This is a genomic window from Geomicrobium sp. JSM 1781026 (assembly GCF_041949955.1).
Classification (GTDB): domain Bacteria; phylum Bacillota; class Bacilli; order Bacillales; family Marinococcaceae; genus Geomicrobium_A.
Window position 1 is genome coordinate 57672 of sequence record NZ_JBHFQF010000010.1, and the last position, 57671, is coordinate 115342.

Here is a 57671-nt window from a genome sequence, read left to right on the forward strand (position 1 = left end):
TCTTAAATTAAGCATCTCACTGCGGGCAGAAAATTACGTAGTCGTGCTGGAAACACTTCTCGGTAAACGACTTTCAAAAGCGTACGACAAGTTAATTATTTTATATTTATTTTTAACGACGGGAATTATGATCTCTGGCGGGGGCGCAACATTGGAAACGTTTGAACTTCCATATTGGTTCGGCATTGCGCTTATGTGTATTTTGTTAACGGTGTTATTCATCTGGGACTTGGACGGGCTTACATCGGTAAACAACTTTTTGACACCGGCATTGATTGCTGTATTGATCGTCATCTTAATTTTCTTTCAAATGTCAAGTGAGGGCGGGTTTGTGCTAGAGTGGGGCTCCCAATCGAACTGGCCGTCTGCAATTACGTTTACCGCATTAAATTTATTGCCAATCGTTGCGGTGTTGTCGGCCATTGGCACAAAAATTGAGCATCCAGGAGAAGTGTGGATTGCGACAATTGGCAGCGGACTGATTCTCGGTGGAGTGAGTTACTTATACAACCAATCCCTCTTAAAAGTGGCTGATGATATCATTCTTTACGAAATTCCTTTGTTCTCCATTTTAAGTAATTACCCGTATTTACTCGTCATTGCGATGACAATCCTTTTATGGACGGCGATCTTTACGACAGCTGCCGCAAACATCCTCGGTCTCATCAGTCGGTTTCGTCACGTGCTCAGCAGTCCAGGATGGCTGTTAACGATTGTTATTTTACTACCGCTACTCCCGATGACGACGTTTGGCTTTTCTACGCTCGTTGCCTTTTTGTATCCACTATATGGGATGTTAAATCTTTACTTGCTCGGTTCGGTGTTACTCTACCCGTTTTTAAATGATCGATACCATCGGCTTCGGTAGGATATACCAGACAAATATGGTATACTGATGAGTGCTTCCGTTTACTCGGAAGCTTTTCTATGTTTACACTAGTTTTCTAATAGATAAGGAGGGTGAACGACTTGTCGGATCAAGGTTTTGGGTTACACGATGTCGTGGAAATGAAAAAGCCTCATCCGTGTGGGACGAATCGTTGGAAGATTATCCGCATGGGCATGGACGTAAGGATTAAGTGTCTCGGGTGTGATCATAGCGTCATGATTCCGCGCAAAACATTCACCCGTAAAATGAAGCGCATTCTAGAAGTTGCACCACGTGATTAAGACTGAGAGGAAGTGGCAGTACGATGGCTTTAACTACAGGCATCGTCGGCTTGCCGAATGTCGGCAAGTCGACGCTCTTTAATGCAATTACACAAGCGGGGGCAGAAGCGGCAAACTACCCGTTTGCAACGATCGACCCTAACGTCGGGATTGTTGAAGTGCCGGACGAGCGCTTGCACGTCTTAACTGAACTTGTGAACCCGAAGAAAACGGTACCGACGACATTTGAATTTACTGATATTGCAGGTATTGTTGAAGGGGCGAGCAAAGGAGAAGGACTTGGGAACAAGTTTCTTTCTCATATTCGTGAAGTAGACGCTATTACCCACGTCGTCCGCTGTTTTGATGATGATGACATTACGCACGTATCAGGCAGTGTTGACCCGCTCCGTGACATGGAAATCATTAACTTAGAACTCGTTCTAGCTGACCTTGAAACCGTGAGCAAAAGGCTAGAAAAGGTAAATAAGCTCGCAAAAACAAAAGATAAAGTGGCACTTCAAGAACAAGCCGTACTCCAAAAGATTGTAAGTGCATTAGAAGACGAAAAGCCAGCGCGTTCAGTTGATTTAGATGATGATGAGCGCAAAATGGCAAAAGGCTTTCAACTTTTAACATTGAAACCTGTTTTGTATGTCGCAAATGTGAGTGAAGAAGATTTGCTTGCGGGATCTGACAATCACTACGTCGCGAAGGTGAAGGAACGAGCCGCTGAAGAGAATTCAGAAGTCATTTCAATTTGCGCGAGCATTGAAGCAGAAGTGGCAGAGCTTGAAGGGGAAGACCGACAAAGCTTCCTCGAAGACCTCGGCATTGAAGAAGCGGGGCTGGATCGTTTAATTCGAGCGGCTTATGCACTGCTTGGACTTGCCACATATTTCACAGCCGGCGAGCAAGAAGTTCGTGCTTGGACCATTCGCCAAGGTACGAAAGCGCCACAAGCAGCAGGTGTCATTCATACTGATTTTGAGCGTGGCTTTATTCGAGCGGAAGTCGTCGCATATGAAGACTTAAAAGCATTAGGCACGATGACGAAAGCAAAAGACGCTGGAAAAGTACGACTCGAAGGAAAAGAATACGTCGTCGTCGATGGCGATGTCGTTCATTTCCGCTTTAACGTGTAAATAGGCTCACCAAAAACCATCGTCACGATGGTTTTTGGTTTATTTAATTGGAGGTTATGATGGAAACGCTTATGGAAGTAGCAAAAGCCATTGCCGATACGTACGATACGCACCTTCCTTATGCTGAGCTTCTGCTCGTTGGTGGATCGGTGGCTAGAGGTAGAGCAGACGAAGATTCGGATCTTGAACTCAATGTGCTCTGGAAAAAACCACCTTCAGACGATGACCGGTTAAAGCCGATCGGTGTGCATAAGGGGACGTTACTAGAGTTCTATCCATTTGAAGAAAATGAATGGTCAGAAAGTTATGAAATAAACGGACTGAAGATTGAGATGAGTCATTATTTAACAGAATACGCGATGCAAACGATTGAGGACGTGCTCGTCCAGTATGATCCTGCCATCGATAAACAATGGCTTATTTCCAGTATTCAAGATGGTATTGCACTTGGAAATGAGGAATGGTTTCATCATTTGCAACAGCGTGTGATGTGCTACCCGGAAGGGTTGAAAAACGTGATGATCGCCCGTTTTAGCAAGCTTTCAAATACGTGGAACCATCGCGATGCGCTCTTTCAACGAGGGGATTGGTTTGTGTTACGGCAAGTAATGGGGGATGTTCAGCGCCAAATGTTGGCGCTTGTGTATGCTGTGAACGGCCGTTATGTTGAGCATCCGTATTTCAAGTGGAATTCACTGATCATAAAGGAAATGACAAGAAAGCCAGACGGTTTTGAAGAGCGACTGGCCTCGTTGTACACCCTTCCGTTACAAGAGGCCGTCCGTGAGCTTGAATGTTTGTGGTCAGAAGTGGAACAGTTGACTCGCGGGGGCGCTTATGAATGACAAAATAATTGAACATTCTGCCCGATTGTTTGGTGCGAGTCCTGATCATTGGCGATGTATCGGAGGGTTTCACAACAATGTGTTTTTAAGTCGTCAAAATGATATCGTGTTAAAATTTTTCAAAAAAGACAGTGAAGATGTGGACGCTTTACGTAGGCAGGCGCATGTCATGGAGATTGTGCGTGAAGAGGGTGTGCGTACGCCAAAACCGATTCGTTCAATGAATGGCATGACGGTTGAAACGGTGGAGCACTTGTACGTAATGGCTACAGAGTTTGTATTGGGAGAGCCTCTCGAAGGGTTTGAACAGAAACCGCTACAAATTCAACAGTTTGGGCGAGTGCTCGGGAGGTTACATGAAATCGCAAAGAGGCATACAAAAGTGTTTCAGTCATATCCGCTAGCATGGGATCATGATATTTCGCACCGACAGTTTACGATCGGTATTGATCAAGAGATCCAACAAAAATGGCAAAGTTATATGGAAAAGTTGCAGAACCTTCCTAAAGATGCGACTGTGTATGGACTTGTCCATCATGACTTGCATCATGAGAACTTGCTCATCTGTGACGGCGGAATGACAGTTCTTGATTTTGGCGATCTTCGCCTAAGTTGGTTCGCTTATGATGTGGCGATTCCCATTTACCACGCCACCGAGCACGGCCAGTTTCGTGGAGGCATTGATGCCTCCACGTACCGACAGTTTTTCAAGCCCCATTTTATAAAAGGGTACCGTATGGAAACACACATGAGTGAAGATGTGGAGCAGTGGATTGATTTTTTCTTATCGTATCGGCGCATCTACTCTTATTTGTATTTCTACGATGTGCTCACGCCCGAACAGTTAAAACCATCGACGAAACAAGCTTTGGCGAAAATGAAAGAGAACATTCTAAATCAAGAATAATGGAGACGTGCTTTTGCAGAAGAATCGTCAGCGAGGGAGCGCTCAGCAGTTGCTTTGACGAGACCGCGGGGCTTGCCCATGCGCGAATACACGGATTCGTAAGCGCCTGCCCGCACGTCATACGTCTCATGAAACACTCCGACGGCTTCGCTTTTGGCGGCTTTCTTGTAGAAGTCAATCCAAGCACTTTTATGGGTGTGCCCGTGCGCATAATCAAGTAGCTGATCTGTGCTTTCCCAATATTGTGTCAACACAATGGTGCGCCCGCTGACAGCTGTGTCGTGAGATAAGAAGCCAAGGGAACGGTCAGTATACAGTTCTTTCATCATCGGTGGCATCGCCATGAATACGGGCCACCAGCTTTTTATATTCCACCATTTATTTACCCTCATCCCGATAATAAATACGACGATGTCCCCGTCATGATCTGCCGTTACTCGCTTTTGCATTTGATTTCCCCCTTTGTTTTTTGACACCAGAGTAGTTCAGCTTGTGCGATTTCTTTGCCGTAATTTAAGGTGTACATCCAAAATTCTGATTCGTCGTTGTTGCAAATATTCGCTTCAATTTGTTCATAAACGTCAAGTTTTGCTTGTAGAAGCTCCGCTTGTTCCTCTAGATGAGCGACTGCCTGATGCCTCGTCATTTCGGTTCCGAAGAACAACTTTACGAGCAATTCGTTTTTCACGACACTTGTATCATGGATCGGCGTCTCGAGCCACCGATGAAGCATGCGCCTGCCTGTAAGTGTGATCGTGTATTGCTTCTTTTCCGGGGCGCCTTCAGTTCTCACAACCGATTGTGTCGCATACCCCTCCTCGACGAGTACTTTTAATGCAGGATAAATTTGCCCATAACTCATTTTCCAAAAATGTTGAAAGCTCGCATCCATCAAATTTTTGATCTCGTAACCGGTTTGACAGCCGGTCGTCAAAATGCCAAGAATGATCCATTTCGTTTCCGTTTTCACTAGCAACCTCCATATATCTTTGTGATATGTATCTTAAAGATATATGGAGGTTTCGAAAAAGTCAAATATTTTTCGGTGGAGACTAAGAAATCATTTTTATAGAGTGGCGTAGGTGGGGAAAGCGGCTATGAGATTTTTGAAGGAGGAAATGATTAATTATATAGGGGCAATCGGATAAGTACTGGCTATGGGAAGATTTCTAGTTTCAAAGGTAAGATTTTCAACGATATACCTCGTAAGACGATGAAAATCCCACCATATCAGATTCAATGGGGGAGATTTCCGTGCTATAGGCCGCCTTGGGTCTTGTTTTGCCCATCTTCCTCAGTGTCATTGCCTTTCGTTTAAAAGAACAGCAACCAACGATCGATTCTTCTAAAACAGCCACGTACTCAACTTGCTCACGCAATCGATTGCGTTTCCAGCATTAAATGGCGGAAATATGAAGGATCTCAGTAATAGATTGCATCGTTTATGTGAGCGTAACGAATAATTTTTTATCGTTGCAGGAAAATGTCTCACATTGGCGAACTAAATTAGGTATAAAGGTATAAAGGAGGGGATTTATGATTGATATTGTGAAAGAACTGCGTAAGCCTGAACAAGTTTGGATTTTAGAAGCATTAACTCGCAGGGTGCCGCCAGGTGACGCCCGCACTGTTCGGGAGGTAGAAGGAAAACTTCGGCGCGCGCAGGCAGGTTTTGCCGGAGAAAAGCAGCTGTTTTTTTACCTGCAAAGTTTGGCAGGTAGTGCTGAGACTCATTTGTTGCTCCATAACGTACGCCTCGTAGACGAATCTGCATATCAAATGGATGTCGTCGTGCTCACCACTCGCTATGTGCTCATCCTCGAAGTCAAACACATTCATGGACTCGTTCACTTTGGCGACCATGACCAATTCACGCGCGAAGACACAAATGTTGAGATTTTCTCGAACCCCCTTGAGCAGTGTCTACGTCAAGAACGCCTCTTAAAACCTTTCTTGAATTCCACAACTTACCCGCTCATTTCCCAGTATTCAGCCGCGTCGTTTTCACATCAAACAAGACAATTTTAAGTGTATCTGAGGTGTGCAAAACAACTATTCGCGAACGCGTTTGGCGCGGCGACGCCGTTGTGTCCAAAATGAAAGAGTTGAATTTTCACGACAGTCATGACCAGATCTCAGTAAAAGAAATGTACCGGCTTGCCCATGTGATGATGCAGCACCATACACCGGCATGGTTGTCACCGCTAAAGTCTTTTGGGCTTACTTTCGAAGATCTTCAAAAAGGAATGTATTGTTTGCACTGTTTCGGTTACACACTTCAAAAAGAAAAATGGCATACGTATTGGATTTGTTCAGAATGCGGTAATCTTGAGCGCGAACCCTACTTGAGGGGATTGCATGATTATGGAATGCTGCATAAACGGATAATTACGAATCATGAAGCGCGAGAATTTTTAGAGGTGGCGGATCGATTTTATGTAAGAGAGTTATTATTAAGTGCTTCTGTTAACCGAATAGGCAAGTCTAAGCATATGAGATACAAATTAAGGATGCCACAAACGTGAGAATTCCCTCATAAACGTGTCTATGTGGGGTTTATAGGTTGAATTCGTCACTTATAAATTAAAAATCCCAACATAAAGCTAGTAAATTCCATCATAGCCAGTTGTGTGTTGGGATTTTTAACCAAAACAATCGTCCATCTAGTAAAAATCCCCACTTAGCCCCCGCCCTCCACAACGATCAACCCCAACCACCCCCTCGAAATAAAAAACATCCCTGATTCGTCAACCCCGACACAACCCCGTAACGCCAGTCTAATTCCCTCTTGTGTATTCCACCTTTTCCTGCTAAAATAGGATATTGCGAGTTAAGAAATGGGATTGTCCCTTTTTTATAGCTCCTTGCTCTTACACATGTAAGGGCCGTTTAGACCAAAGGGAGGTGACTAGAATGCGTAACTACGAGATTCTTTACATTCTTAGCCCACAATTGGATGAAGAGGCTGTGAAAGCGGCGAACGAGCGTTTTCAAAAAGTCCTTACTGACAATGGTGCTGAAATCACATCTGTTGATGATAAAGGAAGACGTCGTCTTGCTTATGAAATCAACGATTTCACTGAAGGCTATTATGTGATCTTGAAAGTACAAGCTGAAACTGTAGCGGTTAATGAATTTGACCGTCGTGTGAAGCTTACTGATGATGTAATCCGTACACTTGTCGTTCGAGATGACGACTAATTGAATAGAACAAAATAAAAGGGAGGGTTATGCATGATTAATCGCGTTGTACTTGTCGGCAGACTCACGCACGACCCGGAACTTCGTTATACGCCGAACGGTGTAGCGGTTGCGAATTTCAGCATTGCTGTTAACCGACCGTTTACGAACCAACAAGGCGAGCGTGAGGCTGATTTTTTTAGTTGCGTCGTTTGGAGAAAACAGGCTGAAAATGTTGCGAACTACTTGAAAAAAGGCAGCTTAGCAGGCATTGACGGACGTCTTCAAAGTCGTAGCTTTGAAAATCAAGAAGGCAAGCGCGTGAAAGTTGTGGAAGTGCAAGCTGAGAGCGTACAGTTTCTGGAGCCACGTGGCTCACAAAACTCTGGAGGCGGCGGTCGTTATGATCAAGGCGGCGGCTACCAAGGTGGAAACCAGTACAATCAAGGTGGCTACAACCAAGAACCGCAACGACAATCATCTAACCTAAATGACGATCCGTTTTCCAATGACGGAAAACCGATTGATATCTCTGATGACGATTTACCATTCTAATATGAAAGGAGCGAGACCACATGGCACGTCGTAGAGGCAAGCGTAGAAAGGTATGTTATTTCACGGTAAATAAGATCAAGCGCATCGATTACAAAGATGTGGATCTGCTTCGTAAGTTTGTATCTGAGCGTGGGAAGATTCTTCCACGCCGTGTAACAGGTACTTCTGCGAAATACCAACGTAAATTGACAATCGCAATTAAGCGTTCCCGTCAAGCAGCACTTCTTCCTTACGCGAAAGAAGTATAAGCAGATGACTAGAAGGGCCATCACCTCCAATCGTATGGAGAGGGTGGCTCTTTTTCGTTGGAAGGTGCACGCCTTTCATTTTATGGGTGAATGGGCTACAATAGATCAGTGAAAGCTATCGAATAGAAAAGACTTCGTTAGGCAGATGGGTGGTTACGAAAAGAAATGAATCAGTCACGCAGATTAACTGAAGGCGCAGTGATGGTTGCTGTGTTTGCAGTTCTTATCGCGCTATTATACATACCGCTTATTGCCCTCTTTACCATATGGTTTTTGCCATTACCTGTTATGATTTATACGGTTCGACACGGTGCAAAACCGGGTGCGATTGTGCTCGTTGTTGCAGCGCTCGTCAGTTTCCTGATCGGTTCGGTGTTGGCACTTCCAGCCATCCTTATTTTTGGTATCGGTGGGTATGTGACCGGATTGAGTTATGCACGAGGCAAAGGACCATTTCAAACGCTGTTTGCAGGTAGTGTAAGTTATGTACTATCAATCATCGTATTTTTTGTTTTCTCGAACCTCGTTCTTCAAGTGCATCCATTTGAAGCGATGGTCGACATTATGATTGAATCGACGAATTCGGCGGAGCAGTTGATTACGGCTGTTGGCGCTGATGTGAATGAAGAAGCGCTCACGCTATATCGTGAAATGGCACAAATGATTCCACAATACTCAGCGCTCATTATGATCTTTACGGGGGTTGTGTTTGCATTTTTAACTCAAGTTGTCGCTCATCCGATTTTACGCCGTTTTGTTAAAGGGAATTTTGGATTTCCACCGCTTCGTACGTGGTCATTGCCGACATTTTTCATTTGGGTATATTTGATCGGGATTGTATTTAGCTTGATTAGCTATAGTGATCCAGGATCGGGGCTATACATCTTTATGGCAAATGTATCTCCTATCCTTGAAGTTGCCATGATTATTCAAGGTGCGGCCGTCATGTTTTATTTTGCTCATGTGAAAAATATTTCTAGAGCGTTTCCGATTCTCATTTTAGTGTCGATTCTATTGGTACCATTTGTTGGTTTCCTTGTCAGAATGCTAGGGATTATCGATCTCGGTTTTGATTTGCGGAGTCGCATTAAGTCTGATAAGAAGTAGGGGTTGATCAGTTTGCCCAAAGTCACACATTATAAATGGTACTTGTATCCGACCATCCTTTTATTTGTGGCACTGACGGTCAGTGTTACCGCTTTGTTATTTTACCAATGGATTCTAGCTGTTATTGGATATGTCGTCATTGTTCTTCTTGGGGTCTTGTACTATTATATCCAATCCAATTATCAAAAAGAGCTCGGACAGTACATCTCCACGTTGACTCACCGTGTCAATCGAGCCGGTGAAGAGGCAGTGACGAACCTACCAGTAGGAATTATTCTTTATGATCAAAACTACAACATTCAATGGGTGAATCCGTATATCCACGACTTGCTGCCAGAAGAGTACCTCGGACATCCGTTGTCTATTATTTCGTCAGAGTTGCCCATTCTTTTAGAAGATAAAAGTCAGGAACATCGACTAAAACTAGGGGATCTTGAGCATTACGTATACGAGCGACCGAATGAACGGCTTCTCTATTTCTTTGATATGACCGAGACGGTTGAAACGAAAGAGCGTTACAACGAAGAGAAAACGGTTATTGGCATTATATTTCTCGATAATTATGATGAAGTCACGCAAAGCCTTGAAGATCAAGTGACGAGCTCTCTACGAAACAAAGTTGTAGGCTTATTGAATCAATGGGCGAATGAACATGATATTTTGCTCCGAAGTACGGATGATGACCGGTTTGTCGCTGTTTTTAATCAGCGTGCATTATCAGAGATTGAAACAAATCAATTTCAAATCATTGATCAAATTCGCGAAGAAACGTCTAAAGATCAAGTGTCTCTCACACTAAGCATCGGTATTGGAACAGGAGAGCGGACGATGCGTGAACTCGGCTCTCTCGCCCAATCGTCGCTTGACCTAGCGTTAGGCCGTGGTGGCGATCAAGTGGCGATCAAGGAAAAGAGTGGTCAAGTTCGTTTCTACGGAGGCAAATCAAATGCCGTTGAAAAACGAACGCGTGTGCGTGCACGTGTAATTTCTCATGCGTTACGTGATTTTGTTCGGGAAAGTAATCAAGTGATTGTCATGGGCCATAAAACGCCAGATATGGATGCGATTGGTGCGAGTATTGGTGTATTGAAAGTTGCTGAAGTGAATGATAAAGACGCTTATATCGTCGTTGACAATGAAAATGTAAGCCCTGATGTGCAAAAGCTCATGGATGAAGTGGAAAATCACGAATATTTATGGTCGCGATTCATCTCTCCAGCTGAAGCGTTAGAACAACTTACAAAGCAAACATTGCTCGTTGTCGTGGATACGCACAAACCGTCGCTCGTTATTGAGCCGAAGTTGTTGGAACGAGTGCACCGAGTCGTTGTGCTGGATCATCACCGTCGAGGTGAGGAATTTATTGAAAATCCTGCTCTTGTATACATGGAGCCCTATGCTTCATCAGCTTCAGAACTTGTTACGGAGCTTCTTGAATACCAGCCGAACAAAGTGAAGATGGACGCCCTTGAAGCAACTGCTATGCTAGCCGGAATGATGGTCGACACGAAGCATTTCAGTATTCGCACAGGTTCACGTACGTTTGAAGCGGCATCTTACCTAAAAGCGAACGGTGCCGACACAACAGCCGTTCAATTGCTCTTAAAAGAGGACTTAGAGAACTATAATGAAAGGTCTAAGCTCATTTCCCGTTCCGTGATTTATGGAAATGGCATGGCGATTGCGCGTGGTGAGGAGAATCAGAGCTATCATCAAGTGCTCATTGCCCAAGCGGCCGACACACTTCTCACAATGAATGATGTGAGGGCATCGTTTGTCATCTCTTATCGTTCGGATGGGCGGTTAAGCGTAAGTGCCCGGTCATTAGGAGATGTGAACGTACAGGTTATTATGGAGAAGCTGGGCGGTGGAGGTCATCTTACAAATGCCGCGACACAAATGGACGACACCACACTTCTTGAAGCTGAAAGCATGCTTAAAGAAGCCATTGATCAATATTTAGGAGGGACATCAAAGTGAAAGTCATTCTTAATCAAGACGTAAAAGGACAAGGGAAGAAAGGCGAGGTTAAAGACGTATCCGAAGGGTATGCTCGTAACTTCCTCTTAAAGAATAATTTGGCTGTAGAAGCCTCTTCAGGCAACCTTAAAGATCTTAAAGCAAAGAAACAAAGCGATGACAAAAAGGTTGAGGAAGAACGGCAAGCTGCTGAGGAAATGAAGCAGAAAATGGAAGCGACAGACATTGAGATGACCGCAAAAGCTGGTGAAGGTGGACGGCTATTTGGAGCGGTTTCGACGAAGCAAATCAATGAAGCCTTGAAAAATAAAGGTTTTAAAGTCGACAAAAGAAAAATTGAGCTCAATGATCCGATTCGCACGCTCGGTGTCACGAAAGTGCCGATTAAGATTCACCCGGAAGTCATTGCTACAGTTAATATCCACGTCAAAGAACAAAAGTGAAGTGAGAAATCGAGGAAGGAGGGGTTACAGTGTCCGAACAATGGCAGGAAGACCGATTGCCACCACAAAATATTGAAGCTGAGCAAGCGGTTCTCGGCGCAATATTTCTGGAAGAAGAGTCACTCGTAGCCGCCTCAGAACGGTTGCGCCCGGAAGATTTTTACCGGGCGTCACATCAGCGAATTTTTGAAGCTATGGTTGAGTTGTCTGATAAAGGGGAGCCTGTTGACCTCGTTACGGTAACATCAGAGCTTCAAGATCGTCATTGGCTTGAAGAAGCAGGTGGCGTCTCTTATTTGACCGACCTTGCCAATGCGGTCCCGACAGCTTCCAACGTGTCTCATTATTCGCGGGTTGTTGAAGAAAAGTCGTTACTTCGCCGCCTCATTCGTACAGCGACTTCTATTGCATCGGATGGTTATGAATCCGACCACGAAGTTGATGATGTGTTAAGTGATGCGGAGCGCATGATTTTGGAAGTCTCCAACCGAAGAACGTCAGGGGCGTTTGTGTCCATTAAAGATGTGCTGATGGAGACGTATGACAACATTGAAATGTTACAAGGACGTGGGGACGCCCTCACCGGGGTCTCCAGCGGTTTTCAAGATTTGGACCGGATGACAGCAGGCTTTCAAAGAAGTGACCTCATTATCGTTGCCGCAAGACCTTCAATGGGGAAAACGGCATTTGCTTTGAACATTGCCCAAAACATTGCAACGAAAAGCGATGAAAATGTTGCGATCTTTAGTTTGGAGATGGGGGCATCCCAGCTCGTACAACGGATGCTCTGCGCCGAAGGGAACATTGACGGAACTCGTCTGCGTACCGGTCAGCTCATCGAAGAAGATTGGGAGAAGTTGGCGATGGCGATGGGCTCCCTTTCTCGAGCAGGCATTTATATCGATGATTCCCCAGGGATTACCGTCGCTGATATTCGCGCAAAATGCCGCCGACTCAAACAAGAGCGCGGACTCGGGATGATCTTAATCGATTATTTACAGCTCATCCAAGGCCGTGGCACAGAAAGCCGCCAACAAGAAGTTTCTGAGATCTCAAGGAACTTAAAAGCAATCGCGAGAGAACTAGACGTACCTGTTATCGCGCTATCTCAGCTATCCAGAGGTGTGGAATCAAGACAGGATAAACGACCGATGATGAGTGACTTGAGAGAATCAGGAAGTATTGAGCAAGATGCTGATATCGTTTCTTTTTTATTTCGAGAAGACTATTACGATCACGACGCCGAAAATCAGAATATGATCGAAATCATTATCGCGAAACAACGTAACGGTCCGGTAGGCAGTGTGGAGCTTGCGTTTATTAAAGAATACAATAAATTCGTCAACCTTGACCGAAGGCACGACGAAAATATGGCGCCCCCTGGGGCTTAGCGAAGAGTTCAGCTCTTCGTTTTTTTTATATTGATGACGGGTCTGGAGTTCTGTAATACGAATGAATATAGATATTTATAAATTAATGTTCGGATTTACTTTGACCTATTCGGGTTATTTTGCTAAAATGAACTTCGGTAAACGTATAAATAATGAACAATTATCCTACTGGAAGAGGTGAGTCTTTTGTCATCCATCGTTATCGTAGGCACGCAATGGGGAGACGAAGGCAAGGGGAAGATTACAGACTATTTATCGGAGAATGCGGAAGTCGTTGCCCGATATCAAGGGGGAAACAACGCCGGTCATACGATTAAGTTTGGCGGAGAGACTTATAAATTGCACTTGGTACCTTCCGGGATTTTTTATAAAAATAAAACGTGTGTGATTGGAAACGGCATGGTTATTGATCCTAAAGCGCTCGTGGAAGAGTTGAAAGGCCTTGAAGACCGGGGTGTGGATACGAGCAACCTTCGAATTAGCAACCGCGCGCATGTGATCCTTCCGTATCATATTAAGCAAGACATTGTGGAAGAAGAAAGCAAAGGTGCGAGCAAGATTGGTACGACGAAGAAAGGCATTGGTCCCGCGTACATGGATAAAGCCGCGCGCGTTGGGATTCGAATCGCTGATCTATTAGAAAAAGAAGAATTTGAGAAGAAGCTTTCTAGAAATCTCATCGAAAAAAACCGTCTACTTGAGAAGATTTATGAAACAGAAGGGTTTACGGTAGAAGAAATTCTAGATACGTATTATGCGTATGGTCAGCAGCTTGCAAAGTACGTTTGTGACACGTCTGTCGTGTTGAACGATCGCATTGATCAAGGAAAGCGTGTCTTGTTTGAAGGCGCGCAAGGAGTCATGCTCGATATTGATCAAGGCACATATCCGTTTGTGACGTCGTCGAATCCGATTGCTGGAGGGGTGACGATTGGTTCGGGTGTAGGGCCTTCAAAGATCCATAAAGTCGTTGGCGTTTCAAAAGCGTATACGACACGCGTAGGGGATGGTCCGTTCCCGACAGAATTGACGAATGAAATTGGGGATCGCATTCGCGACATCGGCAACGAATACGGGACGACAACCGGCCGCCCTCGCCGCGTTGGCTGGTTTGACTCAGTCGTTGTTCGCCATGCGAGACGCGTGAGTGGGATTACAGACTTGTCCTTGAACTGTCTTGATGTGTTGAGTGGTCTTGATACAGTTAAGATTTGCACAGCGTATGAGTACGAAGGGGAACGTCTTGAAGAATTCCCAGCTAGCTTGAACATTTTGGCAAAATGTAAGCCAATCTATGAAGAAATGCCCGGTTGGCACGAAGACATTACCGGTGCGAAGACGTTAGGTGACTTACCAGCAAACGCCCGTCACTATGCGGAGCGTGTGTCGCAACTGACAAACATTCCGCTCAGTGTATTTTCAGTCGGTCCTGACCGCACGCAAACGAACGAAGTTCGCGGTGTTTGGGGATTATAAGAATTTACATACATCTCATAGATGAGTCTATGGGGTGTATTTTTTTAGAGTTGTCTTGTGTCAGAATGTTCTGTTTGGTTTATACTAAAAGTAAGAGTGGTTGGTCTACTTTTTTGAAGTTTCTTAGTAGGGTGATAGAGGGTAAAGCGTTACAAACAACAAGAAAGCGAGGGCAACGGTATGAAATTTCTAATTAATGGTGAATGGACAGGTGACCAACTCGAACAAATCGAGGTCATCAATCCAGCAAATAATGAAGTTGTCGACACCGTTCCAAAAGGCGGGCAAAAAGAAGCGGAAGCAGTCGTGGATGCGGCAGCAAAAGCGTTACAACCGTGGAAGTCACTCACTGCAGAGGAGCGGTCAGCAAAGCTTGAGAAATGGCATGCGCTCATTGGAGACAATCACGAAGAATTGGCAAGAACGATGACGAAAGAACAAGGCAAGCCGCTAAAAGAATCTAGAGGTGAGATTACGTACGCCAATTCGTTTATTAAGTGGTATGCAGAAGAAGGCAAAAGAGTGTACGGGGAAACGATTCCCGCCTCTGCACCGAATAAACGAATTTTCGTGTCAAAACAGCCTGTTGGTGTTGTTGCCGTTATTACACCGTGGAATTTCCCAGCAGCGATGATTACGCGTAAGATTGCTCCAGCACTTGCCGTCGGCTGTACGGTGATTATTAAGCCTGCAACAGAAACGCCGCTGACGGCGTTGAAACTTGCGGCTTTAGCAGAAGAAGCAGGCATTCCTAAAGGTGTCGTCAATGTGATTACAGGAAAAGCGAGCGACATATCAAACGTATGGCAAAATGATGATCGCGTGCGCAAATTGACGTTTACCGGTTCTACAGAAGTCGGACGAACGTTAATGGAAGGTGCAGCAAAGAACATTAAAAAGATTTCACTTGAGCTTGGCGGTCACGCGCCGATTGTCGTGCTCGAAGATGCTGATGTTGATAACGCTGTAGAGCAGGCCATTGCTTCAAAGTTCCGTAATGCTGGACAAACGTGTGTGTGCGCAAACCGCATTTATGTCGCGGAAGCCATTGAAGAAGAATTTGTGGAAAAAATGAAAGCTGGCGTAGAGAAGTTGAAAGTCGGCTACGGATTGGACGACGGAGTTGATATCGGACCGATGATCAATGAAGAAGCGGTCGATAAAGTGATTGAGCATATTGAAGATGCGAAACAAAAAGGGGCAAAGGTCGTTACGGGTGGAACGAAGAAGGACGGGCTCTATTTGATGCCTACCGTGGTTTCAGGTGTGACCGAAGAGATGGCGTGTATGAATGAAGAAACATTTGGGCCTCTCGCACCGATTTCCACATTTAAGACCGATGAAGAAGCCATACAACGTGCGAATGATACGATCTATGGTCTCGCTGCTTACTTGTTCACAAGTGACATCGCTAAAGCCGTGCGACTGACCGAAGAGCTAGAGTACGGTATTGTTGGATTGAACGACGGTGGCCCTTCAACTGCGCAAGCGCCATTTGGTGGTTGGAAGCAAAGCGGTATTGGCCGAGAAGGCGGCCACCACGGGATTGAAGAGTATCTTGAAACAAAGTATATCTCTTTAAAGCTATAAGTAGTGCTTCTTTATAGAAAGGTAGTAGAGACTTCGACACGGATGCCGACAAGCTGCTTCGGCATCCGTTTTATCATGTCAGAGCGAAGTTGCGTTGCCTAAACCGGCCATCCTTGTTGTGTCCATCAAAAGAAGCGGATTTGTATCGAACGTTCATACAATCGTTTGAACCGCTATGAAGGCGTATAGGGGAGCCTGTGTGAGCCTCCCCCAACGCCTTACAATCCAACAGCGTCTGCTTGTCCGAGCGTTTTCTCGTAGTACACAAACGGTTCGCTCCGAGCTTCCGTGAGCAGTTCGCCGACTTTTGTATAGCCGAGCTTATGAAATAGTCGCATAGCTTTCGTGTTTAAGGAGTACGTATCGACTTTTATCGAAGTGTGCCCTCGCTCGAGCGCGACGTGTTCAGCATACGTAAATAGTGCAGCAGCCACCCCGCGATTTCTCGTATCTGGATTCACTGCGAGTCGGTGTAGCGTGATGGCATCTTTATGAAGATCGGTCCATGTGAGCTCATCGTACTCAGTGGCAAATGCTTGATTTATGACGATAAATCCTTCAATACGTTCTTCAACAAATACATACAGTTCTTGATTGGTAATATCAGTGGCAAAGTGTTTGAGTGTTGGGTATTGATCGTTCCACTGGTCACTACCCTCGTCGTTCATCTGTGTAACGGCTCGTTTGGCAATCGATACAATGCCAGAAAGGTCTTCCATTTGTGCTAAGCGAATCATCAGTTGTCCTCCTGTTCTGCACGTATCATTATAACGCGAGCAGTGTAGAAGAATTTTCTGAAAACATATTGACAACGTATTTTGCGATCGTATATAATACAGTCAAATAAAGTTGACGGAGTGAGAAAGGCATGATGAGTAAATGAAAGATGTGTTCATAATGACGAAGTACGCACAATTAAAAGCTGTGAGCGATCCGTTTCGAGGGAATCTACTCACGCACTTTGGCACCGAACCGATTACCGGACAACAGCTTGCAGAAAAATTGGATCTGTCTCGTTCAAAGATTCACTATCATCTGAACGAACTTGAGAAAAATGGCATTATCCATATTGTGAAACGGGAAGAGAAAAACGGAATTTTACAAAAGTTCTATCAGCCTGTCGCCCTATCCTTTCTTGTTGATGAACAATTGCTTAACTTTGTTGAAGGCTCGGGTGGTGAAAAGACCGGGTATAAAAGCGCATCATTTCGTGGGGATGATGAAGCCCGTCAGAAGTTTCTTACTCACGTATCAGACGCGATCGACGAAGGCCGAAAGCGATACGCCAAAGATGAAGGGGAAACGTTTACGATTAGCATGAGCTGGACACCGAAAAGCTAAACCGTCTATGTCTTTTCAGCCATAGACGTTCATTTTACCCGAACGGTCAATTTATTTTGACTGAATAAATTCAATCACTCAGGAGGTTTTTTTATATGAAACAAATTCTGAAAAATTTTAACTTTGTCATTTTGTTACTTGGTCGAAGTTTATCAAACGTCGGAAGCAGTTTGTACTCGGTCGCGGCGATGTGGCTCGTTTACGAACTTGGCGGATCAACCTTCTATACAGGATTGGCGCTTTTCTTGACGCAAATGCCTGCGATATTGCAAATTCTGCTCGGACCGATGATTGATCGATTTCACGTGAAACGCCTGCTCGTAGGCACACAAATGCTTCAAGTCGTATTACTGCTCATCGTTCCCGTGGCACATGCTTTTGGCATTCTTACGATCGCTGTTGTTCTAACGGTCATGCCTGTTGTTTCACTTTGCAATCAATTTTTGTATCCTACGCAGCTCTCATTATTGCCGAAAATTTTGAAAAAAGAGCAGTTAACGAAAGGGAATTCATTATTTGCGGTTGCTTATCAAGGTACAGATGCCCTCTTTAATGCGATTGCTGGCCTGTTGCTTACAGTTGTTGGAGCGATAGCGATTTTCTACATAAACAGTCTCACATTTCTGTTATCGGCCGCGTTACTTATGTTGCTTCGCATCCCTTTCACAAAAATAGTAGAGCAACATTCAGAAAAACCATCGGCACGATCGATGGTTACCGACTACATCGGCCAATTAAAAGAAGGCATCACCGTTTTAATGCACCCATTTTTCAGGAATTTACTCGGCGGCGTTGTTTTCGTCAATCTAGCAGGTGCGGGCATGTTTGCCGTTCTCCCTGCTTTCAGTGCCGCACATGGTGGACCAGAATATTACGGGTTATTTTTATCAGCTGCGGGAATTGGCGTCATTGTCGGAGCCGCACTCGTATCGGTGTTAAAGCTTGACCGCATTAAAGTAGGGCGGTTGTATGCCGGAGTGATTGCGATTAATGGCGTTTGCATGGTCGTGCTCACAATGATTCCAAACCCATGGGTATCGATTCTTCTCTTCGGCTTGGCTTGGTTGCCTGCTGGCATTATTAATGTCAGTTCACAAGTCATTATCCAATCCGCGATACCGAGTCATTTGCTTGGTCGCGTAATGGCTGCTGTCATGGGAATATCTGCGGGAATAGCTCCAGTCGGGGCATTGCTCGGTGGTTCTGTCGGAGCGATTCTCACAAGCGATGCAGTCATTCTATTTAGTGGAATCATCATGTTAATTGTAGCGGTTATTTGGACGTTTAATCGCACCATGAAAAAAATCCCTGCAGTGAAAGACTTAACTCCAGAAACATTTCAACTCGGATAGAAACCGATGCGGTGGGCATAATGATAATGTTCACCGCCCATTCAAATAAGAAGTGTCCGAAGGGGGAGTGAAACGCGAATTTATGGTAGAATAAAGAGGTTGTTTCTCGCACCTTCGAGGTCGATCATTGATTTCCTGCATAAACTTAAAAAAACCGTTGCAAAACAGAAATAGACATGCTAAGATAAATCTTGTCTTTCATTAAGAAACGAGAGCCATTAGCTCAGCTGGTAGAGCATCTGACTTTTAATCAGAGGGTCGGAGGTTCGAGTCCTCCATGGCTCACCATTTACATATTGCCAACTTCATCTTACAATAGAGTAAGCGTACTATGTACGTAACTCGAAGTAAGAACGAAGTGGTTGAAAAATCCGCCGCTTTATACTCGATTTTGAAAAGGAAGCAAGAAGGTCGAGGAAATGATTGAGCGAGTGAGTGAGCGTACACCGTACGTGACTCGAACGAACGAAAGAAATTGACGAAGAGATTCGCCGCTTATTCTTTAAAACAAATAGTATTTAAAAGAAGCAAGGAGTTCGCGGAAGCGACTGACTGAACGAGTGAGTGTACAACGTACACGACTCGAGTGAGGGAAGGAAGCTGACAAAGAAATCCGCCGCTTATTTTAAATAATAGGGGCCTGTGGTGTAGCGGTTAACATGCCTGCCTGTCACGCAGGAGATCGCGGGTTCGATTCCCGTCAGGCCCGCCATTTATAATTGGCTCGATAGCTCAGTCGGTAGAGCAGTAGACTGAAAATCTACGTGTCGGCGGTTCGATTCCGTCTCGAGCCACCATTTGATTGTCTGTCATTCGTATATTCAATCAAATCACTTACGACATTTATGAAACAGCGTTAAGCTAGACCCTGAATCTTATGATTCAGGGTTTTTTTATCGGGGATTTGGATGGCTGTGTTACAATAGAGACGGACAAATAAGTAGACAAGCGTTCATATAAATGGGGCTCCAATAAACAAATCTACGAGAATCGGGGAGATTGTGACATGAACGAAAAAATACTCGTGGTTGATGATGAAAAACCAATTGCAGATATACTAGAGTTTTCCTTAAAGAAAGAAGGATTTGAAGTAGAGGTTGCGTATGATGGCGATGAGGCTGTAAATAAAGTAGAGTCTTTCCAGCCAGATCTTATTCTCCTGGACATTATGTTGCCGAATCGCGATGGCATGGAAGTGTGTCGAGAAGTACGGAAGAACTATGACATGCCAATCATTATGCTGACAGCGAAGGACTCAGAAATAGATAAGGTGTTAGGTTTAGAGCTAGGCGCCGATGATTATGTAACGAAGCCATTTAGCACGAGGGAGCTGTTGGCCCGTGTGAAAGCGAACATTCGCCGATTGCAAGTTGCGCCTGCGCAAGATAAGCAAAAGAGCGGGGAAATGGAAATTGGCGGACTTACGATTGACCCAGAAGCGTATCTCGTTCGAAAGCGCGGTGAGCCAATCGAGCTTACGCACCGAGAGTTTGAACTCATTCATTACTTGGCTCGTCATATTGGACAAGTGATGACCCGCGAACATTTACTTCAGTCGGTGTGGGGATATGACTACTTTGGGGATGTACGTACCGTCGATGTGACCGTGCGGAGGTTACGTGAAAAGGTTGAAGACAACCCGAGCTACCCAATTTGGATTATTACACGCCGGGGTGTAGGTTATTATTTGCGTCATCCTGAACAGGAGTAATGCTGCATGGAGAAAATCCTTAACTTCTTTAAGTCTTTCCAATTTAAGTTAATTGCGATTTATGTGCTTTTGCTGCTCATTGCGACGCAAATTATCGGTGCGACGTTTATGACCTCTCTAGAAAGCCAAACGATCCAAAACTATAACGACTACCTCGACGATCGGGGTAGTCTGCTTGCGAATAACGCGGCGGAGATTATGATGGAAAATCGTTCCGATGATGATGAAGTCGACCCTCAAACCCAAGTGCGTCAAGAAATGAATGAACAAGTTGATCTATTGTTTGGGGATCCGAATGAGCATGTAGAAGTGGTGGATAGCAATGCGACGATCATTACTTCAGCAGCACAATCGTTAGTCGGGCAACGGAATACAGACATACAAATCTCAAGAGCTTTGTTTGGGCATGAGCAACAAGCTGAAACATACATGAATCCTGATACCGGGGATCGTACGCGCGTCATTATAGAAAAAATAGAAGGCAACAACGATCAAATTATCGGGGTTGTCCAAATTCGTGCGTCGCTAGAAGACTCGTATGAACAGGTGACTGAAATTAATGCGATTTTTACGTGGAGTGCGGTCATTGCCCTTGTGATTACAGCGATTATCGGTATCGTTCTTTCGCGAACGATTACGCGACCGGTATTGGATATGCAAAAGCAAGCGAAACGAATGAGTGACGGCGATTTTAGCCGACAAGTTCGTGTGTACGGTAGTGATGAAATTGGACAGTTGGCAACGTCGTTTAATACGCTAACGCTTAGTTTGAAAGAAGCGAATGCAACAACTGAAGGTGAACGTCGTAAGTTAAGCTCTGTACTTTCGCACATGACGGACGGGGTTATTGCTACAGATGAGTTAGGGAGAATCATTCTTTTGAATCGCCAAGCTGAAATTCTTCTGTCTATGTCGAGTGACGAAGCAATGGGTCAACTGCTACCGGACTTGTTACAACTATCGGATCAAGTAACCCCGAGTAAGCTCTATGACTATTCGGATTCAATGATACTTGATTTTAGTGATGAAAAAAGCACGTATTTGTTGGAAGCGAACTTCAGTGTGATTCGCCATGAAGACGGGCCGATAACCGGGCTTATTACCGTTCTTCATGATGTGACTGAACAAGAGAAGATTGCTAGTGAGCGTCGTGAGTTTGTCTCCAATGTGTCCCATGAGTTAAGAACACCACTCACGACACTAAAGAGTTATATGGAAGCTTTAGAAGACGGTGCGCTGGAAGATCCTGAGCTTGCGCCACGCTTTTTAGGTGTTGCCCAAACGGAAACGGAGCGGATGATCCGTCTCGTAAATGACTTGTTGCAGCTTTCGAAAATGGATCGTGATGATATACACCTTAATAAATACGACTATAACCTTATCGCTTGGCTCCATGAAGTGTTGGACCGATTTGACATGATGGTTAAAGACAAAAACATTGGGTTCGAGCGTCAACTCCCACCTTATCCAGTGCGCATTCAAATCGATCGTGACAAAATGACACAAGTGATTGATAACATTATTTCCAATGCGATTAAATATTCCCCTGATGGTGGGACGATTACGGTTGGTACAGACTTGCAAGAAGAAGGGGCCGTTATCTACGTACAAGACGAAGGAATGGGCATACCAAGAGAGAATTTACACAAGATTTTTCAGCGTTTTTATCGAGTCGACAAAGCCCGTGCTCGTAACTTGGGTGGAACAGGTCTTGGGCTTGCGATTGCCAAGGAAATGGTAGAAGCTCACGGTGGAACGATTGCTGTGAGTAGTGAATGGAAAAAAGGAACGACGATTACCATTCGTTTACCATATACAACGTTCAGTGAAGGCGGGTGGAGCTCGTGACAGAACGAATCAAGTCAGGGGTGCTGATTGTTCTCATCCTCTCCAGTTTATTGCTTACATGGCAACTATGGACGTATCAACCGAACCTAGAAGTTCTTGATGAAGGGGGATACACAACAGAGAGTATCGGTGAAACAGCTGCAACCGATGACATCATTAAGCCAGCAAACATTATTTACCATGTCGAAGACGAACGATTTATGACGTATGGAAATAACAGTATAGAAACGGAGAGGCTTCTCGATGACTTGAACAGTCATGGTCAATCAGATTTTGAAGTTATTGAGAATCCGAATTCTTCTTTGGATTTGTATCCGGACACAGATTTTATTGAACTGAGCTTTCCAACTGGCATTCCACCTGAGTTGGTCCAACAACTCCTCAATGAAGATGCGGATTTGTTAATGGATACCGATACCTCTTTTGAACGAATTATTCTCTATGAAAATCAAGAAGATACGGTCATTCGTTATCTTTCCTTTGATGGCGAAGAATCTGTAGAAGCTCGGGTGAACATTAACCCATCAGTATTTCGAAGTAACTATTTATACAACTATGAGGTGGATAATGTGTACCCGGTGTACAGTGAACTGGCTGGAGGCACGGGGGAGCGCTTAGATAAGCCTCTTTATTTACCGATCGAACCTGTATATTATACGAACAGAAGTTATGAAATTGAGACGTCAGACTACATTTCACCAGCTGCATTTGAGCCGTTATTGTTCGATGAAGAGCCGATTCCAGTGTCAGAACAGAGTATTTACATTGGCAGTTCTCAACAAATGACGGTGAGCAGCAACAACGACTTTTTGGAGTTTACAGATGTGACGGTACCTGTCACCCAATCGGAAAACCCTGACCAAATTGTCCAGGATGCGATTAATTACGTAAACTTGCACGGAGGATTCACTGAGAAATATCAGCTTTACGGGTATGGGTCTGACCGCGCAAATGTAGAGGAAGATGAGTATGCTCGTTTCCGACTCGTCGAAGACGGAGTGCCGGTATTGGATTCTTCAAATGACGGCTATATCAATGTAATGAGAAGCTACAATGAAGTCATATCCAATTATACGAGGCCTTTGTATACACTTGGAAGGTTTCAAAGTGAGCTTGCTTCGTCTGAGCAATTGCCACACGGTGAAAGAGTTTGGGAGAGTATAGGCGAAGACCGAGAAGAAATTACGGACGTTCGTGTCGGGTATACAATTCATCGAGAGCAAGGCATTACCGAGACGATCAGTTTCGAGCCTGAATGGTATGTGTTGTTAAACAATGTTTGGCAGCCGATCGACTTTGGTTCGGAGGAGGATTCATATGGATTGGAGTAGAACAAAAACGATTTTTATTGTGACATTCTTATTCTTGAATACTTTCCTCGCTTACCAACTCGTTGATAAGCAATCGTATGAAAATATTTTAAGTGAGCAAAACGAGAATGAACAAACTTTTGAAGAGCTCGTAGAGACGGAGAATATCGTCATCGATGCAGAGTTACCCGAACACGAGAACTTGCCGCAACTAATTGTAGAAACAGCACCTGTTTCCTATGATATTGTGGAAGAGTTTTATGGCAGTAATTCTTGGTTTGAAGACTTGGATGAAGATATTGTAGATGGGTCTCTTGAATTAACATTAATTCTTAGCTCTAACTTTTCTGTCGATGACGGCTTATTTAGTAGCGTGAACGCGTTTGTTGAAGAGCAAATATTAGAAGGTGAGTATTACAGCTTTGGTGGAATGGCAAATGCGGAGAACACAGACAACGTCGAAATGAATTTCTACCGTGACCATGAAGGGTATACACTCTATGGGAGTGGAGGCAATGCTCACCTCGTCATTACCGTGAATGAGAGTCGAGAAATTACAGTTGCAGAACAACAGTTTCTTAACATTGATGTGAGAGAAGAATTTGAGGAGCTGGAATTAATTACAGCGGCAGATGCAATTGAGGCGTTAATCGACGAACAGGTCGTGACGAGAAATGCGACGATTCATGATGTAGAGCTTGCCTATTATAGTGCCAATACAGATGGTGAAAGGGCCGTATACATTCCGGTCTACCGCATTCGAGCGAGTGATGATGTATATGAAGAGGATCCTCCATTTGGTGATTTTTATATTGTGAATGCCGATAGTGGACGGGTCACGTCAGATGAGTCGCTCAGTGATGAATAATAGGGTGGGGAATATATGAGTATGCAATTCAGCGTTCTCGCAAGTGGCAGTACGGGCAATGCTATGTACGTTGAAACAGATAAATCCAAAATTTTGATTGATGCTGGCCTAAGCGGAAAGAAAATTGAAGAGCTTTTTCGTAGTATTGATCGGTCTCTTTCTGATATTGATGCCATTCTTGTCAGTCATGAGCATACTGATCATATTAAAGGGGTCGGCATCGTTGCGAGAAAGTATAACGCGCCCGTGTACGCGAACGAGAAGACGTGGAAAGCGATGGAGTCTTCCATCGGGCCCGTGAATGCTGAGCAGCGTTTCCATTTAGAAACGGGACGTATCGCAACGTTTGAAGATGTGGACATTGAAACATTCGGCGTCTCCCATGATGCAGCTGATCCAATGTTTTTTGTGTTCCACCATGAAAAAAAGAAACTAGCGATTGCCACAGATATGGGGTATGTGAGCGAGCGCATTAAAGGCACATTAAAAGAAGCCGATGCCTTAGTTTTTGAGTCAAACCATGATACAAACATGCTGCGAATGGGAAAATATCCTTGGAATGTGAAACGGAGAATTCTTGGCGATCGTGGCCACGTATCAAATGAAGATAGTGCGTTAGCGTTGTCTGAAATTATTACCGAGCGAACGAAACATGTGTACCTTGCTCATTTGAGTCTCGATAACAATATGAAGGATTTGGCGAGAATGACTGTCGAGCAAACGTTGGCAGAACAAGAGGTTACGTTGGGACATGCGGGTGTTCAACTCGTTGATACGGACCCTTTCTCACCGACGCCGCTTCGTTTATTGTCATAATAGGGAAAGAACCTCTGTATAATTTGATTGAAATGAAACAAAAAAGGGTAGTTTAATGGTGAATGAATTGCGGATGAATTGTTGGACGGCTCGCTGAGTGATTCGTTACACTAATGGTACATCCTGTGCAATTCACAATTTCTTTCTCGTTACGGTATCAGTAAATCGACATGGGGGGCATGTCAGACAATAGTAATCAAAGAAAGAAAGGTGGAGCAGCCATGGGTTATTATGATGATCACTACCCATCAAGAAAAAGGAAAAGTAAAGGTTCGATTTTTTTAGGCATTATTTTAGGTGCAGCCCTTGTCATCGGCATCGTAAGTATTGGTCAGATGATGAACATCGGTGGGTCAAGTGCAGCTCAAGATGAAGAACAAAATGATCAAGAAGAAGACTTCTTTGCCGAAGACTCAGAAACGGTCCACCTCGATGTGACGACGGATGTAACAGATGTCGTTGACAACGTATCAGATTCTGTCGTTGGTGTGTTTAACCTCCAAAATACAAGCTTTTGGGGTGGCGCTGGCGGTGTTGAAAACGAAGAAGGTGTCGAAGCTGGAACAGGGTCTGGTGTTATTTATAAAGTAGAAGGAGATCTTGCTTACGTTGTCACGAACGAGCACGTGATTCAAGGTTCAGATGAATTAGAAGTGAGCCTAAGCGAAGGACAGCGCGTCCCTGCAGAGCTCGTCGGCTCAGATATTTGGACCGACCTCGCCGTGCTTACGATTGACGCTGAGAATGTGGATACCGTCGCTGACTTTGGAGACTCCGATCAACTGCGTGTTGGGGAGCCTGCGATTGCTATAGGGAATCCGCTCGGACCACGGTTTGCCCGCACCGTCACACAAGGGATCATTAGCGCAACGGAACGCAGTGTGCCTGTTGATTTGACAGGGGATGGACAAATTGATTGGAACGCAGAAGTGTTACAGACAGATGCTGCGATTAACCCTGGAAACAGTGGGGGAGCGCTTCTCAACATCCAAGGAGAAGTGATTGGCATTAATTCAATGAAGCTAGCCCAAGTTGAAGGAATTGGCTTCTCGATTCCAACGACGATTGTGCTGCCTGTCATTCAAGATATTGAGCAATATGGTGAAGTTCACCGTCCTGAAATGGGCGTTATGATTGGCTCACTAGATGAGATTCCGAGCTATCATTGGCAGGAAACGTTGAATTTGCCAGAGGATGTTGGTGCAGGGGTATTTATTCATGAGATCGTGCCGAATTCTCCAGCAGACGCAGCGGGTCTAGAACAATATGATGTCATCGTTGAACTTGATGGAGAGCCGATTGAAGCTGCCCATGATTTACGAAGACATTTGTATACAGATGTTGATGTGGGCGATGATATGAGTGTGACGTTCTACCGAAATGGCGAACAAATGGAAACGACAGTAACGCTAAGTGAACAGCAAGATATGCTATAGAATTAATGGGTGTAGCTCCTCGAGATGCTTTCTTGGGGAGCTATACAATTGTGCGGAACATTTAAGTTGTCCACACCCGGACGATACAAAAAGTCTGTTACATAGAGGAGTGCTTGTCCTAGCTGTGAATATGTGGATAACTATTGTGGATAAAGAGGTGGATAACGTGAAGATTCAATTACTTACTGTAGGAAAATGCAAGGAAAAATACATACTAACGGGAATTGCTGAGTTTGAAAAGCGGTTGCAAACCGATGTGAAGTTTGAAATTATTGAAGTGGCAGATGAGAAAGCGCCAGAGCGACTTAGCGACAAAGAAATGAACCACGTGAAACAAAAAGAAGGGGAGCGACTTCTACATAAAATCAAGCCACAATCATACGTTGTTGCTTTGGAACGGCAAGGAAAAATGATTGATTCTACTGCACTTGCTAACAAAATTCAGCAACTTACAACATATGGTACGAGTGATTTTACATTTATAATTGGCGGTTCTCTCGGGCTTAGTGAAGACGTAAGAAGCCGGGCAGACTATGAGTGGTCGTTTTCACCGTTGACATTCCCTCACCAATTGATGCGGCTAATGGTAACAGAACAGATCTATCGTGCGGTTCAAATTAATAAAGGCACCCCTTATCATAAATAAGAAGCACAATGTTTCACATGAAACAAGCATCGGTGAGTGTGTGAAAGGTTTTGAATATGATAAAAACGATGTATTTACGGAGAATTTATGCGTCCTATATTCTTAGCGTGATCGTAGCTATTATTCTCTTAGTCTTAATCTTCTTTACGAATGATTGGTTAGGATCGTTACCCCTGTTCGTATTGATGATCGGTTCGATAGCAATCATTCCAGTCAGTCATTATAAATACAATCAAGTGAAAGATTTGGTCGTCCCTCAATCTGAAATCCCGATGTTGCAACTTGACCATCTTGTGATTCAGAGAAATGTGGCCTATTTTCCACAGTTGTTGTTTTTCCAGAAAGACGGAAGTTATGTGGGTACAGCGAAGCTTCAAACCCTCCCGTGGTACGGCTATTTATTATCTCCGTTTTTCAAATCGGACTTGATTACAATTCTTCCGTTCACTTATACGATGTATGACGAATCCGAACGGGAGGTCATGCATCTTCAAAAGCGAGGATGGTTTCTTAAATCATATGTGACAATTATGAATGAAGATGGACACCACATAGGGTCTTATGAGCAAGAAGACTACCGAATCTTTAGTATTCAAGGAAAATTAAAGGATGCAACTGACCAGCTGTTATTGCCTATTCATGCGGATTTTACTACGAGTTTCACTCTCACAGATGATCACAAAAGACAGTGGGCGAGCTTCTATCAAGGTCGTTTTCCGCATGAGTATACGCACATTTTTCGTGATATGGAAAATCATATTGTCGAATTGTCCGATTCGCTGGAGGAAACGGATCACCGGCGATTGCTCGGTGTGCTCACATTTTTATTTTTACATATTAAGAGGTAGACGTTGAATGTATAGGAGGAATAAGGAATGGGACTACCGTTAGAGAACGATTGGTGCGATGTTGTTGGCGATGAATTTGAGGAACCTTATTATCAACAACTCCGGACATTTTTGAAAGAAGAATATGAAACAAAGAAGATCTATCCATCGATGTATGACTTGTTTAATGCACTACATATAACGTCATTTGCGAATACGAAAGTAGTCATTCTCGGGCAAGATCCGTATCACGGCCCGGGGCAAGCTCATGGGTTGAGCTTCTCTGTCCAACCGGGTGTTTCCATTCCACCGTCTCTACGAAATATCTTTAAGGAATTAGAAAGTGATCTTGGTTGCCCCGCACCTGAGAATGGTAATCTAACGTCTTGGGCGGAACAAGGTGTGCTGTTATTGAATACGGTTCTATCGGTACAGGAAGGGACCCCTGCTTCTCATCAAAACAAAGGTTGGGAGCGGTTTACCGATCAGGTTATACGTAGTCTAAATCAAAAGGAAGACCCGGTCGTCTTCTTGCTTTGGGGAAAGCATGCAGCTGCCAAAGCACAGATGGTTGACGAAAAACATTGCATCATTACAACGTCACACCCTAGTCCGTTTGCGGCACATCGAGGTTTCTTTGGTAGTCGGCCATTTTCACAGGCAAACGAATTTCTCCGTTCCAATGGAATCAAAGAAGTTCGATGGTGTCTGCAGAAAGCTGACCAATAACGATGCCTGTGGATAAGTTGTGGATAAAGAAGGTTGGGTTTCTGCTCGTTGCATTTATCGTAGGTATTGTGTTTCAAACGATGGGTGTGCCTGCTGGTTGGTTGTTAGGGGCTTTACTAACGGGCATTTTTTATGGGCTATTCATTGAGACGTATAATTTTAAAGGATGGCCGTTTGCCCTTGCCCTCGCGCTTGTTGGGGCAAACATCGGAATCATTATGGAAGCCGAGCTTTTTGTGCATTTGCACCAGTATTTTTTTCCGCTACTCGTGACGCTTATGATTACACTTTTTGGTGGTCTTGGTTTTGGTCTGTTGCTTAACAAATGGACGGGATTAGACCGAACGACGGCGTTTTTTTGCACCGTTCCCGGAGGTGCATCGGAAGTGATTGCCCTTTCCGCGCATTACGGAGCAGATGAGCGAGTCGTCGCTGCTTTTCATACAGCGCGGATTACGATGTTTGTGCTTCTTATCCCGTTTGGGGTCGGTATGTTTTATGGGCAAGGAAGTCAAGAGACATTTACAGAAGCGTCCACGCAACTGCAGCCGAATCAACTATTCTTCTTTGCGGTAGTGATTAGTATTGCCTTTCTGCTGCATCGACTGTTTACATTCCCAGGCGCAATGCTCATTTATTCAATCGTAGTCGGTTTTTTGCTCAGTCAATTTGTGTTTGATTTAGGCACTTTACCGAACTATGTTGCAGGAGTCGGACAAGTATTGATCGGAGCGATGGTAGGCATACGTTTTGAGCGATCAACGGTGAAGCGGCTATCCTCCATTGGCGTGCCCAGTTTGAAGATTCTAGCGATGTATGTAGGGATGGCTCTTTTCGTCGCGTTGCTATTTTTTATGATGACCCCGCTAAATTACGTAACAAGTCTGTTAAGTACCGTCCCAGCCGGTGCACCGGAAATGTCTTCTACCGCCTTTGCTTTGAAGCTAGAGCCTTCTTTAGTTGCGAGCCTGCATATCATTCGGATGGTCAGTATTTTTCTCGTTTTACCTCTGTTCTTGCGACTGATTTTAAAGAAGTCGTAACAAAACTGTCATGTAAGAAGGGTTTATCTGAATGAGGGATGGGGAAAACCTTTACTACTTGGAGGTGAAGGCCGATGATTATTATCGGTGATTTGCAGATAATGGCACAGCGCTATACAGACGTAGAAGAGGCGCGAAAGGATTTTAAACAGGACGAAGTCATCGTACGTGACACAGAAGATAATTATTGGATCATAGATTCCGAGAACTTCGAGAAGATTGAAGCCTACGGGTACGAGAAAATTGACGAGAAGAAATAACAAAATGAGGGCGGTGTTCTTTTGAGAGCACCGCCCTTTTTAACGATCTGAAACGTCATTCAACCATACAAACCGCCTATAATATGGTATGCTAACACTTAATGAAAAAAAGGAGCTGGTGGTATGTCTTCAACAACTTCATTACAATGGGATCTTACAACGATATTTTCAGGTGGAGATGCAACATCAGGACAATTTCAAGAACATGTCAACAAATTGGAAAAGTCAATTAACGACCTTAGTTCAGATGTGAACGATGGTGTATTAACATCGATGTCTTTTAGCGATTATTTTCTAACATTTCAGCGATTAACGGCTGAAGTGCAAGAAGCAAGTGCGTTTATTTCTTGTTTACTTAGCGATGATACGAGAGATCAAGAAGCGAAGAAATGGAAGATGGTGACTGTCCAGCTCGGCTCTAGACTTAAAGCAATGGAAGCCGACTTTGAGCATTTTCTTGCGTCTTTAGAAGATGAAGAGTGGCGAGAGCTCGTACAAAAGCCAGAACTAGACGGCTTAACGTTTCCTATGGAAGAGCGTCGTGAACGTGCGAAAGGGAAGATGGACAAGCAGCTCGAGCAGCTAGCTGAATCACTAAGTAAAGATGGTTACCACGGATGGAATGATATGTATTCAACGCTGATTGGTCATATTCGCGTGACCGTTGATGGTGAGACGCTATCTGTTGGCCAAGCCAATACGAAACTTGGAAGCAGTGATCGAGAAGAGCGGGAAAAATGGTCACAAGCACTCCGAAAAGAGTGGGAAAAGTATGAAGATGTATTTGCAGAAACGTTAAACCACCTAGGTGGCTTCCGCTTATCGCTTTATGAAGGCAGAGGCTGGTCCGATCCATTGCATGAACCGTTATTAATTAATCGTATGAGCGAAGAGACACTGGATCGTATGTGGAGTGCAATTGAAGACGTGAAACCAGCGCTCGTAAAGTTTTTGGAGCGCAAGAAACAAATGCTTGGCATAGAAGAAATGAAGATGCATGACGTGTCGGCGCCGATGGGTACAACGGTGTCTAGCGAGACACCGTTTAGCACAGCCATTGATCAAATTGAGCGTCATTTCAGAAAGCTAAGCCCGATTATGGCCGACTTTGCAAGAGAATCGGCAGAGAAGCGCTGGATCGAGGCTGAGGATCGTGATTTCAAAGGAGCTGGAGGGTTTTGTACGAGTTTCCCGATCTCCAATCAAAGCCGTGTGTTCATGACGTATAACGGCACCCCAAGTTCTGTACAAACACTCGCTCATGAACTCGGTCATGCGTATCATCAACGGGCGATGGGAGACATGCCTTACTTCTCGACGAGATATAGCATGAGCGTTGCTGAAACAGCTTCCACATTGGCCGAACAGCTCGTCGCAGACGCAGCCGTTCAAGAAGCTGCCTCCGAAGAAGAGCGGATCGCTTTGTTGGACACGAAGATCAATCGCTCTGCCGCATTTTTCATGAATATTCATGCTCGCTTCCTCTTTGAAAAGCGCTTCTATGAACGTAGAAAAACCGAGTGGTTGTCAGCAGGTGCACTGAAAGAACTCATGGTGGAGGCGCAAAAAGAAGCATATCATGATCAGCTTTCTGAGTATGATCCGTATTTCTGGGCTTCAAAAATGCACTTCTTTATTACACGTGTGCCATTTTATAACTTCCCGTACACGTTTGGCTATTTGTTTAGCCTCGGTATCCTTGAACATGCAAAATCAGCCGGTTCAGAATTCGAGCGCGCGTATATTGACTTATTAAAAGACACAGCCAGCATGTCTGTTGAAGATTTGTCGAGAAAGCATTTAAGCAAAGACTTGACCGATAAACAATTTTGGCTCGATGCAGCGCAACCGATCGTAGAAGACATCGAACAGTTTTTGAAATTGACAGAAGCATAATGACGGACGATCTGCACCCTAAAGCGATTGCTTAGGGTGTTTTTTTGATGGAAGAAACGTTTAAAAACGATTAGCAGATGAGAAGATTGTGGTAAACTAGCGGTAGATTAAATGAAAGGACGATGATTGTTGAGTATACCGATGAAAACGGTGATTGAGCAAATTCAAAAAGAGACTGAACGTCTAGCGCAGGCCGAACAAGCTGGTAATCATCGGAACCTAGAAAAGCATGCACATACAATTCGGGGTTATTGTGAACTGATTGAAGGTATAGATGATCGGGACAAAAAGGTCTCTGCACCCGTTGTTAAGGAAACAACTGAGGTACAAAGAGCACCAATGCCAACCGTACAATCAACACCACAAAAACAAGAAGAAGGAAGTCTACTCGACTTTTAGAAGGAAGGATTGTTCTACGTGAAACATACATGGGTTGCTGTCGGGGCGCTGTTTGCTGCACTCGCTGTTGCAATTGGCGCATTTGGCGCTCACGGCTTGGAAGGGATCGTAAGTAGCAGTATGCTTGAGAACTACGAGACAGGCGTGCAATATCATATGTTCCATGCGTTAGGCATTATCGCCATCGGTCTGTTTGCAACACATCAAGGGGTGAATGGTAGACTTCAAGCGGCGGCTCTTTTCATGAGCGTAGGGATTGTGATCTTCTCTGGCAGTTTGTACGTCATGGCGCTTACAAACATGACGTGGCTCGGAGCCATTACGCCAATTGGTGGCGTTTCTTTTATTGCCGGTTGGGTCTTTCTACTCGTCGCAGCGTTGAAAAGATAAAAAAGGCAGGGGGCATCGAGCCCTCCTGCCTTTACTATTAACCAAATATAGCAATGACACCAAAATGAATCAATGCTCCGTAAACAATCGACCAAAGAATGAGGCTAATGGTCATCCAAAGTGTTAAATATGCACGATTTGCCCCAAACGAGCACGCAAGTGCGGCGGTTAAATGACTGCTCAGCAACCCTGTACCAATGATGGCTAATCCTGGTAAGCCAAAGCGATCCCAATATTTTCTTGCTCGCTGCGATTGCTTAGAGAACATGTTTGATTGCTCTTCTTCAACTGCGTATTCTTCCGGCGCGTCTTCAACACTAGGCTCGGCATCTACAATTTCTTCAGCTGCGTCTTCAACGACTTCTGGTTTTGGTTTTTCGCGATTTTTGATCTTTGCTCGAATCTTGTCGATGAGCAAAATGAGCAAAAAGACGGTAAGCCAATTTCCGATGATGGCAGCTGTAATCGTCAATGTCGAACTAATGTCAGAAAAGAAGACAATGCCTACGGGAATCGCCGTCATATATTCCAAAAACGGAACGGCGGCGATAATAAGCACGATGAGAAAATAAATGATGGTATCCAAAACGACAACCCTGCTTTCTTACTTATGTTCCACTCTTCCGAGCAGTAGTGCGATAATAACACCGACGAAAAAGGCGACAATTGATGTGAATGCAGCCGCGAAATCAAGTGGGATGCCTGGGAAGATAATAATCCCTGAACCTGCAACCATTCCGATTACAACTGCGTACGTTCCAACTGGAAAGCGTTGGAGGAAAAAGTGCACGATTTTACTCGTAATAAGCACCCCAACCCCAATCCCGGCAATAAGTGTGATTAGTACAGGGAAATGCAAGTTCGAAAGTGCGTCAATGATCGTGCGATAGTAGCCTGTAATTAAAAGAATAAATGAACCACTAATGCCTGGGAGCAGCATTGCGGAACTCGCAACCCAACCGGCAAAAAAGATGGCAACATAATCGCCGGTCGTAATGCTCGGTAACAGGCTTTCTGCTTCCTCGCTATGGACGCCTTGCCACAAACCAAACGCAATAATGATGGCGAAGGATAAAGCGAGAATCACGTAATGTTTTGAGCTAAATGTTTGTTTCATTCGAACGCGCTTTACTAAAAAGGGTAGCACGCCAAGAATTAACCCTAAAAATAAGTAAAACAGCTGTGCTGTATAATGCTCAAAGAGAAAATCAATGAGGTTTGCTATGGAAAATACGGCAATAAAAATACCGATGACAAGTGGTGCAAGGAACAGAATGGACTGTTTCCACTTTCGCGTAGATAATCCGTTAATTGAAGCAATTAATTGCTCGTAGATGCCGAGAACGACGGCGATTGTTCCACTGCTCACTCCGGGCACAACTTCGGTTGTTCCCATAATGAAGCCTCGCCATAAGTTATGATAATCAAGCTTGCCCATAAAAGCCCCCTACAATGTACAAACTGTATCTTGCTTCTCAGTTATACCATGTGAAATTTAAAAAATCTATCGATTTGAGACGAGAAAAAGACAGCAGCTAAAAGCCGCTGTCCCGTTACGATTAACAAGAGCATTATTGATTAAAATACTGTGCGTTTAATTCGATGTATTGAGCTTCCTCTTCTGGTACTTCATCATCTGGGTAGATGGCTTCAACCGGGCAGACTGGTTCGCACGCTCCACAATCTATGCAAATATCAGGATCAATGTAGAACATGTCTTTCCCTTCTTCGATACAATCGACAGGGCACACTTCTACACAAGAACCATTTTTTTCCTCTTTGCAAGCAGACGTAATAACAAATGGCATGTCGTCTCTCACCTCCCTATTAGAATCATGATAACGAACGATGATATATCGTTTAAAGGGCTGTCCAAAAATTAATGAGCCAGACCCGACGTTGATCAGTTACTCACATGATTGTATCATATTCCTCCATGAACAGCACACAGGGGAACTTCATGAATTATATTTTTCACCCCCATATCCTTCTTCATACTCTTTTCGTTTACGTAGATGAAAAAGAAGTTGTTGAAGGAGGAAAAAAGATGCAGCATGTTCCTTATGTAATTGAACAGACGGCTAGGGGAGAGCGCTCCTATGATATTTATTCACGGTTGTTGAAAGACCGAATTATTTTTATCGGTACGGAAATTCACGACCAACTCGCCAATTCCGTAGTCGCTCAATTGTTATTTTTAGCGTCAGAAGATGAGAACAAAGACATTCACTTGTATATTCAATCTCCTGGAGGTTCGATCTCGGCAGGGTTTGCGATTATTGATACAATGAATGTAATTAAACCAGAGGTAAACACGCTTTGCACAGGTATGGCGGCATCAATGGGTGCACACATCTTAGCTATGGGGGCAAAGGGCAAAAGGAGAGCCTTACCCAATGCGGAAGTGATGATTCATCAGCCTTCTGGAGGTTCTAAAGGACCTGCAGCTGATATGTTGATTTACGCAGACCGGATTCAAAAACAAAGAGAAGTGATCAAGAAACAACTCGCTGAAAAAACCGGTCAATCAGAAGAGCAAATTGGAAAAGATATTGACCGTGATTATTTTATGAGTGCAAAGGAAGCGTTGAATTACGGAATCATTGACGAAATTTTAACGTAAGGAGGAGACGAGTTGGACGACTGGAACGAAACATACGATGCGCTCATTCGTTATTGTCGCTATTTGAGCAAGGAGGATGGGTACGATCTTGCTCACGATGCGTTTTTAAAAGCCGCCACTTCCTCGAAACGAGAAGTAAACAAAACGTATATGAAAAAAGCCGCTCGCTCTGTGTGGGTCGATCAATGGCGCAAAGCCCCAAGAGAAATAGCGAATATTTCAAATGAGAAAATCACCGACCAACGAGACGATCATACACTCATTCTCGTCACTGAGTGGCTTGTGCAACACCTGACAAACAAGCAGTTAGTCGTATTTGTACTGCGCTTTGGCTTTTGCTTAAAAATAAAAGAAATTGCTGACCACTTGAATGTCCCTGAAACGACTATAAAAGCGTTGCTACAGCGGGCTAGAGCACATACGGGGACGTTTCAAGAGCAAGATGAGCACGGCATTCATGTTCCTGTTGGCACGAAAAGAGCAAAGCGCGCCCAACAGCTGGCGTATATGATTAGAACGGGACAATTGCAAGCACTGTCGAGCATCTTTGACTATGAAGACCGAGGCGAACTGCTTTCGGTCTTTTTTATGTGCGTACTTCTTCATGTTGAAATTGCAAAGCATGCAAATGTTCATATACGCCTTTTTCAAGAAGCAGTTGTTCGTGTGTACCTGATTCAACGACTTCTCCGTCTTCCATGACAACAATATGGTCCGCATGTTGAATGGTTGATAACCGGTGCGCAATGACGAGCGCTGTCCGGTGATTGAGCAATCTTGAAAGCCCAGATTGGATCGCTTTCTCAGAAGCTGTGTCTAAAGCTGAAGTTGCCTCATCAAGCAGAATGATCTTCGGGTCTTTCAATATTGCCCGGGCAATACTGATCCTTTGTTTCTGTCCACCTGATAGCTTCACCCCGCGTTCCCCAATCTCTGCTTCATACCCATCTTTAAACTCGGAGATAAACCCGTCAGCATTAGCGATCATCGCTGCTTGTTGAATATCTTTGAATGATCGATCGGGTTGTCCGTAAGCGATGTTTTCGGCGATCGTTCCATTAAAAAGAAAAATGTCTTGGGAGACAACAGCAATTTGTGACCGCAAAGAGGAAATATCCACATCTTTAATGTTTGTTCCATCAATGATAATATCTCCGTGGTCAGGTGAGTAAAATCGGCTAATGAGCTGAGTGACCGTCGTCTTGCCTGATCCTGAAGCACCTACGAGCGCTGTTGTTTTTCCGCCTTCGAGTGTGAAATTCACATCGTGAACGGCACGCTTCTCATTTGTGTATGAAAAAGACACTTGTCGAAATGTAACTTCTCCGTCGGTAATTTCAAGGGCAGGGGCATTTTCTTTGGAAACGATCGCTGGTTTTGTGCTGAGCACTGCTTGGATGCGGTCGTAAGCCGCTGCGGCTTGCTGAATCGTGTTCATAAGCCGACTTACCCGACGAATCGGGTTTTGTAGCAATCGCAAGTAAAGTAAAAATGTCGCGATCATCCCGACGGTCATCTCACCTGCCATCGTCTGCCAGGCCCCGACCGCAATAACGATCGCCAAACCTAAATAGTTGATCGCATTCACAAGAGGTCCGAACAGAGAAAAGTTTTTGGCCGCTTGTACATTTGCAGACCGGTTTTGCTCATTGCGTTTTAGAAATTTATTCATCTCAAACCGTTCCGCAGCAAAGGACTTCACAAGTCGGATGCCAGAAAAGGTGTCTTGTAGATGGTTGTTCATCTCTCCGATACTCGCCTGTACTTGCCCGTACGCCTTGCGCATACGCTTTGAGAATTTTCTCGTCACATAAAAGAGTAGGGGGAAGGTGAGCAATACGAACAACGCTAGCTGCCAGTTTACATAAAACATATAAATGCTGATTGCAAAGAAAATGAAGATGTCAGTAATTAAACTTAGTAAGCCAGAAGATAATAATTGTTGCAGCATATTGACGTCGTTCGTCATGCGCGACATTAGGTCACCTGTTCGTGTCCGGTCAAAGTAAGCGACGTCTGATTGTTGAAGGTGTTCATACAAATCATTTCGCAAGTCATAAAGCGCAGATTGTCCGACCCTTGCCATAAAAAAACTGCCGATAAATTGAAATAAAATTAAGAAGGCCGCACCTGCGACGACAGCGAAAAAAACCGAAACGAGTAAAGAAATGGATGCCTCGGGTATGACGACGTCGATCGTATATTGAACTGCTTGGGGAATGAAAAATTCAATCATCGCGACGAGAAAAACGGCTACGATCGCAACGGAGACGAGCTTCCAATGGGGCCTAATTCTACGAATTAAATCTTTGAGCATATGTTTGATCTGCTGTTTTGGTGGCTCTTCACTTTGCGAGTGTCGCTGTGATGAACTTGTGCCCATAGTACACCTCCCAAGCATTAGTATTTACGTTACGTTTATGAAATAAAGACTATCGGATTGATTTTTAGCTGTCAAAAATTGTGTTCTATAAGAGTGTTGTTCATTTATTTCCACTCCAAACACTTTAGCACCATCGTCGGTGAAGGGAGACGATGGTGCTAAAGTGTAGCTTTTTGTCGAAAGTGAGCACATCGCTGTCGAAAGAGTGCATATCATTGTCGAAAGTGAGCACATCGGTGTCGAAAGAGTGCATATCGTTGTCGAAAGCGAGCACATTTATGTCGAATATGTGCACATGGGTGTCGAAAGTGAGCACTTCTTTGTCGAAAGTGAGCACTTCCGTGTCGAAAACGTGCACTTATCGTTTGCGCACCCCCACATCGAAGTGTGTCAAATATTCAACCAGTATGTGTCTATCTCCTAGGTACAATACCAACTTCTATGTCGAAAGCGAGCACCGTCTACGTCGAATGTTCTTTTTTCTGACCCCCAGTATGTAAGCAAACCACTTTCTGGAGACGAACATATAATATAGATGCCCATCCCGTTGTTGATTATCTCTGGCAGCTTCTGTTTTTGCATGATAATGTAACGACTTACCATAATTTGGAAAATAAAAACCCCAAAAGTTTGTTTATGCTACTAACTTTTGGGGTGTAGTCGCCTAGTCGTCCGGTTATCTTGGGCTTTGTGAAGCAATTTGACCACCGCTATATGGATAGGCGTATTCTGGCTGTTCATTAAACACAATATAGTCTAGATAAACCATAAGAAGTAAATAATATTGGCCAGTTTCACTGTCACTTATAATGATGTGATCGCGACCTGCTTCTTCTAGTTGGCCAACAAATACTTGCGTTTGCTGATTGCCACCGCTGCCAAATGTCATGTAGATAGTCACTTCTTTACCAAAGTTCAATCGCAAAATATTTTCAATATACGATTGTTCAATCGGTAGCATGGAGCCTTCAGGGCTCGGAACATTCAATTGAGGCTGTTGCCTCTGTTGTGATGATGCTGGTTGTTGAGGATATTGCGGGTAGTGCCCATACCAAGGATTCATGTACATGTCGTCGACCCCTTTCAAATTGGATGGTTAGTACACTTGTGGACATTCAGAATAAGTAGGGTTGTAAAAGCAGTGTGCTTTAAATTGCCCTGACAACGGCTGCCCAAACCACTCACCTGGGCAAGGAGCGTCAGGCCTAAAAAACCAAAGCGCACGTTCACCAGGATGGAATTGTTCACCGCGTATGAGACGACGAGCGAGTTCAACGTCTTGGTCTCTGGCCCGTTGATAAAAATATGGTTTTTGTACTGCTTCAAAACCTCCAGGAGACTGATAGACCATCTGTTGAATGTTACGGATGTTTGTGAAATCGGAACAGTCATACCGCGTCCGGTTTACCATCACATTGCCGGCATTGAGCATGCCGAGCTTCCCTTCGCCTTCCGCCTCTGCGCGTATGAGACGAGCAAGTGTCTGAATGTCCTCTTCTGTTGCAGCAACAACCGCCATAAGCGCACCTCCCAAACATACTTATACAGTCTATGAACCGATGTTCGAATTATGCGTATTCAAAGCAAAAAAGCACTCTCCCTATAGTAGTTAGGAGAGTGCTTCTGTTCTTGCGTTAAGATTTACTACTTACTTCTTCACGTGCAACGACAGCGGCGCTTACCATTTCTTTTAGTGCAGCAATCGTTTCTTCTTCGCTACGGGTCTTCAACCCACAATCTGGATTTACCCAGAATAGGTCAGCCGGTAACACGCTGAGGGCGCGGTGAATGACATGGAGCATCTCCTCTTTTGCAGGAACGCGTGGGCTATGGATATCATAAACACCAAGCCCGATGCCTTTATCATACACGTTGTCTTCAAACGTGCTAAGAATGTCACCTTGGCTTCTAGACGTTTCAATGGAGATCACGTCTGCATCCAAGGCTGAAATCGCATCAATGATGTCTTGGAATTCACTATAGCACATGTGCGTATGCACTTGCGTCGTATCTTTTACATAAGAAGAGCTCAGTCTAAAGGCGTGTACCGCCCAGTCAAGGTAGGACTGCCAATCGTCTCGTTTAAGCGGCAACCCTTCACGAAGAGCAGGCTCATCAATTTGGATCATTTCAATACCCGCCTCTTCCAATGCCGCAACTTCTGCGCGAATCGCTTCAGCAATTTGGAAGGCGACTTGGCGCTTCGGTAAGTCGTCTCGTTCAAAAGACCAATTTAAAATGGTAACTGGCCCTGTGAGCATGCCTTTTACCGGTAATTTCGTTAGCGATTGCGCATAGACCGTTTCTTCGACCGTCATTGGCGACTTAAAAGCAACATCTCCATAAATGATTGGAGGTTTTACGCCTCTCGACCCGTATGATTGAACCCATGCGTGCTTCGTAAAGGCAAAACCGTCTAAACGCTCACCGAAAAATTCAACCATGTCGTTTCTTTCAAATTCTCCGTGAACGAGCACATCGAGACCAATGTCTTCTTGGTGTTGAATCCATGTACGGATGTGCGCTTCAATTTGTTCAGTATACGCTTCTTGTGATAAATTTCCCTTCTTTAACTGCGCGCGCAGGCGACGTACTTCTTTTGTTTGTGGGAACGAGCCGATGGTTGTTGTCGGTAAGATCGGTAAATCCCATTTCTCCAATTGTTTTTGGCGACGCTCTTCATAAGAGAGTGGTCGCTTCACTTCTTCAAAAGGTGCGGTATCAGGTTGTTCTTTTCTCCAGCCTGTTGCTTCTAAATCTTTGAACAACTGTTCGTTTTCTTGGATGGCGGTACGGTCTCCATCTTCTTTGCTTTCCAACAGCTTTTTGAGCGTAACAACTTCGAGCAATTTCTCATCAGCAAAAGAAAGGGCGCGTTTAAGTGTTGGGTCCAATTCTGTTTCGTTTTTCACCGTAACAGGTGTGTGAAGTAAACTGGCTGAAGGTTGAACCCAAAGCTTGGAATGATCAGCGACGGAGCGTTCCAATTGTTGAAGCAAGGTGAGCTTATCAATGACTTTTGCCTTCCAAATGTTGCGACCATCGATCACGCCGGCGGCAAGCACCTTGTCGCCAGGGAACCCTTTCGTCTCAACAGCGTGTAGGTTTTTGCCTCCATCATGGACAAAGTCGAGGCCAATGCCGGCAACAGGTAATTCGACAATCGTCTCATAAGCATCAACCGCGTCGAAATACGTTTGCAACAAAATATTTAGCTGTGGCACGTCGCTTCTAAGTGTTTCGTATGCTTGTTGAATGAGTGCCAACTCCTCTTCAGATACGTCACCCGTGAGGGAAGGCTCATCAATTTGAACCCATAGTACCCCAACGTCAGCAAGTTCTTTCAGAACTTGACTGTAAAGAGGAGTAAGTTGTTGTAGCCAGTCACCAAATTGTGCAGTTTCGTAATGTTTCGCCAATTTAAGGAAAGAATAAGGACCCACAAGCACAGGCTTTCCTTCAATGCCAAGCTCTTTCTTTGCTTCCTTGTATAAAGCCAGTGGGCGATTATCGGTTAATGAAGGAGTTAAGCCTTCAAGTTCAGGAACGATATAGTGATAGTTTGTGTTGTACCATTTTGTCATTTCACAAGCAGGTACATCTTGGCTACCTCTTGCCATTGAGAAATACGTATCAAGAGGAACTTGACCAGAGATCTTGCCGTAACGTTCAGGAATAAGCCCAAACATGACCGCCATGTCCAGCATATGGTCATAATAAGTAAAGTCACCGACAGGAATGACGTCGATGCCACTTGCTTGTTGCTTTTTCAAATGGTTCAGACGAATGTCCTTCATTTCTTTGTGAAGCTCATCTTCTGTTGTCTGTTTTGCCCAATAAGCTTCTAGCGCTTTTTTCCACTCTCGTTGCTCTCCAATTCTTGGATAACCTAATGTTGAAGTTGTCACAAGATCTGCCTCCTATCCTTGTAAAGAAAATAACAGTACAAACAAATTGAAATTTTCCTTCTATCTTTAGCGTACTGCACTATTAAAAAGAATGAAAGGATATTTTTGTTCAATTTCCTAACAAAAATATCCTTTTTATGGTTGTTTAGTTTTTCGGTGTGAAGAAGAAGTCAATCTCCTCAAGGGGTAAAACGTTTCCAACATAAAACGATCCGAACTCAGCAAATCGTGCAGAAACTTCGTCAAATCTCATTTCATAAACGAGCTTCTTAAACTGAAGGACGTCATGAGCAAAGAGTGTAACTCCCCATTCCCAATCATCAAAGCCGACAGAACCTGTAATGACTTGTTTGACAATGCCAGAATATTGACGGCCAATCATTCCGTGGGAGTACATCATTTGTCCGCGCTCTTTTGCGGGGAGCATGTACCAATTATCATCGCCGTCGCGCTTTTTATCCATTGGATAAAAGCAAATGTGCTCCCATTTAGGTAGAATTGGGAAGACTCGTTCACGAATACTAGGATCCTCTAGGGGATCACCGTCTCCACGGTACATATATTTCCCTAGCTCTACTACCGAAACATAAGAGTACGCGGGTATCGTAAACTCCGAGAAGCGAGTTTGATTAAAGGCATTTTCAATTTCGTTTAGCTCTTTCATCGTCGGACGAAGGAGCATAAACATCAAGTCTGCTTTCTGACCGACAATCGAGTAGACGGCGTAACTGCCCTCTTCGCGTTGTTCATTGTCAATCCAGTCTTCGACCATGTCTTTAAACTCGGTAATGATCTGTTGACGTTCATCCTCTGGGAGCCGTTTTAGTGCTGCCCAATCAATGGTTCTAAAATCGTGCAAGCTATACCAACCATCAATCGTTTCTGCTGGTTCGCCCATAGTTGAATGCTCCTTTCTGTTACCATACATGTTCTATCCAATCATAGCATAAGCAACCGAGCGTTTTAAAATGTAAGCATTCCTTTCACAAAGCCGTCAAAAACGCCTCGACCAGATGGCTAGGTAGAAGCAAGCTCAAGTAGAAAAAACACCGGTGCAAGAAGACAGGCACCGGTGTTTTTAGATTATTTTTTTATAAATTGTTGGATTGCAGCCATGTGTTCTCGTGTTTTGCCAGCGACCGTTTGTGCGGTTACTTCTTGTTCAAGCACGTGAGGTAACGATGATTCAAAACTTTCTTTCATGTTCCGTTTCATCATTCCGTATGCGGTAATGGGGACTTCGGTAAGCTGACGAGCAAAGTCATCAGGGGTACCCATCTGGTTCACAAGGTTGATGCGATAGGCTTCTTCAGCGGAAATCGTCCCGCCAAGAGCAAGTTCCATTGCCTTTGCTTGACCGACAAGTCGAGGTAAGAAATAGGAGGCTCCGGCATCTGGAACGAGGCCAATCCGAATGAAGCTAAGTGCAAGTTTGGCTTCTGGTGCTGCCACCCTAAAATCACAGGCTAGCGCGATGCTGAGACCTGCGCCTACTGCGATGCCATTAAGATAAGCGATTGTTGGTTTGTTCATTCCTGCAATCGTTAGAATGAGGCGGTTATACGTATCACGCAAGCTATGTCCGTAGTTAAAATCATCATGGTTTTCTAAAGGTACGCTTTTTAGGTCTGCACCTGCAGAAAACGCGCCTTCACTTCCTTGAAGGACAATGACGGCTACCTGAGGGTCTCGGTCAGCTTCCTTAAAAGCAGCAAACAACTCTGTGTGCATTTCATTGTTCAATGCGTTTTTCACGTGAGGGCGGTGAAGCGTAATGGTGGCGATTTTTTCAGCTACTTCATAACGAATCGTGTTTTGTGCAAGAGTCACTAGTAAAACCTCCAGAATTTTCATTGTCTTCTGTAGTCTACCACAAAGTGAATGAATACTCATTCGTTTTGTGACGACAAAGACGCATCGTTAAAACAAAAAAACCTTAACATAGGTCAAGGCTCTAATATCTTGCGATTACGCTTTTCTACGAGTTCTAAGCGATCGTTGAACAGATGTCGTTCTGACTCGGTTAATTGCCCATTTTCTAAAGTAATCCCTCGCTGTTCAAATACGCGTTCGATGCGGCTAATGCTATCGTTCACTGTCATCGGCTTTCCATATAAATCAGAAAGCGAAGCCATCGTTTCCGGACGGATCGTCATCACTTTTTGGTCGGTATACTGTTCGGCTTCATCGTAAAAGTGTTTAATTTGCTCGGCTCGGAGAGAGCCACTGCCTGTAACCGCAATGTAAACTTGTACAGCGATACCGCTTCGTAGACGCCGTTGAGAGATGCCAGCGAATTTTTTGTCGTGGATGCTCAAGTCATAATTTCCCGGGCAATAAGAGCCGACGATTTCCTTTGCTTCAATCTTGCCGGGCGCGTCATCATACATCGCTTCGACGAATTTCCACATTTTGTCATATGTGGCGTCGATCGTTTGACCTTTTTCATCTTTTATAATGAGGGACACATTGAGTACACCTGGATCGAGGTAGACGGCTAGGCCGCCTGAGTTGCGAACGATTACGGTATATCCTTTATCTTCAAATCGGGCTTTCGCTCTTTGAATCGTGTGTAATCTGCTGTCTTGAGTGCCGAGCACAATCGTCGGATCATGAACCCACGTATGCAAGATCGGCGGTGAATCCCATATCCCGACAGATTGACAAAACACATCGTCATATGCGAAAGATTGTAACGGATTTTCTTTTTTACCTTCGGTTTCGCGCCGCATCCAGCGCCAATGAGTAGGGTGTTCAATCATCTGTAATCTCCTGTATTATCATTGAAATTCTTTACTCTATTATAGCATAGATCACCGTTTAGACGCCTCGAGAACGGGTATAGAACAGTAATACGTAGAGGAGGATAATTATGAAATCCGGAATGAAACGAATACTCACGATTGCGTTAGTTGTGGTTTTCTTTCAATTCTTCTTTTTAGCAGGATATCAAGCGCTGTTCGCAGAACAAGTGAATTGGGTGTTTTTATCTGTAATGACACTCATTATGTTAGCACTTGTCGGAACGACAGCTCTAACCCACCGACGATTGAAAAGTGAGTGAAGTAGACGATGAAGAAAGCTTTGCAAGCACCTAAGATGAGGGGACGACGGGAGTTGTTTCAGCAAGCCATTTCCCCTGAAGAGCTCTATGAGAACATAGAAATTGTGGAACAAAGTTATGATGAATGTGATGCGAAGCATGTGCGATTTTCTAACGCTTATTTCAAAGGCGTATCTTTTTTTTCCTCGCAGTTTACGCATTCTGAATGGGTCGATTGTGTGTTTGAGAAGTGTGATTTATCCAACGTCGATTTCGCGAACGCGATCTTCCATCGAACAGAATTTATGAATTGCAAAATGTCTGGTGCAACGCTTTCAGATATGGGCATTCAGGATACACGTTTTGTTAATACGCATATGCCGTATGTATCGCTAAGTTTTAGTACATGCAAGCGGGTGCGGTTTGAAGAAGGTTGTGCTCTCTCGAGTGCGGATATTGTTGAAGCTACGTTTCAGTCAGTAGAGCTAGGGGACAGCACGATCGAAGACGTTCAGTTTTCAAACACGAACCTCGGGGGAGTTGACTTCAGTGATTGTCAATTTGAACGATTAACTGTCTCCGAAGGTCAGCTAGCGGGCTGTACTGTATCAGAGACACAAGCGATTGCATTTATTCGTGCCTTCGGGATACATGTGAAAGGATATGAGTAATTCTATGGAGAAAGACAAACGTTTAGCAACCGCAATCGATTTGCGCAATAACAATGAGTTACAAGCTTCTATGAAACAACTGGAACGTTTAGCAAAAGAGTACTCGACCGATGCGAAGGTTCTTTACGAGTGCGCCTCAGGGTACGACCAACTCGGCGAGGAGCGAGCCGCTGCGCCATTTTATGAGCGTTCATTAGAAGGGCAGTTGAATGAGACGGATCGTCGGGGCGCCTATACAGGTCTTGGAAGTACATACCGAACGTTAGGGGAATACGAAAAAGCGAAAGCGGTGCTTGAAAAAGGAATGGATGAATTTCCTGACGACGAAGCGTTAAGAACGTTCCACGCTATTTGTTTATACAATCTTGGAGACAGTGAAAAAGCGGTGGAGCAACTGATTGGCAGTTTATTAAACACGTCAACCGATCCACACATACATATGTATAAAGGCGCGCTTGAGTTTTATCGTCATCGTTTAAATCAAGTATGGGAAGGATAACCCCACATTTGGTATACTAAGGAAAAACAGCAGGAAGGCTGAAAATCCGATGACTGGAAATGAAAGATTAAAAGAAGAGAAAGTGTTTAAAGATCCTGTTCATCGATACATACACGTTCGTGACCAACTCGTTTGGGATCTCATTGGCACAAAGGAGTTTCAACGACTGCGCCGGATTCGACAGCTCGGTACGACATTTTTAACTTTTCATGGCGCGGAACATACGAGGTTTAACCATTCGCTCGGTGTCTACGAAATTATGCGCCGGATGATTGATGTGTTTCACGGACGCAAGCACTGGGATGAAGAAAACCGCTTACTTTGCCTATCCGCGGCACTGTTGCATGACATCGGGCATGGACCCTTCTCTCACTCGTTCGAAAAGGTATTTAAGACCGATCATGAAGAATGGACAAGAGCGATCATTCTCGGAGAAACAGAAGTAAATCGCGTTTTACAACGCATGGGAGAAGACTTCCCAAAAGAAGTAGCCGATGTGATTGAGAAGACGCATCCAAACAAACTCGTTGTGAGCATGATATCCAGTCAGATTGACGCCGATCGGATGGATTATTTGCAAAGAGACGCATTTTATACGGGGGTTAGCTACGGCCATTTTGATATGGAGCGAATTCTGAGGGTGATGCGGCCTACAGAAGATCAAGTTGTGATCAAAAGTACAGGTATGCACGCTGTAGAAGACTATATTATGAGTCGCTATCAGATGTATTGGCAAGTCTACTTTCATCCCGTCACCCGTTCGGCTGAAGTGATTTTGAACAAGATATTGCGCAGGGTGAAAGTGCTTTATGATGATGGGTATGATTTTAAACAACAACCTTATCATTTTATACCGTTCTTCTTAAATGACGTCCAAATTCACGACTATTTGCAATTGGACGAGTCTGTCATCTATTACTACTTTCAGATGTGGGAAAACGAATCAGATCATATTCTTTCTGATTTGTGCGGTCGTTTTTTACACCGTCGCCTGTTTCAATATGTCGAGTTCGATCAATCGTTTATCCTTCATGATTGGCCCAAACTCCAAGAGAAGTTTCGACAAATTGGCATTGACCCTGACTATTATTTGGTGATAGATTTTTCATCGGACTTGCCTTACGATTTTTATCGACCTGGAGAAGAGGAAGAGCGGATGCCGATTCACTTGTTAATGGGGGATAAGAAATTACGTGAGCTATCACGTGAATCAGATGTGGTTGAGGCTATATCGGGTAAGAAAAGAACGGATCATAAGCTATATTATCCGGCTGATTTGTTGGACCAGCCTGAATTTGAAGAGGAAAAGCGCGAGATTCTAACAATGTTGCGTGTTTGAGGAGGGATTCATCGTGTTGACAGAACATGTCAATATTATGAAACTGTTGGATATGGCAGAGGAAATTGTGGGGAGAAAGAAGTTCCAGAAAGTTGTCTATATCGGGAAACAGCTAGGCATGCCTTTTCAAGAGAAGTATGGGTTTCATATGTACGGACCTTATTCTGAAGAATTGAGCGTGCGATTGGATGAGCTCAAGCAGTTCGGTTTCGTGTCGGAAGTAAAGGAAGAGAAGGCGGGCTATAGCCAATATCGGTACAAGCTGGCAGAGCCGGGAACATCCTTCGTACGCACGTCTTCGTCTTTCAAAGGAAAACAGGAGAAGTCTGTCATTGACGAGATGAATGCTTGTTCGTCGAAATTCCTAGAGTTGACGGCGACGATTCTCTATTTACAACCTGCAGAGCGAGACAGTGTCATTGCCCGTGTACATAAGCTTAAGAAAACGCAAAACTACAGCGAAGAGGATATGAGAGAAGCCTTCCTTTGCATTGAACGCTGGCGCACACTTCTTAAACGCACCTAAGTCGCACGACTGTTTAGACAGCGTCTGCTTGTGATACACTGGGTAGAATAAGGAGTGAACGTACATGGACCTTTTTAATAAAAACATGAACAAGAAACAAGGATCTGGTTTTAATATACTCAGCGGCGATTCGACGGATGGTCATGGTGGCTACGGAGTAGGCGCGCTTAGCCTCGATAATTTAACTCCGGTCATTCTTGATCCGATCGATGAGCGTGTTTTTATTGATATGGGCGCCATTCACGCCCGTTCAGAAATTGAAAAGAAAGTAAAGCTTGTCGAAAGCCTCGAGGAGCTAAATGACCCGAAACTGTACTGGATGATTTGGGTGACAACCGCTCTTACCGAAGCCGGAGAGCCGAAGTACAGCGGGATTGGCGCATGTCACTATTACCGTGAAGAAGAAGCCCCAGCAGGAAGCCGATTTAAACGAGCCTATAAAAGCATGCCAGAACATGTGAACAACATGGACAAAGCATTAAAAGGCCGAATCATCGTTGACCAAATGGACGAAAAGAGTTTGTACATGCTGAGGGAATACTTGAAAGGCTTCAGCGAACAGTATTGGAACAACTCAGATGAAAAACTGCACGAAGCTTTAAACGGTGCATAGTTTTGACTGATTTGTGAACAAGAATTCGAACTGGTTGAGATTTTGCAAGATCATGTGTACGCTAATGTATAGACCTTGTTATAAGGCTAAGACGCGAAATTGCGCAGGGAAGCGATTCCTTGCGCATTTTCGTGTCTTTTTTTATTCGGCGGGTACCATTTGCAAATGTTGACTCGTTTCTTGATAAATGGCGGCGTCCGTCGTGGTGGCATGGTAAGTTCCTTCCACCCAATCATGGAGCTGATCATCGTAATGGTCACTTCGAACGTGCCCCGATTGTCCAGGTCCAACGATATGATAGCTTTCGCTCAAGTCTTGAATATCCATCACTCCTCGCCAACCGGCTCCGTGATTTGTGTTCCCAGTCTCATCATTGTATCCCGCTGCCATGACCGTAATCCGACTTCCATCCACCGGTTCTGGTGTCGGGTTAAACAAAAGGTCTAGCGGTTGCATGGCCCCAAGCGGGTGACCGAACGTCACTTGGTGGTAGTCGCCCCACTGCCACTCGTCAGGGTCGCCTCCTTGCATGTCTTCGGCGCGATCAACAGCGTCTTGCAACGCACCTGTTAACAGCCCCTCCAGTCCACCACTGTTCGTTACCCACGGCCCGGCATCGCCAGAAGCGGCATTTCTAAGTAATTCATCAACAATGTTGGCCCGTCCCTCAAACAAATCGAGCATTTCCTCTGGAATCCGATCTGCAAATAGGCGATCAGGGATTTCTTGGAACCATAAGTGAAACACGAGCGCACCACCTTCTTCTCGAGCATCTTCCAAGTTCCATTCACGCAAAACATCTAACGCTTCTATATCGATGTTTCGAAGCGAGCTTTCATCGATATGCTCAAAAAAGATGGGTAGAAACTCTTTAGCGTGCAAATTCGTCACGTTCATCTGCATTTGTTGCATGTCTTCGGATGTGAAATCGTTCCCCTCTTCTAGCATCGCAAGGATCTGCTCATGGCGATACGGTTGCGCCCACGTGTGAGAGATGTGGTACGGGTAGTCGGCATCATCAATTTGATTATTCGCTGTGGATATCATTCCAGACTCTGGGTTGTATAGCGTTGGCAGCTCGTCCCACGGTATAAATGAATCCCAATCATGTTCACCTGTCCAACCTTCAACAGGAAGAAGGGCGTCGCTGTTTTCGCGAATCGGAATGCGTCCGTTCGCTCGGTAGCCGATATTTCCATCTTTATCAGCATACACAAAGTTTTGTGCAGGAGCATGGAACTCTTCCAACGCATCGGTAAACTCTTCCCAATTTCCTGCGCGGTTAAGGTCCATCACCGCTTCGAGTTCTGTCGAGGCATCAAGCGCTGTCCAGCGAAGCGCCAACGCCATGTCGTCGGTTTGTTCACCCGTATACTCAGAGATTAACGGACCGTGGCGCGTGACGACGACTTCGTGAGACACCGGCTCATCATAACCGTCTACGAGAATGGTTTCTTCAATAATGTCGGCATTGTACCATTCGTCTTCATAAAGGAATTGTGTTGGGTCTTCTGGGTGTCGTTGCTCGATGTACAGCTCTTGTACGTCTGGTCCGACGTTGGTTACGCCCCAAGCAATCTCGTCGTTGTGTCCTAATATTATGCCGGGTACGCCTGCGAAAATGACGCCGGTAACGTTCACATCTGGGGAGGAGAGGTGGGTCTCATACCAGATGGAAGGTGTGGCAAGGCCTAAGTGCGGGTCGTCGGCGAGCAGTGGCATGCCGCTTTCGGTGTGATCACCTGAGACGACCCAGTTGTTACTGCCGTTAAATGGTTCGGGCTGGTACGCCCCGACGTTTGCAAACGCGCGCTCAATATCAATGTCGGTTTCTTTTGCTATGTCTAAAATGACAGGCCCATCTTCAGGGTAGACGGGCATCAAGTCTAGCGCTTCCTCGTCGGTCACATTGTTTGCAAGCCAATAACGAAAGGCTTGACCTTGCCACGTACCGCCAAGGTCATAGGCCATGAACTTGCCGATCGTGAGGGAGTCGATGGCGGTCCAAGCCGTCGGTGTATAGCCGAGTAGGCGAAATTCAATCGGAATGTCGCCGGAGTCTGTCATATGGGCGACATAATCGTTCACCCCATCAGCATAGGCGTGTAAGGCAACGAGCGCTTCATCAGAGTACAGTTCGTAGGAGTCGTGAGCTGCTCTACGTAAACCGAACGTGCGAAAATACTTGTCTGTATCGAGCGCGCTTACCCCAATGACTTCGCTTAATTCTCCGGATGCCTGACGGCGACTCAAGTCCATTTGGAACATACGATCTTGGGCTGTGACAAACCCTTGAGCATAATAGAGATCATAGTCACTTGTCGCCTCAATATGGGGCACCCCGAAATCATCACGATACACGTCCACCTCGCTCTCGAGCCCTGCAGCTTCATAGACGCCTTCGGTTTGCGGAAGCCCGGCTCCGAGTTGCACCCACCCCCAAGTGAATGCGCCAATAACGAGCACGAACAGCGCAGCAATGATGCCGAAAAAAATCGTCCATCGTCTTCTTTTTCGTTTCGACTTGCTTGTATGTACGGGTGTGTCTGCTGTTGATGGCATAAAAAAAGCCCCCTGTTCTCTATAAGAAGATCTGTACATATATTCGCTCCTCAAGCGCTATGTTCCTGCTTAAAAGGATAGCGCTTTCAAAGCGAGTCAGGGGGTGCTGGAGGGCGGGGGTAGGGGTTGAGAACGGGCTAGGTGGAAAGAACTTAGCATTATCTAATATGCACATTGGTTGCTTTCCACTGCAGACGGATGCTTGTACTCCAGAGCACAAGGGCAACATCGGCGGCGAACTCCTGCCTCCTGGCTAGAGGTCACTGAAAAAGGGAATTTAAAAATCATATAAAAGTGTTTCGTTTGATATAAAGAAGAAAATTCCATCATAGAGAGGGTCTATGATGGAATTTTCTTCATTTAAGAACAATTTTCAGCAGAAATCCCCACATAGAAAAGCGATATTCCCACATAGATCTAAACAATAGAATACGTCGAGTTAACGAGTCACTTAAGAAGAGACACGTTAATTTTTCAGCTCTTTCCCTGGCTACGGTGTGTGGGAAAAGTCCAAATGCCCCATATATTCATATTTGTGACACTTGAGAAAGAAAAATCATGATTTTAAATGTGAATGCGCACATAAACGGTGTCAACTGTCACAAATCGAGCGATTTGTGACAGTTGCGTGCCGAAAGTGCCCGGTTTGAAGGCTGGATTGTCACATACGTGACCGGCCGTCACATGCTTGTGCCAGGTGGTGAGCCTCGGTCACGACTTTTTACCCTTCGGCAAACGTTTCTCGTGTTGCCCGCAACCCCTGCAGTGACGAACAACGTTCGGGAACGAAGTTGTTGAAGTAAGAGGCGATGAACTTCAACAGACAATAGGTAGACGTTTGCCGGTAAAGACCGACCTCCATCATACGATTAGTGAAATTCTTAACTTCAACTTATCTAGATCATTTTTCACTGTCTTCGGCACCAGGGGTGCTGATGGATGTTTAATATTGGTAATTTTTAGGGGGATGGTGATCTAGACCATGAACGAAATAGTCTAGATCACTCGATCACACCGCCGTTCACCTGACATTAGCTAACCGTATGAACGTTCGCTTCTCTAGACCGAGCTTTTAAGCTATTTTATTCTTATAACCTTTAAGAGCTAGCAACGATCGGCACCTTTGGTGCCGAAGACAAATTAAAAGAGGCGTCAGCATGAACCATGCCGACGTCTCGTGAAGCTATACCATCAAGATCTATTGCAACGTCTATCAATCACCAAACGCCGATTGTATCCAACAACGCTTGCCGAACAGAATCTGAGTGAACCCGAATGATTTTGTCTAACAATCTCTCTACTCTTTCGATTTCTTGATTTCACCTGGTCGTTACTCCATTTCTAGCTCGTCACTTGTAAACCAACGTTTGAGTTTGTCCATGAGTTTATCTTTTTCTTTTCGGACTTCTTCTTTTGCTTCTTCCGCATCCAACACATCGTCTTCAATGTACTCTGTGCAAGACTGATCTGGTGCAGTTTTGTTCATGAAGGCTACGGTATAGGATGGACCGCAAGCTTCGTCGCCGAGCAGACCGGTTTCGAGGTCAATGTCGACGTTTTCGACGCCTCGGGGCAATTGAAAGTCTTGCTTTAGTTCGCCATCGAGACTTGCTTCTAATGATTGGACCCAAATGCGTTTAGCGATTTGCCCGTAACGTTTATGGTCGAGCGGCGTATTGTCATCAAAGCCGACCCAGACGCCGGTGACGAGATTCGGCGTGTAGCCGATCATCCAATTATCGTTCGGTGTACTGCCGCTTTTTCCTGCTGCAGGGCGCTGTAGCAAGTGAGAAATAGAATGCCCTGTTACGGAAGTATAATCGTTCATTTGCGGGTTAAAGATTTGCTTCATCATGCTCGTCATCATGTAAGCGTACCGTTCGTCATAAACTTGTTCGCGCTCGGGTTCGGTCTCTAGCAACACATTTCCATTTGCATCTTCTACACGTTCAATGAGGCGAGGAGTTACGCGTGCGCCGCCGTTCGCGAATGGACTATAAGCATTGGTGATCTCCATGATTCCGACATCTGAGGCACCGAGCGCAAGGGACATATTCGGAGCGAGCGGGCTTTGTATGCCTGCTGTCTCGGCAGCTTCAATGAGCGACTCAGGTTCTTGTAGAACGTGCGTTTTTACAGCGTATATGTTGTCGGAGTATGCAAGTGCTTGCGCGAGTGTAATAAAGTCATTCGCATAGATTTCACCATAGTTCCCCGGCTCGTAACGTTCTTCGCCATCGGGATGAGGAAACGACGTCGGTTCACTTCGCAACATCGTCGCTGGTGTGAAACCGTTGGACAACGCTGCATAATATAAGAATGGCTTAAAGGTGGATCCTGGTGCGCGTCTTGCATCATATGCACGATTGTACGGGCTCGTTTCGTAATCTGTACCGCCAACCATCGCTTTTACATCACCGGTTTCAGGGTCAATGCTCACGACTGCGGTTTGCAAGGGCTCATCGTCAGGCATTTCTAAGTCCACGTAAGTTTCAGCGGCGTTTTGAATGGTTGTGTCGAGCGTCGTATAAATGTTCAGTCCACCAGCTTCAACAATCCCTGGATCCAAATCATAACGTTCGATTAACTCCCGCTCCACTACATCTTGAAAGTAAGGGGCGACTGTATCTTGTTCTTGTGTCGCTTCTGCATATTCAATCGGAGTATTGATTGCTTGTTCGTACGCTTCTACAGAAATGTACCCTTCATCTTTCATCGCGCCGAGAATCAATTCTTGACGGTCTTTTGCACGTTCTGGGTGATTGTATGGCGAATAGTACGAAGGGCCACGTGGCAAGCCAGCAAGAAGCGCTGCTTGTTCCAAGGTCAACTCTGCAGCAGGTACGTCAAAATACTGCTCGGCCGCCCTTTCAATGCCATAAGCGCCGTGACCGAAGTTGATCGTGTTCACATAGCCTTCCAAAATGTCTTCTTTTGAGACATGCCACTCTAAGCGTAAGGCGTATAACGCTTCGCGTGCTTTTCGATCCCACGTTTTGTCGTGGTTTAGAAAAAGGTTACGGGCATATTGTTGCGTAATTGTACTTGCTCCTTGCGAGCGGGACATCGTTTGCACATTTTTTAAAACGGCCGCGCCAATTCGCATATAATCGAATCCGTGATGGTCATAAAACTTGCGGTCTTCAACGGCTACAAAGGCATCCAACACATAGGGTGATACGTCTTCGATGTCTGCCCAATTTCTTTGATGACCTTGTCTCGTCTCATTAATGACCTCATCATTGGCATCATAAATGAACGTTGACTGCGACACTTGTAGGGGCGGGGGCCCTAAAAAGAAGGTGTACAAGAAAACTAATAAAAGTCCTGATGCCCCAACAATTGCAGAGATCATTGCAGTACGAAAGAACAATTTGAATAGAAAACGGCGTCGTCTCTTTCTCTGACTGCGTCTTGTTGCAATCTGCACGACCAGCACCTCTTTTGATATAATAATAGATGCTAATCAGTGTCGGTATTTGAAGCGAATATTAAACATTAGGAGAGGATTTTTTTGGAAAAATGGACGACCATTTCACGAGAGAATCTCCATATTGCACCACGATTTGGTAATGTTGTGAAAGAGCACGTTAAAATGTCGAATGGTTTCGAAATAAAAGAATACATCATGAATGAATACCCTGACTGGGTAAATGCAGTTGTGATCACAAAGGATAACCGCGTCGTACTCGTCAACCAGTACCGTCATGCAGGACGACGAGCGTTTTTTGAGGTGCCTGCAGGGATGAAAGAAGCGGGAGAAACGAATGAAGAGGCGGTCGCTCGGGAAGTGAAAGAGGAAACAGGATATACGTCTACGAAAGCGCCGGTTTACCTTGGCAGTTATTATACAAATCCTGCTGTGGCGACAAACCAAGTCCACTCCTACTTAATGACGGATGCGACAGAAGGCGAGAGGCAATTGGACGAAGGCGAAGTATTGGATGTGCACGTGTTGTCGTGGGAAGAAGTAGAGCAGCTCGGCCTCACACAAATGTTTTCCGTCCTTGCGCTTATGCTTGCCAAACAAAAATGGGAAGCTCTCTAGTCGTAGAGCTCCCATGATGTCTTAAGTGAAGAGATGAGATAATCACTCACTTCTTCAATATCAAGATGGTCGGTGCGAAACTTGGAATTATGATCGGCATAAATGCCTTGACGTTTATGAAATAGCTCTTCAATTTCTTCAATCGATCGTCCTTGGAGGACGGGACGGCTTGCGACCAATAAACTGAGTCGCTCTTTCCACGCATCCCACGAAAGATCTAAGAATAAAACGATGCAGTTCTCAAGACAATGGTCCCGAATGTCTGGGTTCATAAACGCACCGCCACCAACGGAAATGATCTTTAACGGCTGTGTGCTCAAACGAGTAATCATTTCTTTCTCTTTTTCTCGAAACGTCTCTTCTCCGTGCACGCGGAAGATTTCGGTGACTGGCATTCCGTATTCTTTTTCAATTTCTTCGTCAATATCAATAAAGTCGCGGTATAGCTTCTTTGCAACCCGTTCTCCAATCGTCGTTTTTCCTGACCCCATAAAGCCAATAAAAACGATGCTTTTTTCTCGATATGACCGTGGTTTTTGACTCATCGCTTTTCGCTACCCTTCTTAGAAATTCGCTATTGTTTATTGTACCAAATGACAGCTCTCCACTGGTGCTTTTTTCGGAATCATTTCATAATATTGATTGACATGTATACTAGTATGCGCTTACAATTTTCTTAATTCAAACGCAAGAAGGTGAATTATGACAGATCTAACCTTTCCAAGGAAAACGCTAGGTACAGAAATTTACCGTTATTTGTATAACGAAGTCATTACGTTGAAGTATAAACCTGGGCAAATGATTTCAGAAAATGAACTTGCGCAAATACTCGGTGTGAGTCGGACACCGATACGCGAAGCCATTCGTTTGCTTTCATCTGAAGGGTTTTTACGCGTCATCCCTCAAAAAGGGATCCAGGTGGAATACATTTCTTTTGCGAAAGTTAAAGAAGCTTATCAAGTGCGGGAAAGTTTGGAGCGGACCGCATTTCGGAAAGTCGCGGAAACTTGGAATCCGAATACAGACGAGGCGAAACGCCATAAACAAGCGGTACTTGAAGTGATTGAAAAGCAACGTGAATCCGCTGCTACTGGCGATCTTGAGCAATTTTATCATTATGATGAAGTGTATCATGACAAGATTCTAGAAATCTCTGGAAATGAAACATTAAGTGCGTACGTAAGACAAGTTCGTGGGCATGTGAATCGTATGCGTTACCTTGAGTTTTATGAGACACAAGAAACGGACCGTATTATTGAAGATCATGAAAAGATGTTTCAGTTTATTGAAGAGAATCAAGTTGAATCGTTAGATAAAAAGCTGACCGATCATCTTGATAACATTTGGTCTTACTATGATTACATTTTCGAGAAATATCCGGAGTACTTTGCAGGGCGACGATAACGGGTATATTTTATCGTCGTTTGCAACGACGCCTCAACTTGTATACTAGTATCACAAAGGAGCGAACGAGATGAAAAGAATTGCCGTTTTAGGGATGAATCATGGGTATACCTTTGCAAAAGATTTGCAGAAAATGGACAATGGCCTGCTCGTTGCTGTGGCAGGTAGGGGAGAAACGGATAAACGAAGAGCAAAAGAATTAGATGTTCCACTGTATGAAAATTACGAAGAGCTTATGGATTCAGAAGAGGTCGACGGTGTCATCATTGCATTGCCAAACCGTTTACACAAACAAGCGGTTCAACGAGCTGCTGACAAAGGCATTGTGCCCCTTGTTGAGAAGCCGATCGCAACGAATGCTGAAGAAGCGATGGAAATGATAACGTATTGTGCGGCTAAAAAAGTGCCGTTACTCATCGGTCATCACCGTCGTCATTCTGCAAAGATGCAACAGTTAAAAACGATCATTCAGTCTGGAGTCATTGGTGAGCTCGTTGGCGGCAATTTACTTTTTGTACTAGCCAAAGACCGTCCGTATTTCGAAGAGGAGTGGCGTGTCACTACAGGAGGCGGTCCCCTACTCATAAACGGCATACATGATATTGATAATTTAAGATACGCCACCGGTCTTACGATTGAAGCGGTCTACGCGGTGACACGTAATCTCGGTCGAGGTAATCAAGTTGAAGATACGGCTTCAATGATATTAGAGGCTTCAAATGGAGCAACGTTTAATTACTTTATTTCTGACGGAACACCGGCTCCTTGGTCGTATGAATTTACGGCAAAGGAAAATCCCAAGTATACCTTTTATGAGGAAGATTGTTATCACTTTTTTGGCACTCGTGGGAGCATTGCTTTCCCGAGTATGCGCGTGTTTACGTATGAGGAAGACACCTATGGCTGGGAATACCCTTTAAGCGAAGCGGGTGAAAAGCCGATGGATAATGATCCAATGCAAGCAGAATTAGCACATTTTATTCGTGTCATTGAAGGTGAGGAAGAACCGCTCGTTACCGGTGAAGAAGGCATGCAAACGTTGAAGGTGCTCGAAGCCATTCAAACGAGTGTAAAGGAAAAGCGCAGAGTGGTCATCTAATCATCTATGGAATGGGCATGAGGGAGTGACTGATATGAAGGTTGCAACAAAGGTTATGAGCGTGA

General features: G+C 44.6%; 60 protein-coding genes and 3 tRNA genes (2 of these 63 cut by a window edge). 47 read left to right on the forward strand and 16 right to left on the reverse strand.

The annotated features are described in order from the left end of the window. The 5 genes from ACE1TF_RS16735 to ACE1TF_RS16755 all read left to right on the forward strand — a co-directional run. Window positions 1-868: the 3' portion of a YkvI family membrane protein gene (locus ACE1TF_RS16735; RefSeq protein WP_042402303.1), read on the forward strand. 158 nt of this gene lie to the left of the window's left edge; the window shows 868 of its 1026 coding nt (coding positions 159-1026); its start codon lies beyond the left edge, outside the window; it ends in the stop codon at window positions 866-868. Window positions 869-969: 101 nt separating this feature from the next. Next, window positions 970-1170, forward strand: coding sequence for a DUF951 domain-containing protein (locus ACE1TF_RS16740; RefSeq protein WP_042402305.1), 201 nt, complete (start codon window positions 970-972; stop codon window positions 1168-1170). Window positions 1171-1193: 23 nt separating this feature from the next. Next, the gene (ychF, locus tag ACE1TF_RS16745) at window positions 1194-2294 is read left to right on the forward strand and encodes a redox-regulated ATPase YchF (RefSeq protein WP_042402306.1); all 1101 of its coding nucleotides are present in this window, start codon (window positions 1194-1196) and stop codon (window positions 2292-2294) included. A gap of 59 nt (window positions 2295-2353) precedes the next feature. Continuing rightward, entirely contained in the window at window positions 2354-3139 is a 786-nt protein-coding gene (locus ACE1TF_RS16750; protein ID WP_375018475.1) for a DUF4037 domain-containing protein, read from the forward strand. Further along, on the forward strand, window positions 3132-4046 hold the full coding sequence (locus ACE1TF_RS16755; RefSeq protein ID WP_375018477.1) for a phosphotransferase enzyme family protein: 915 nt from the start codon (window positions 3132-3134) through the stop codon (window positions 4044-4046). The genes ACE1TF_RS16750 and ACE1TF_RS16755 overlap by 8 nt, the downstream gene beginning before the upstream one ends. Here the strand turns inward: ACE1TF_RS16755 and ACE1TF_RS16760 are convergent. Together ACE1TF_RS16760 and ACE1TF_RS16765 are read right to left on the reverse strand one after the other, a co-directional pair. Continuing rightward, window positions 4037-4495 carry a DUF4188 domain-containing protein gene (locus tag ACE1TF_RS16760; RefSeq protein ID WP_375018479.1) on the reverse strand — a complete coding sequence of 153 codons (459 nt, stop codon included), beginning with the start codon at window positions 4493-4495 and terminating at the stop codon, window positions 4037-4039. The two genes, ACE1TF_RS16755 and ACE1TF_RS16760, sit on opposite strands and share 10 nt — an antisense overlap. Further along, window positions 4480-5016 (reverse strand): PadR family transcriptional regulator, encoded by a 537-nt coding sequence (locus ACE1TF_RS16765; RefSeq protein ID WP_375018481.1) that lies wholly within the window; start codon window positions 5014-5016, stop codon window positions 4480-4482. The genes ACE1TF_RS16760 and ACE1TF_RS16765 overlap by 16 nt, the downstream gene beginning before the upstream one ends. Before the next feature lie 566 nt (window positions 5017-5582). On the opposite strand from ACE1TF_RS16765, the gene ACE1TF_RS16770 reads away from it, so the two are divergent. The 11 genes from ACE1TF_RS16770 (at window position 5583) to ACE1TF_RS16820 (ending at window position 16016) form a co-directional block, all read left to right on the forward strand. Further along, on the forward strand, window positions 5583-6074 hold the full coding sequence (locus ACE1TF_RS16770) for a nuclease-related domain-containing protein (RefSeq protein WP_375018483.1): 492 nt from the start codon (window positions 5583-5585) through the stop codon (window positions 6072-6074). Between the two features lie 11 nt (window positions 6075-6085). Then, window positions 6086-6571, forward strand: coding sequence for a hypothetical protein (locus ACE1TF_RS16775; protein WP_375018485.1), 486 nt, complete (start codon window positions 6086-6088; stop codon window positions 6569-6571). 388 nt (window positions 6572-6959) lie between these two features. Beyond that, a complete protein-coding gene (rpsF, locus tag ACE1TF_RS16780) occupies window positions 6960-7247 on the forward strand; it encodes a 30S ribosomal protein S6 (protein WP_042399573.1) in 288 nt (95 codons plus the stop codon). Between the two features lie 33 nt (window positions 7248-7280). Further along, window positions 7281-7781, forward strand: coding sequence for a single-stranded DNA-binding protein (gene ssb / locus ACE1TF_RS16785; protein ID WP_042425742.1), 501 nt, complete (start codon window positions 7281-7283; stop codon window positions 7779-7781). A 20-nt stretch (window positions 7782-7801) separates the two neighbouring features. Next, the gene (rpsR, locus tag ACE1TF_RS16790; protein WP_042399576.1) at window positions 7802-8029 is read left to right on the forward strand and encodes a 30S ribosomal protein S18; all 228 of its coding nucleotides are present in this window, start codon (window positions 7802-7804) and stop codon (window positions 8027-8029) included. A 165-nt stretch (window positions 8030-8194) separates the two neighbouring features. Then, on the forward strand, window positions 8195-9136 hold the full coding sequence (locus ACE1TF_RS16795) for a YybS family protein (RefSeq protein WP_042399578.1): 942 nt from the start codon (window positions 8195-8197) through the stop codon (window positions 9134-9136). 12 nt (window positions 9137-9148) lie between these two features. Further along, window positions 9149-11116, forward strand: coding sequence for a DHH family phosphoesterase (locus ACE1TF_RS16800; RefSeq protein WP_375018488.1), 1968 nt, complete (start codon window positions 9149-9151; stop codon window positions 11114-11116). Next, window positions 11113-11559 (forward strand): 50S ribosomal protein L9, encoded by a 447-nt coding sequence (gene rplI / locus ACE1TF_RS16805; protein ID WP_042425750.1) that lies wholly within the window; start codon window positions 11113-11115, stop codon window positions 11557-11559. Before ACE1TF_RS16800 ends, rplI begins: the two co-directional genes overlap by 4 nt. A gap of 29 nt (window positions 11560-11588) precedes the next feature. Next, a complete protein-coding gene (dnaB, locus tag ACE1TF_RS16810; RefSeq protein WP_375018490.1) occupies window positions 11589-12950 on the forward strand; it encodes a replicative DNA helicase in 1362 nt (453 codons plus the stop codon). A 186-nt stretch (window positions 12951-13136) separates the two neighbouring features. Then, window positions 13137-14426: an adenylosuccinate synthase gene (locus tag ACE1TF_RS16815; RefSeq protein ID WP_042399581.1), complete on the forward strand. Its 1290-nt coding sequence runs from the start codon at window positions 13137-13139 to the stop codon at window positions 14424-14426. A 180-nt stretch (window positions 14427-14606) separates the two neighbouring features. Then, window positions 14607-16016: an NAD-dependent succinate-semialdehyde dehydrogenase gene (locus ACE1TF_RS16820; protein WP_375018493.1), complete on the forward strand. Its 1410-nt coding sequence runs from the start codon at window positions 14607-14609 to the stop codon at window positions 16014-16016. A 218-nt stretch (window positions 16017-16234) separates the two neighbouring features. Here the strand turns inward: ACE1TF_RS16820 and ACE1TF_RS16825 are convergent, their stop codons facing one another. Further along, the gene (locus ACE1TF_RS16825) at window positions 16235-16753 is read right to left on the reverse strand and encodes a GNAT family N-acetyltransferase (protein ID WP_375018495.1); all 519 of its coding nucleotides are present in this window, start codon (window positions 16751-16753) and stop codon (window positions 16235-16237) included. 160 nt (window positions 16754-16913) lie between these two features. Between ACE1TF_RS16825 and ACE1TF_RS16830 the strand changes: the two genes are divergently transcribed. From ACE1TF_RS16830 to ACE1TF_RS16920, 19 genes are all read left to right on the forward strand, one after another. Next, entirely contained in the window at window positions 16914-17357 is a 444-nt protein-coding gene (locus tag ACE1TF_RS16830) for an ArsR/SmtB family transcription factor (RefSeq protein WP_238544599.1), read from the forward strand. Window positions 17358-17452: 95 nt separating this feature from the next. After that, window positions 17453-18709, forward strand: coding sequence for an MFS transporter (locus tag ACE1TF_RS16835; protein WP_375018497.1), 1257 nt, complete (start codon window positions 17453-17455; stop codon window positions 18707-18709). Between the two features lie 212 nt (window positions 18710-18921). Then, a tRNA-Lys gene (locus ACE1TF_RS16840) sits at window positions 18922-18997 on the forward strand. Window positions 18998-19345: 348 nt separating this feature from the next. Continuing rightward, window positions 19346-19421 (forward strand) — tRNA-Asp (locus ACE1TF_RS16845). A 9-nt stretch (window positions 19422-19430) separates the two neighbouring features. Continuing rightward, window positions 19431-19506, forward strand: a tRNA-Phe gene (locus ACE1TF_RS16850). Between the two features lie 209 nt (window positions 19507-19715). Then, on the forward strand, window positions 19716-20420 hold the full coding sequence (gene yycF, locus ACE1TF_RS16855) for a response regulator YycF (RefSeq protein WP_042399589.1): 705 nt from the start codon (window positions 19716-19718) through the stop codon (window positions 20418-20420). Window positions 20421-20426: 6 nt separating this feature from the next. Further along, a complete protein-coding gene (gene walK, locus ACE1TF_RS16860) occupies window positions 20427-22268 on the forward strand; it encodes a cell wall metabolism sensor histidine kinase WalK (RefSeq protein ID WP_375018500.1) in 1842 nt (613 codons plus the stop codon). Further along, window positions 22265-23599 (forward strand): YycH family regulatory protein, encoded by a 1335-nt coding sequence (locus ACE1TF_RS16865; protein ID WP_042399597.1) that lies wholly within the window; start codon window positions 22265-22267, stop codon window positions 23597-23599. The genes walK and ACE1TF_RS16865 overlap by 4 nt, the downstream gene beginning before the upstream one ends. Continuing rightward, a complete protein-coding gene (gene yycI, locus ACE1TF_RS16870) occupies window positions 23586-24446 on the forward strand; it encodes a two-component system regulatory protein YycI (RefSeq protein WP_042399599.1) in 861 nt (286 codons plus the stop codon). The genes ACE1TF_RS16865 and yycI overlap by 14 nt, the downstream gene beginning before the upstream one ends. A 15-nt stretch (window positions 24447-24461) precedes the next feature. After that, window positions 24462-25262 (forward strand): MBL fold metallo-hydrolase, encoded by an 801-nt coding sequence (locus ACE1TF_RS16875; RefSeq protein WP_375018503.1) that lies wholly within the window; start codon window positions 24462-24464, stop codon window positions 25260-25262. A 221-nt stretch (window positions 25263-25483) separates the two neighbouring features. Continuing rightward, entirely contained in the window at window positions 25484-26698 is a 1215-nt protein-coding gene (locus ACE1TF_RS16880; RefSeq protein ID WP_375018505.1) for a S1C family serine protease, read from the forward strand. 166 nt (window positions 26699-26864) lie between these two features. Continuing rightward, on the forward strand, window positions 26865-27344 hold the full coding sequence (rlmH, locus tag ACE1TF_RS16885) for a 23S rRNA (pseudouridine(1915)-N(3))-methyltransferase RlmH (protein WP_042399712.1): 480 nt from the start codon (window positions 26865-26867) through the stop codon (window positions 27342-27344). A 56-nt stretch (window positions 27345-27400) separates the two neighbouring features. Beyond that, on the forward strand, window positions 27401-28192 hold the full coding sequence (locus tag ACE1TF_RS16890; protein WP_375018507.1) for a hypothetical protein: 792 nt from the start codon (window positions 27401-27403) through the stop codon (window positions 28190-28192). Window positions 28193-28219: 27 nt separating this feature from the next. Beyond that, on the forward strand, window positions 28220-28900 hold the full coding sequence (locus ACE1TF_RS16895) for a uracil-DNA glycosylase (RefSeq protein ID WP_375018509.1): 681 nt from the start codon (window positions 28220-28222) through the stop codon (window positions 28898-28900). 2 nt (window positions 28901-28902) lie between these two features. Then, window positions 28903-29943 (forward strand): AbrB family transcriptional regulator, encoded by a 1041-nt coding sequence (locus tag ACE1TF_RS16900; protein ID WP_375018511.1) that lies wholly within the window; start codon window positions 28903-28905, stop codon window positions 29941-29943. Between the two features lie 74 nt (window positions 29944-30017). Continuing rightward, the gene (locus ACE1TF_RS16905) at window positions 30018-30203 is read left to right on the forward strand and encodes a hypothetical protein (RefSeq protein ID WP_042399607.1); all 186 of its coding nucleotides are present in this window, start codon (window positions 30018-30020) and stop codon (window positions 30201-30203) included. 123 nt (window positions 30204-30326) lie between these two features. After that, entirely contained in the window at window positions 30327-32099 is a 1773-nt protein-coding gene (locus ACE1TF_RS16910) for a M3 family oligoendopeptidase (RefSeq protein ID WP_375018513.1), read from the forward strand. 141 nt (window positions 32100-32240) lie between these two features. After that, a complete protein-coding gene (locus ACE1TF_RS16915) occupies window positions 32241-32498 on the forward strand; it encodes a DUF5327 family protein (RefSeq protein WP_375018515.1) in 258 nt (85 codons plus the stop codon). 18 nt (window positions 32499-32516) lie between these two features. Next, window positions 32517-32888 (forward strand): DUF423 domain-containing protein, encoded by a 372-nt coding sequence (locus ACE1TF_RS16920; protein ID WP_375018517.1) that lies wholly within the window; start codon window positions 32517-32519, stop codon window positions 32886-32888. Between the two features lie 37 nt (window positions 32889-32925). Here ACE1TF_RS16920 and ACE1TF_RS16925 read toward each other — a convergent pair whose 3' ends face one another. The 3 genes from ACE1TF_RS16925 to ACE1TF_RS16935 form a co-directional block, all read right to left on the reverse strand. Then, the gene (locus ACE1TF_RS16925) at window positions 32926-33474 is read right to left on the reverse strand and encodes a hypothetical protein (protein ID WP_375018519.1); all 549 of its coding nucleotides are present in this window, start codon (window positions 33472-33474) and stop codon (window positions 32926-32928) included. 18 nt (window positions 33475-33492) lie between these two features. Next, window positions 33493-34326, reverse strand: a complete 834-nt coding sequence (locus ACE1TF_RS16930; RefSeq protein WP_375018521.1) for a DUF368 domain-containing protein — start codon at window positions 34324-34326, stop codon at window positions 33493-33495. A 133-nt stretch (window positions 34327-34459) separates the two neighbouring features. Next, window positions 34460-34696, reverse strand: coding sequence for a ferredoxin family protein (locus ACE1TF_RS16935; protein ID WP_042358088.1), 237 nt, complete (start codon window positions 34694-34696; stop codon window positions 34460-34462). A gap of 239 nt (window positions 34697-34935) precedes the next feature. Here ACE1TF_RS16935 and ACE1TF_RS16940 point away from each other — a divergent pair, with 239 nt between their 5' ends. Continuing rightward, window positions 34936-35511 (forward strand): ATP-dependent Clp protease proteolytic subunit, encoded by a 576-nt coding sequence (locus tag ACE1TF_RS16940; protein WP_042399721.1) that lies wholly within the window; start codon window positions 34936-34938, stop codon window positions 35509-35511. 12 nt (window positions 35512-35523) lie between these two features. Further along, window positions 35524-36213 (forward strand): RNA polymerase sigma factor, encoded by a 690-nt coding sequence (locus tag ACE1TF_RS16945; RefSeq protein ID WP_375018523.1) that lies wholly within the window; start codon window positions 35524-35526, stop codon window positions 36211-36213. On the opposite strand, the gene ACE1TF_RS16950 is transcribed toward ACE1TF_RS16945, so the two are convergent. The 7 genes from ACE1TF_RS16950 to ACE1TF_RS16980 form a co-directional block, all read right to left on the reverse strand. Continuing rightward, entirely contained in the window at window positions 36098-37894 is a 1797-nt protein-coding gene (locus tag ACE1TF_RS16950; protein ID WP_375018525.1) for an ABC transporter ATP-binding protein, read from the reverse strand. The two genes, ACE1TF_RS16945 and ACE1TF_RS16950, sit on opposite strands and share 116 nt — an antisense overlap. A gap of 676 nt (window positions 37895-38570) precedes the next feature. Next, complete coding sequence (gene gerQ / locus ACE1TF_RS16955; RefSeq protein ID WP_042399616.1) at window positions 38571-38963, reverse strand: spore coat protein GerQ; 393 nt, start codon at window positions 38961-38963, stop codon at window positions 38571-38573. A 27-nt stretch (window positions 38964-38990) separates the two neighbouring features. After that, entirely contained in the window at window positions 38991-39413 is a 423-nt protein-coding gene (locus ACE1TF_RS16960) for a cell wall hydrolase (protein ID WP_042425811.1), read from the reverse strand. 115 nt (window positions 39414-39528) lie between these two features. Continuing rightward, window positions 39529-41802 carry a 5-methyltetrahydropteroyltriglutamate--homocysteine S-methyltransferase gene (gene metE / locus ACE1TF_RS16965; RefSeq protein ID WP_375018528.1) on the reverse strand — a complete coding sequence of 758 codons (2274 nt, stop codon included), beginning with the start codon at window positions 41800-41802 and terminating at the stop codon, window positions 39529-39531. A gap of 145 nt (window positions 41803-41947) precedes the next feature. After that, entirely contained in the window at window positions 41948-42700 is a 753-nt protein-coding gene (hemQ, locus tag ACE1TF_RS16970; RefSeq protein WP_375018530.1) for a hydrogen peroxide-dependent heme synthase, read from the reverse strand. Between the two features lie 185 nt (window positions 42701-42885). Next, window positions 42886-43632 (reverse strand): enoyl-CoA hydratase/isomerase family protein, encoded by a 747-nt coding sequence (locus tag ACE1TF_RS16975; protein ID WP_375018532.1) that lies wholly within the window; start codon window positions 43630-43632, stop codon window positions 42886-42888. Between the two features lie 116 nt (window positions 43633-43748). Next, the gene (locus tag ACE1TF_RS16980) at window positions 43749-44564 is read right to left on the reverse strand and encodes a lipoate--protein ligase family protein (protein WP_375018534.1); all 816 of its coding nucleotides are present in this window, start codon (window positions 44562-44564) and stop codon (window positions 43749-43751) included. A gap of 110 nt (window positions 44565-44674) precedes the next feature. Here ACE1TF_RS16980 and ACE1TF_RS16985 point away from each other — a divergent pair, with 110 nt between their 5' ends. The 6 genes from ACE1TF_RS16985 (at window position 44675) to ACE1TF_RS17010 (ending at window position 48493) form a co-directional block, all read left to right on the forward strand. Further along, complete coding sequence (locus ACE1TF_RS16985) at window positions 44675-44866, forward strand: hypothetical protein (RefSeq protein ID WP_042399619.1); 192 nt, start codon at window positions 44675-44677, stop codon at window positions 44864-44866. Window positions 44867-44874: 8 nt separating this feature from the next. After that, window positions 44875-45516 carry a pentapeptide repeat-containing protein gene (locus ACE1TF_RS16990; protein ID WP_081829142.1) on the forward strand — a complete coding sequence of 214 codons (642 nt, stop codon included), beginning with the start codon at window positions 44875-44877 and terminating at the stop codon, window positions 45514-45516. A gap of 4 nt (window positions 45517-45520) precedes the next feature. Beyond that, complete coding sequence (locus ACE1TF_RS16995; RefSeq protein WP_042399624.1) at window positions 45521-46015, forward strand: tetratricopeptide repeat protein; 495 nt, start codon at window positions 45521-45523, stop codon at window positions 46013-46015. Window positions 46016-46064: 49 nt separating this feature from the next. Continuing rightward, window positions 46065-47354: an HD domain-containing protein gene (locus ACE1TF_RS17000; RefSeq protein WP_375018537.1), complete on the forward strand. Its 1290-nt coding sequence runs from the start codon at window positions 46065-46067 to the stop codon at window positions 47352-47354. A gap of 13 nt (window positions 47355-47367) precedes the next feature. Beyond that, on the forward strand, window positions 47368-47880 hold the full coding sequence (locus ACE1TF_RS17005) for a YwgA family protein (RefSeq protein WP_375018539.1): 513 nt from the start codon (window positions 47368-47370) through the stop codon (window positions 47878-47880). A gap of 64 nt (window positions 47881-47944) precedes the next feature. Further along, window positions 47945-48493: a YwhD family protein gene (locus ACE1TF_RS17010; RefSeq protein ID WP_375018541.1), complete on the forward strand. Its 549-nt coding sequence runs from the start codon at window positions 47945-47947 to the stop codon at window positions 48491-48493. Between the two features lie 141 nt (window positions 48494-48634). Here ACE1TF_RS17010 and ACE1TF_RS17015 read toward each other — a convergent pair whose 3' ends face one another. Both ACE1TF_RS17015 and ACE1TF_RS17020 read right to left on the reverse strand, forming a co-directional pair. After that, window positions 48635-51055 carry a penicillin acylase family protein gene (locus ACE1TF_RS17015; RefSeq protein ID WP_375018543.1) on the reverse strand — a complete coding sequence of 807 codons (2421 nt, stop codon included), beginning with the start codon at window positions 51053-51055 and terminating at the stop codon, window positions 48635-48637. A gap of 1330 nt (window positions 51056-52385) precedes the next feature. Next, window positions 52386-54485: a transglycosylase domain-containing protein gene (locus ACE1TF_RS17020; protein ID WP_375018545.1), complete on the reverse strand. Its 2100-nt coding sequence runs from the start codon at window positions 54483-54485 to the stop codon at window positions 52386-52388. A gap of 84 nt (window positions 54486-54569) precedes the next feature. Between ACE1TF_RS17020 and ACE1TF_RS17025 the strand changes: the two genes are divergently transcribed. Further along, window positions 54570-55103 (forward strand): NUDIX hydrolase, encoded by a 534-nt coding sequence (locus ACE1TF_RS17025; protein ID WP_375018547.1) that lies wholly within the window; start codon window positions 54570-54572, stop codon window positions 55101-55103. Here ACE1TF_RS17025 and ACE1TF_RS17030 read toward each other — a convergent pair. Beyond that, window positions 55100-55648, reverse strand: coding sequence for a shikimate kinase (locus ACE1TF_RS17030; protein WP_375018549.1), 549 nt, complete (start codon window positions 55646-55648; stop codon window positions 55100-55102). The two genes, ACE1TF_RS17025 and ACE1TF_RS17030, sit on opposite strands and share 4 nt — an antisense overlap. 157 nt (window positions 55649-55805) lie before the next feature. Between ACE1TF_RS17030 and ACE1TF_RS17035 the strand changes: the two genes are divergently transcribed. The 3 genes from ACE1TF_RS17035 to ACE1TF_RS17045 all read left to right on the forward strand — a co-directional run. Next, on the forward strand, window positions 55806-56507 hold the full coding sequence (locus ACE1TF_RS17035; RefSeq protein WP_375018551.1) for a GntR family transcriptional regulator: 702 nt from the start codon (window positions 55806-55808) through the stop codon (window positions 56505-56507). Between the two features lie 70 nt (window positions 56508-56577). Further along, the gene (locus tag ACE1TF_RS17040) at window positions 56578-57606 is read left to right on the forward strand and encodes a Gfo/Idh/MocA family protein (RefSeq protein ID WP_375018553.1); all 1029 of its coding nucleotides are present in this window, start codon (window positions 56578-56580) and stop codon (window positions 57604-57606) included. Window positions 57607-57640: 34 nt separating this feature from the next. Further along, window positions 57641-57671: the 5' end (the start) of a DctP family TRAP transporter solute-binding subunit gene (locus ACE1TF_RS17045; protein ID WP_375018555.1), read on the forward strand. 986 nt of this gene lie beyond the right edge of the window; the window shows 31 of its 1017 coding nt (coding positions 1-31); the start codon lies at window positions 57641-57643; its stop codon lies off the right edge, out of view.

Coding starts and splice junctions, on each gene's coding strand:
- ychF (WP_042402306.1), top strand. CDS start 1,194: ATGGCTTTAACTACAGGCATCGTCGGCTTGCCGAATGTCGGCAAGTCG.
- ACE1TF_RS16750 (WP_375018475.1), top strand. CDS start 2,354: ATGGAAACGCTTATGGAAGTAGCAAAAGCCATTGCCGATACGTACGAT.
- ACE1TF_RS16755 (WP_375018477.1), top strand. CDS start 3,132: ATGAATGACAAAATAATTGAACATTCTGCCCGATTGTTTGGTGCGAGT.
- ACE1TF_RS16760 (WP_375018479.1), bottom strand. CDS start 4,495: ATGCAAAAGCGAGTAACGGCAGATCATGACGGGGACATCGTCGTATTT.
- ACE1TF_RS16770 (WP_375018483.1), top strand. CDS start 5,583: ATGATTGATATTGTGAAAGAACTGCGTAAGCCTGAACAAGTTTGGATT.
- rpsF (WP_042399573.1), top strand. CDS start 6,960: ATGCGTAACTACGAGATTCTTTACATTCTTAGCCCACAATTGGATGAA.
- ssb (WP_042425742.1), top strand. CDS start 7,281: ATGATTAATCGCGTTGTACTTGTCGGCAGACTCACGCACGACCCGGAA.
- rpsR (WP_042399576.1), top strand. CDS start 7,802: ATGGCACGTCGTAGAGGCAAGCGTAGAAAGGTATGTTATTTCACGGTA.
- ACE1TF_RS16795 (WP_042399578.1), top strand. CDS start 8,195: ATGAATCAGTCACGCAGATTAACTGAAGGCGCAGTGATGGTTGCTGTG.
- ACE1TF_RS16820 (WP_375018493.1), top strand. CDS start 14,607: ATGAAATTTCTAATTAATGGTGAATGGACAGGTGACCAACTCGAACAA.
- ACE1TF_RS16825 (WP_375018495.1), bottom strand. CDS start 16,753: ATGATTCGCTTAGCACAAATGGAAGACCTTTCTGGCATTGTATCGATT.
- ACE1TF_RS16830 (WP_238544599.1), top strand. CDS start 16,914: ATGACGAAGTACGCACAATTAAAAGCTGTGAGCGATCCGTTTCGAGGG.
- ACE1TF_RS16835 (WP_375018497.1), top strand. CDS start 17,453: ATGAAACAAATTCTGAAAAATTTTAACTTTGTCATTTTGTTACTTGGT.
- yycF (WP_042399589.1), top strand. CDS start 19,716: ATGAACGAAAAAATACTCGTGGTTGATGATGAAAAACCAATTGCAGAT.
- walK (WP_375018500.1), top strand. CDS start 20,427: ATGGAGAAAATCCTTAACTTCTTTAAGTCTTTCCAATTTAAGTTAATT.
- yycI (WP_042399599.1), top strand. CDS start 23,586: ATGGATTGGAGTAGAACAAAAACGATTTTTATTGTGACATTCTTATTC.
- ACE1TF_RS16875 (WP_375018503.1), top strand. CDS start 24,462: ATGAGTATGCAATTCAGCGTTCTCGCAAGTGGCAGTACGGGCAATGCT.
- ACE1TF_RS16880 (WP_375018505.1), top strand. CDS start 25,484: ATGGGTTATTATGATGATCACTACCCATCAAGAAAAAGGAAAAGTAAA.
- ACE1TF_RS16890 (WP_375018507.1), top strand. CDS start 27,401: ATGATAAAAACGATGTATTTACGGAGAATTTATGCGTCCTATATTCTT.
- ACE1TF_RS16895 (WP_375018509.1), top strand. CDS start 28,220: ATGGGACTACCGTTAGAGAACGATTGGTGCGATGTTGTTGGCGATGAA.
- ACE1TF_RS16900 (WP_375018511.1), top strand. CDS start 28,903: ATGCCTGTGGATAAGTTGTGGATAAAGAAGGTTGGGTTTCTGCTCGTT.
- ACE1TF_RS16905 (WP_042399607.1), top strand. CDS start 30,018: ATGATTATTATCGGTGATTTGCAGATAATGGCACAGCGCTATACAGAC.
- ACE1TF_RS16910 (WP_375018513.1), top strand. CDS start 30,327: ATGTCTTCAACAACTTCATTACAATGGGATCTTACAACGATATTTTCA.
- ACE1TF_RS16915 (WP_375018515.1), top strand. CDS start 32,241: ATGAAAACGGTGATTGAGCAAATTCAAAAAGAGACTGAACGTCTAGCG.
- ACE1TF_RS16930 (WP_375018521.1), bottom strand. CDS start 34,326: ATGGGCAAGCTTGATTATCATAACTTATGGCGAGGCTTCATTATGGGA.
- ACE1TF_RS16935 (WP_042358088.1), bottom strand. CDS start 34,696: ATGCCATTTGTTATTACGTCTGCTTGCAAAGAGGAAAAAAATGGTTCT.
- ACE1TF_RS16940 (WP_042399721.1), top strand. CDS start 34,936: ATGCAGCATGTTCCTTATGTAATTGAACAGACGGCTAGGGGAGAGCGC.
- ACE1TF_RS16950 (WP_375018525.1), bottom strand. CDS start 37,894: ATGGGCACAAGTTCATCACAGCGACACTCGCAAAGTGAAGAGCCACCA.
- gerQ (WP_042399616.1), bottom strand. CDS start 38,963: ATGTACATGAATCCTTGGTATGGGCACTACCCGCAATATCCTCAACAA.
- ACE1TF_RS16960 (WP_042425811.1), bottom strand. CDS start 39,413: ATGGCGGTTGTTGCTGCAACAGAAGAGGACATTCAGACACTTGCTCGT.
- hemQ (WP_375018530.1), bottom strand. CDS start 42,700: ATGGGCGAACCAGCAGAAACGATTGATGGTTGGTATAGCTTGCACGAT.
- ACE1TF_RS16980 (WP_375018534.1), bottom strand. CDS start 44,564: ATGATTGAACACCCTACTCATTGGCGCTGGATGCGGCGCGAAACCGAA.
- ACE1TF_RS16985 (WP_042399619.1), top strand. CDS start 44,675: ATGAAATCCGGAATGAAACGAATACTCACGATTGCGTTAGTTGTGGTT.
- ACE1TF_RS16990 (WP_081829142.1), top strand. CDS start 44,875: ATGAAGAAAGCTTTGCAAGCACCTAAGATGAGGGGACGACGGGAGTTG.
- ACE1TF_RS16995 (WP_042399624.1), top strand. CDS start 45,521: ATGGAGAAAGACAAACGTTTAGCAACCGCAATCGATTTGCGCAATAAC.
- ACE1TF_RS17000 (WP_375018537.1), top strand. CDS start 46,065: ATGACTGGAAATGAAAGATTAAAAGAAGAGAAAGTGTTTAAAGATCCT.
- ACE1TF_RS17010 (WP_375018541.1), top strand. CDS start 47,945: ATGGACCTTTTTAATAAAAACATGAACAAGAAACAAGGATCTGGTTTT.
- ACE1TF_RS17015 (WP_375018543.1), bottom strand. CDS start 51,055: ATGCCATCAACAGCAGACACACCCGTACATACAAGCAAGTCGAAACGA.
- ACE1TF_RS17030 (WP_375018549.1), bottom strand. CDS start 55,648: ATGAGTCAAAAACCACGGTCATATCGAGAAAAAAGCATCGTTTTTATT.
- ACE1TF_RS17035 (WP_375018551.1), top strand. CDS start 55,806: ATGACAGATCTAACCTTTCCAAGGAAAACGCTAGGTACAGAAATTTAC.
- ACE1TF_RS17040 (WP_375018553.1), top strand. CDS start 56,578: ATGAAAAGAATTGCCGTTTTAGGGATGAATCATGGGTATACCTTTGCA.